The following is a 56,049-nucleotide window of genomic DNA, read 5'->3' on the forward strand; positions in this document are numbered from 1 at the left end:
CGCAAAAAGCGACCTTTTGAAATTTGCCGAGGCGTGCGGACACAGCGCTGCGGTTCTGGTCGTGAGCGAAGAAGCAAAAGCGGCCGGTCTTTGACCGGCTGATTTCAGGATTTGTAATTCGGTCGCTGCGGAGCCATGTTAGGGGCCAATTCAACCGAATATGATGATTTGATTCCAGACGGTCCGCGGCAAGCGGAGCCGTCGAAGTTTAAGAGGCGGCACATGAGCAACGGCAACTACAATATTGGCGGCCAGGTCGGCGGTGGTTTCGGCGCCAGCATGGGTGGCGATTACGGTAGCCAGGGTGGTGGTTTTGGAGGCGACGGTGGCGGTGATGGACCGACCGGTGGCGATCTCATTTTTGATGTGACCACGCAGACCTTCATGGCCGATGTTATGGAAGCCTCCCGGCAGCAGCCCGTTCTGGTGGATTTCTGGGCACCCTGGTGTGGTCCTTGCAAACAGCTGACCCCAATCATCGAGGCAGTTGTCAAAGCAGCCGGCGGTACCGTCAAGCTGGCCAAGATGAACATTGAAGACCACCCGGAAATCGCCGGGCAAATGGGCATTCAGTCCATTCCGGCCGTTGTCGCCTTCAAGGACGGTCAGCCGGTTGACGGTTTCATGGGAGCTCAGCAGGAGAGCCAGGTGAAGGAATTCATCGAAAAGCTTGCTGGTCCAGCGCCCGTGAATCAGGCTGATGCCTTTTTGGAACAAGCCGAGCTGCTGCTTGTTGAAAAGGACTTTGGTCAGGCGGCGCAGCTCTTCGGTGCTGTCATGCAGATGGAACCGGACAATGTGAAGGCCATTTGCGGTCTGGCACAGTGTTATCTTGGTGCGGATGAGCTTGAGCGCGCCGCGCAGGCACTGGAAATGGTGCCGGAAGACAAGCGCTCGGAAGAGGCCTATACGGCGGCAAAGGCAGCGCTCGACCTTGCTGAGCAGGCAGCCTCGCTTGGCGACCTTGCCGGGTTTCATGAACGGATTGAAAAGGACCCGCAGGACCTGCAGGCGCGGTTCGATCTGGCGCTCGGTCTCAACGGCAAGGGCGACAAGAACGGTGCGGTCGACCAACTGATTGAAATCGTGCGCACCGACAGGGAATGGAATGAAGACGGCGCGCGCAAGCAGCTGCTGCAATTCTTTGAGGCCTGGGGCTTCAAGGATCCGGCAAGCGCTTATGGCCGCCGGAAACTTTCCGCCGTTCTGTTTTCTTGACGATTGCAGCAAGTGACACACATTTAGGGAAGCATCATGCTGGCGATATTGCGAAAATAACGAAAACAATGAAGGCGCTGTAATGCAGGCAGGAAACGCCATTTACGAGACGATTGCGGACTTGCCTCCGGCTTTGCCGGTATTCCCGCTCTCAGGTGCCTTGTTGCTTCCTAGGACGCAATTGCCGCTCAATATTTTCGAGCAACGATATATCGACATGGTGGACGCCGCGCTTGCAGGCAATCGGCTGATCGGCATGGTCCAACCCTTGCCAGAGTGCCTGGCCGGAGATCCGGATACCCTGGATCTGGCAAGTGTCGGCTGTGTTGGACGTTTGACGAGTTTTCAGGAAACTGGAGATGGACGTTACCTGATCACCCTTCAGGGTATAACCCGGTTCTCGCTTGGCAATGAGCGCAAGAACTACAGCCGTTTCCGTGAAGTCGAATGTGATTTTGCCGCCTTTGCAAATGATTTGAGGTGCGGCGAGGGCGAAGACGACGTCGATCGGAATGGTCTTTTGAAAACTCTGCGCAGTTATCTGGATGCGAACAATCTGGAGGCGGATTGGCAGAGCGTTTCGGAAGCTGAGACGGAAGTGCTTGTCAACGCCTTGTGCATGATGTGTCCTTACGGCCCACAGGAAAAGCAAGCTTTGCTTGAAGCGCGGGATCTCAGAACCCGTGCTGAGACTTTGATTGCGATCACCGAGATGGATCTGGCAAGATCACAGAATGACGGTGGTTCGACGCTGCAGTGACCCCGTCGGCCGGAAAATCAGTGAAACCAGGCCCGCGCCTTTGAGAGACTGATCAATTATGAGCGAAACAAGTGAACGCACCGTAGACCGCAAGCTGTTGGAGTTGCTGGTCTGTCCGGTGACAAAATCCACGCTGGAATATGATGCGGAAGCGCAGGAGCTGATTTCTCGCTCCGCCAAGCTGGCCTATCCGATCCGAAACGGTATACCGATCATGCTGCCCGATGAGGCGCGCGCATTGGAAGATTGAGACGGAGTAGCTGACAAATATAAAAAGCCCGGGCCGTTGCCCGGGCTTTTTTCGTTTCTGTGAACCGGGTCAATACCCTCGGAACATTGGCATCAAGTTCAAGATAATGATCTGCCGCAGGAAGATAATCCCGAGCAGCAAGATGACCGGAGAAATGTCAATGCCACCAAGATTCGGCAGAAACCTCCGAATAGGCCTCAATGCAGGCTCGGTCAGATTGTAGAGCGCCCTGCCGATCGAATTGATGATCTGGTTGTTGGAATTGATGATGTTGAAGGCATAGAGCCAGGAGAAAATTGCACTGGCGATAATGATGTAGAAGTAGAGATCCAGTGCAATGAGGATCACGTTGAAGAGTGCGGTCATGGTCTGGTCCGTTGCCGTTCAATATCTGTCTTTGTCATCATGTAGCTTTCCGGCGTGGCCGCTGCAAGGCGAGCCGACATTTAACCGGGTTTTGTTTAATGCCTGCAACCAGCGATGCTAAATTGCAACAGTTGCACAAAACCGGGATTCCTTAGGCTTTGTATAAGCCTTAGTCGTGCTATCTTCCCTGCCAATGGGAATCCCTATGGATGTTATCTGAATGTTGAAGCTGTTTTCGCGCGCTGCGCTTGCCCTTGCCCTGAGCGCCGTGACCGGTAGCGCACTGGCTCAAAGTGGCGATCTTTCCGCTCAGGATGCCAATCGTCAGTTCGTGGTTGACCTGGGTATCGGCGCCATTGCCAAGCCGCGCTACGAAGCGGCAGACTCTTACCTGATCTATCCGTTCCCGATCATTTCGGTTGGCCGGTTCTATCTGCCGGGACTTGGGCAGGTTGTTGATGGCCGGCGTAAAAGCGGAATTTTCTTCTTTCCATCGTTCAACTTTATCGGCGAGCGCAAGGCCAGCGACAGCAATGACCTGCGCGGCACACGAACCATTGACTGGGCAGTTGAACTCGGTCTTGGCGGTGGGTTCCGGACAGAGCATTTCCGTGCTTTTGCCGAACTGCGCCAGGGTATCAATGGCCACACCGGGCAAGTGGGTCAGCTTGGTCTGGACGGTATCGTCTATCCGGCTGAAAAGTGGGAAGTGTCCTTCGGTCCACGCGCCGATTTCGCAACGGATGACTACATGGACACCTATTTTGGTGTGACGAGTTCCGAGGCCGCTGCAAGCGGTGGCCGCCTGACACGGTATGACCCAAGCGGGGGTTTCAAGAGCGTTGGCCTGGCAGCACGTGCCAGCTACGACTGGAACGACGATGTGCGTTTGCATATTCAGGGCGGGTATGACCGTCTGGTTGGCGATGCTGCCGACAGCCCGATCGCCAGAAATGGCAGCAAAGACCAGTTCAGCCTGGGCGTTGGCGTGAGTTACCGTTTCGCATTCGATCTCTTCGATTGAGTTGAAAAAGTAAACGACGATTGGAAAAGGAGGCCTTGAGCCTCCTTTTTTGTGAACGTGAGCACCGCCTGCTGAGCACAGCTCCCAAAAGCCGATCATCCAGGCCGGCCTGCAACGGCAGGCGTCCCGCCGCAACTTGGTCCGGTATTGACCTTTTAAAGAAGAAAATCGCAACCCCGATCCAGACGGCTTGCAGGCGCTCTGACTCCGTGCGCGCAGCCTGAGCAGGCGCGGGTGTATTGCGCTCCTGTGACTTGTGACAGTATCGTAGTGGCAATGCCGAGGGAGGAAGGCATGCGCGATCATGATCATGTGAGCGAGATCGACCGGGTTCTCAATGGCATTGAAACCGGCCGGGACGGGCTTGTCTCTCAAAGCTGGCGCCGTTGCGTTGAAACCTACGGCATGGACCCGACGCGTCCTGAGCCGGCGCATATCGTTACGGCCGATCAGCTTCGCGAACACCAGGAACAGTCGGAACGTCTGATTGCGACCGCCCGGTCTGGCCTTCAAAGCCTATTCAAACAGGTTGCCGGCCAGAATTACGTCCTCTTGCTGGCGGACGCAAAAGGCATTTGTGTCGACTTCTTCGGTGATCCACGGTTTGAAGATGAGCTGCGGCAGGCTGGTCTGTATCTGGGATCTGACTGGTCTGAAGAACTTGCGGGAACGTGTGGTGTTGGCTCTTGTCTTGTGACCGGCGAGGCCGTGACGATCCATCAAAGTGATCACTTCGGGCTCGCGCATACGCCATTGTCCTGCACGTCTGCGCCGATCTATGACACAAGCGGCAAACTTGCAGCCGTTCTCGATATTTCGTTGCTGCGGTCCCCCTCACCGAAGTCGAGCCAGAATCTTGCGATGAACCTTGTCAAGGCATCAGCACGGCGGGTTGAAATGGCCAACCTCATGGCCATGACGCGCCGGGACTGGGTTTTGCGGTTTTCGACTTCGGCTGAATTCCTGGAGGTTGACCCCGAGGCTGCTGTTGCGCTTGACGATAACGGCACGATTATCGGTATGACCCACGGAGCCAGGAAATGTCTGGCCCCTGATGGCCGAACCGACCTGGTCGGCACCCGGATCGATATGCATATGGATCTGGATGTCGATGCGTTGCCGGACCTAATGCGCGGCCGGCCAACGGAGGAACGGGTCCTGCGGCTTCGCGATGGGCGAGGCCTCTTCGGGCACGCTATCGCACCACAGTCAGCACGCCTCCCGCGTCATCACGAAACCGGCTCGGTCACGGGCCCCTTACGCAGTTTTTGCGGTCCTGATCCTTTGCTGCGGCAGCTCATGTCGAAGGTCGCGCGCCTTGCCCCGACACAGGTCCCATTGCTGCTCCTGGGTGAAACGGGAACCGGCAAGGAGTATCTCGCGCGGGCAATTCACGTGCTTGGCCCTGCGGACAGGTCGTTCCATCTCGTGACATGTGCGGGTTTGGACAAGCCACAGATCGACGGCTTGCGCACCGCAGGTGCGGGAACCCTTTTCCTCAAAGGCATTGAAGATCTGGATGCCGACGGCCAGGGCGCTGTTCTGGCATTGTTGGAGACAAGGGACGATTTGCGTGTGATCGCTTCCACGCGTCAGGACCCCGCAGGACCACAGGTTGCCCAACTGATTCGGCCGGAACTCTATTTCCGATTGGCTGGAGCTGTACTGCCAGTCTCTCCGTTGCGTCATCGCCAGGATTTTGAGTGGCTGGTCGACCGCCTCCTGAGGCGATCTCCCCGGAATTTCCGACTTTCTCCGGCGGCACTTGCCGAACTTCGCGGGCGGGAATGGCAAGGCAATATTCGAGAGCTTGCAACTGCACTCGATATTGCAATGGCGCTTTCGGAAGGGTCCGTAATCGATCTCCCGGATCTGCCTCCTCCTCCTCTTGCCAGGCACATTGAGACAGATCCGACGGAGGATCTGGAGTCGCTGCTTGACGCGTGTAACTGGAACATGGCCGTGACCGCACGGCGTCTCGGCGTAAACCGCTCGACGGTTCTGCGCCGTGTGCGCAAGGCGGGTCTGTTGCGCAAGATCTGACGCAACTGTTGCGCGTTGTTGCGCACGCAACGCCGCGACCACATTCAGGCATCTAAATCGCTCAAAGTGCGGCCGCTCGATGGCAAGTCGATGCCACCCTCTGCAATGCTCTCGCATCTGAACAAAGAGCGGAACTGCGGGAGGAATGCAATGCTCGACACACCTTTGATCCACCAGACGGAAACGTTTCTAAAGACGTTTGGCGATGCCCTTGAAGCGGGAAAGATCGATGAAGCGGTGGAAATGTTCCAGGACGATTGCTACTGGCGGGATCTGGTCGCTTTTACCTGGAACATCAAGACAGTCGAAGGCAAGGAGCAAGTCAAAGACCTGCTCTCGCATCAACTGGCTTCAACCGCACCCAGGAACTGGCAACTGGCCGACGGCGAGGTTCCCACCGAAGAGGGTGGTGTTGTGACAGCCTGGATCCAGTTCGAAACCGCACTTGCCCGTGGCTACGGCCTGCTCAGGCTCAAGGACGGCAAGATCTGGACCCTTCTGACAACGATGGTTGAACTCAAGGGGCACGAAGAGCCCAAAGGGTTTGACCGGCCCCTGGGTGCCAAACACGGCGCGGCAAAACATCGCGCGACCTGGAAAGAGGAGCGAGAGGCCGAAGCGACGGAGCTTGGCTATTCAAAGCAACCTTACTGCGTGATCATAGGCGGCGGACAGGGCGGAATTGCACTTGGCGCCCGGCTCCGTCAACTCGGTGTTCCGACCATCATCGTTGAAAAGAACGAACGCCCCGGGGACAGTTGGCGCAACCGGTACAAGTCGCTCTGCCTTCATGACCCTGTCTGGTACGACCATCTTCCCTATATCAAATTCCCTGAAAACTGGCCCGTTTTCAGTCCGAAAGACAAGATCGGCGACTGGCTGGAAATGTACACAAAAGTGATGGAACTGAACTACTGGACGCGCTCGGTCGCCAAGTCAGCCAGGTATGACGATGCAACAAAGGAATGGACTATCGTCGTGGATCGGGATGGTGAAGAAGTCGTCTTGCGGCCGAAGCAACTTGTCATGGCAACCGGCATGTCGGGCAAAGCCAATATTCCTGTGTTTCCCGGGATGGATAGCTTCAAGGGAGACCAGCAACATTCGTCCAAGCATCCGGGCCCTGATGCTTATCGCGGCAAGAAAGCTGTTGTCGTCGGCTCCAACAATTCAGCACATGACATTTGTGCGGCCCTTTGGGAAGGGGACGTCGATGTCACCATGGTCCAGCGCTCGTCAACCCACATTGTGCGATCAGATACGCTTATGGAAGTCGGTCTTGGCGCACTCTATTCCGAAGAGGCCGTGCGCGCGGGTGTAACGACCGAGAAGGCCGATCTCATATTCGCATCATTACCCTACAGGATCCTGCATGAATTCCAGATCCCGGCTTATGCGGAGATGAAGAAACGCGATGCCGATTTCTACGATGGTCTTGAAAAAGCGGGGTTCTGGCTTGATTGGGGCGACGACGACAGCGGTCTCTTCATGAAATACCTGCGCCGTGGCTCCGGGTACTACATCGATATCGGTGCCAGCCAGCTCATCATCGACGGTGAAATCAAGTTGAAGCGTGGTCAGGTGACTGAAGTCGTTGAAGACGGGGTGCTACTGGACGACGGGTCCAAACTGGAGGCGGATCTGATTGTTTATGCGACCGGATATGGGTCCATGAACGGCTGGGTTGCCGATTTGATGGGACAGGACATGGCCGACAAAGTCGGCAAGGTTTGGGGACTTGGTTCGAGCACGACCAAAGATCCAGGCCCCTGGGAAGGCGAGCAACGAAACATGTGGAAGCCGACCCAGCAGGATGCGCTGTGGTTCCATGGTGGCAATCTTCACCAGTCCCGCCACTATTCTCAGTTTCTGGCGCTGCAGCTGAAAGCACGGATGGAAGGTTTGCCCACCTCGGTCTACGGGCTCCAGGATGTCCATCATCTGTCTTGACTAAAAAAGCGGCCCGCACAACAAGGCGGACCGCAATCAACTAGAACTCAGCAGTGGCCTTTGAAGGACAAGAAGCGTGCTTTTTCTGGTCGCAAGAAAAATCAAGTGGGACAAACCTTTCCTATCGCTTCAGGTTCCGGTCGGCATCCGGACCTAATAGGAACATTTGATCAGCTTGATACCGCTCGGCAGTTTGGTGTTTTCGTCTCCACAAGCGCCAAGAATACGGCTGGGATCAAGATTGCTGGCACCCGTCAGATCCGCGCCGACAAGGCGTGTTCTCCTGAGCAGCGCGCCATCAAAATCGACGCCCGTCAAATTGGCGCCCGTCAGATCCGCACTGACGAGGCGGACGCCGCTGAAATCCGCATCCGCGAAATTGGCATTGTGAGCCTTGATGCGGTCGAGCTTTGCCTGACGAAGCCGGGCATTTTCAAAATTGGCGTTGCTCAGGTCGACTCGCTCCAGATTGACCTCGTCCATTTTTGCGCCTTTGAAGGACGCGTTTTCAGCAACGGATCTGATGAAAGAGGCATTTCTGATGTCCGAACCATCGAACACGGCGCCAGTCAGGATGGTTGTGTTCAGGTCGGCTTCGCGAAGGTCCGTGTCCTCAAACTTGGCGTTGCTCAAGTTTGCTTTTTCCAGATCGACGGAGCGCATGGTTGCGTCTGTAAAGTCACTGCCGGAAAAGTCCGCACGCTCAGCTTCCGCTCTGCGAAAATCCGCTCTTTGAAAATTCGCATTGGGTAGGATCGCCTCCTTGAGATCAACTTCCCGAAGATTGGCGCGGCTGAAGTCGGCATTTTCGACATTTAAGAACCTGAGTTCAGCCAGGCGCAGATCGCAGCGCGGGCATCCCCCTTTTCCTTGATCTCCGCCATGCGTTCCAGGTCACTATCGGCGATTGCGCTGCCGGAAACGGCAAATAGCGCAAAGGCGCCGAGGCAGCCTGCCAGAATTTGGAATACCTTGTCGCCCATTGCTCATCCCTTTTTGAATGCTTCTATAGAAATAGGTCTCCAAAACGGCAGTTTAAGGACCGTTGCGCCCTACTAGACCGGAAAATATGAAAAAGAAATGAGATGGACGTCAAGAAGTGCTGATTACACCGAGCGCCTTCAAAGGAATTGCAGTGGGGAAATGACTGGCCGGGAAGGGGCGGAAGGAAGAAGCGGGCGGGGTCGCAGATGCCCGCTTCTTCCATCACAAAAGCGCTGACGACGCACAACCTGACAATCAGCGTACCATTCCATTCGCAAAAGCCTTGCCAGTTTGAAATTGCCAGTAATGTATCAAGATCTGGCCACGCGGTGCTCCCGCAGCACTAGATGCTGATTTCATTTAGAATTGCTTCACCATTCGTGCATTGCAATTTGCAAGGCTGCCTGCAAGATACGGTTAGCAAAGCGTTAAGAGATTTCCGACTGCAGGTCGATGGTCGACCGTTTGCCGATGTCTTCGTAGTGCGTGTCCAGCCATACTTTGGCGGTTTCGCGCCCAAGATCCCGCAATTCGGTCAGGAAGCTCCATTCGGCATTGAGTTTGGACGATGCCTGCAGCGGTTTCAGTTCGCTGGCGAATATCCGGTGCATGTGCACCTTGGTGTATTCTTCATCGGACAGCTTGCCGTCCTCAATAAGCCGCGTAACGAAATCGATCGCACGCAGTTCCCGAAGCAGCGTTGAGTTGAAAGTGATCTCGTTCAGTCTATTGACGATTTCCCGCGCCGTTTTGGGCACTTGTCTGCGCTCTAGCGGATTGATCTGGATAAGGACAACATCCGGAGTATCCGTGTTGTAGAACAGCGGATAAAGGGGCGGATTGCCCATGAAACCCCCATCCCAATAAGGCTCGCCGTCAATCTCGACGGCCTGGAACAGTTGCGGCAGACAGGCTGAGGCCATCACCGCATCGATCGTGACTTCCTTTTCGCTGAAGATCCGAATTTTGCCCGAAAAAACATTGGTTGCGGCAATGAACAACTTTAACCCCGAACAACAGTGCACTTTCTCGAAGTCGACGATGTCGTCGACGACGTCCCTGAGCGGATTCATGTTCAGTGGATTGAACTCATAAGGAGAGGCGAAGCGCGACATGACGTCGAAATAAAGATAGCTCGGCGAATGGTCGAGGCTCCATTCTCCCAGCAGAATGTCGAGCGGCGAGCGTTGTATCGGGCTGAACTGGGCGCGTGCGCTGACTTCGCGCCAGAAAGCTTCAAGGCTGGCTCTGGCTCCGTCTTCTCCGCCTGCTTCCATACCACTGGCCATGACAACAGCATTCATGGCACCGGCGGATGTCCCAGTGATGGCATCTATGGCAAAGCGGCTGTCTTCCAGGAACCAGTCGAGCACACCCCAGGTGAAGGCGCCGTGAGCACCGCCACCTTGAAGAGCGAGATTTATTTTCTTGGGCGAGGCCACGACAGCCCTCCGTGATCAGCTGTCATCAGCCTGACAGGCGTTATTGTGCGGTCCAGCCGCCGTCGATCGGCAGGATCGAACCTGTAATTGACGCAGCATCGTCTGAGCACAGGAATGCGGCATAGGCGGCGACCTGCTCGATGGTTACGAATTGTTTGGTCGGCTGGGCCTTCAGCAGAACGTCTTTCTTGACCTCTTCTTCGGTCATGTTGCGCGCTTTCATGGTGTCGGGGATCTGCCGCTCCACCAAGGGCGTCCAAACGTAACCGGGGCAGATCGCATTGACCGTAATGCCTTGTTCGGCAACTTCCAGGGCAACGGTTTTTGTCAGGCCGGCAATTCCGTGCTTCGCAGCCACATAAGCGGATTTATACGGCGAGGCGACTAACGCGTGCGCCGAGGCAGTGTTTATGACCCGGCCCCAACCACGCTTTTTCATACCCGGCAAGGCCGCGCGAACAGCATGGAAGGCAGAAGACAGGTTGATGGCGATGATCGCGTCCCACTTGTCGACCGGGAATTCGTCGACGGGAGAAACATGTTGGATGCCCGCATTGTTTACAAGGATATCGACGGATCCGAATTCCTTCTCCGCGTCGGAGATCATGGCGGCGATTTCATCACCGCTCAGCATGTTTGCACCTGAATAGGTGCAGCGCACACCAAAATCGGTTTCAACGGCCGCGCGGGTCTTCTCGATCTCGTCTGCATCACCGAGGCCGTTGATCACCACATTGGCACCCTTTGCCGCAAATGCTCTGGCACACCCAAGGCCGATGCCGGATGTGGAGCCAGTTACGACGGCGGTTTTGTTGGCAAGCATTCAAGATCTCCCAATGAGAAAAACAGTTGGCCAACATTCGACCAGTTCTCGCCGCGCTGCAACATCGGAATGCTGAAAAGTGATTGACGCGTCACAAATGCTCGACATTGGTCCAATGCGAGTTTTCCAAAGTTGACTAGCGCCGATCCATCTTGTGGGCTCCGGCCAAGGCTTTGCGTGCTTTGGCGCGCGCGGCGGATTTTATTTCGTCCGCCATTGTGTAGTCCTCGGTCCTCAACCCTAGCTTCTCAGCAAAACGCTCGCGGATTAGCCCGTAGAACGTGGCATGGAGGCTGGCGAAGATCCAGACGAAGATGAGCATGGTGCCCATCGGGAATATGGCAGACCTGATTTGCGGCCAAAGTTCGCTGGTGGGCAACAAGCCATCGCTGATGCTGAGCAGCAAGCCCCACATCGCGATCAGAAACCCGGCTAGAAGGCTCATGACCAGGGCTGCAAAAGCCATGGCCCAACCAAGCCCCGACGTTGCCCGCCAGCTTTCTTTCAAGGTGAGGGGGTCGTCGACGGCCGCGGCCGGCAAGACAACCGACAGGCGCTGGACCACCATGAGCGCAATGAAAGGTGCCAGAAAAAGAAGCAGCAGACCGAAGCCGGCGGTTACGGCTGCCAGCAGGGAGGCAACTATGACCAGAGGTATCAGCGACAGCATGCCGATCAACCCCAGGATGATCTGGTTGAGAATGACGCGAATGGTGCGTTTGCCGAACACAATCGGAAAGTCGTTGGCTTCGATCAGAATGCGGCGAACGTAGGCAATCGCAATTGAAAACCCGACCAGCAGGTTGGCGATCGCCGCCAGCGCGCGCAGCGCCCCTCGTCGGCTTCTGCCACTGGCTCCGTCATGTAGGAAACGGTCTTGAAGCCATTTTCAGGCATCAATGTGCCACCAATCGCAAAATTGAGAGCTATTAGAAGAAGGATATAGGCCCAGCCGGTTTTGAAAAGCGTGCCGACGTTGTGCTGTGCCAAGGAAAACGACCGTTCCAGAACGGTAATGAACATATCCTGCTCCCGGATAGACCGCTGTCATTGCCCAAGGTAGGGATTCTGCTCAAAAAACACCAGATGGGGCCGTCCTGGTCAGTTCAGTTCGGGCTTGTCAGCAGTTTCAGGCTGCTCTGTCGCAATGCGGTATCCGGCTGTAATCACAGAGATGCCGAGCACCGTCACGATGATCTGCAGCAACACGTTCAGAACCAGAACCTTGATCTGAATGAGAACGACCGGCAGGCTGGCCCCGGCAAGCGCCAGAACATATTGAAGGCCCATGCTGACGAGCAGGAAAGGAAGAGACAGGACAATCAGCGACCAGAGCATGCGCCAACCCAGTCCGTTGCCGAGCCTGTGCGCTTCCATGATGCCCATCGGCCTTTCAATCGCAACGGCCGGCAAGGCGAGATTCAGCCGCACCAGATGTGGCATGATCCAGAAGAGCATGAGGCCTGCGGCCAGAAGGGTCCCGACAACCGGCGGCAATGCCATACCCAGCAGCGACACCACGATCATGACCGGTATGAGCACCAGCATTGAAATGAAAAACAGCTGGATCAATTTCCAGACAAACTGCAGCTCAAGGGGGCCAAGTCTGAGGTGAAATGTTGCCGGTTGTTCGCCCAGAAGACCGAATCTGTGCCAGGCAACCGCTATGGAGGCGGACGCTGCCAAGGCAACCACAGCGCTGATCAGGATCAAAAGTATGCCGGTGCCCGACAGATTGCCGACTTCGGCTTCCCCTGAGATATCACCGCCTATCATCAGTACGATCAATGACAAGACGAATTGAAGCGCAAACCAGGCTCCGCATGTTTTGAATACCGTTTCGAGATTGCCGAACACAATGGCGATTGAGTCGGTCAGAAGCCGTTTGAACATGCGGTTTCCCTGAAATGAGCCGGAACGAAAGGTCTAAAACTGTCTCGGCCTTGTAATTGTTCGGATTGGCGAATGCAACGAAAGCTGGCAAGCGTGCGGATCGTGCCGGTGTAAATTGTCCTTTTTCGCCGCAGCCTTTAATCCTTCGCTGGAAAGTCGCGCCAAGATGCCTCATATGGTTGGCAAACGTGAAAGGTCCGATTGGTTTCTGTCATGATTGATGATTTCGCAAACCCGCTGCCACGCCGCAATTCCGTCGGTGTGAGCGTTGGCAATGTCATGGTCGGTGGCGGCGCACCGATTGTGGTGCAATCGATGACCAACACAGATACCGCAGATGCGGATTCAACCGTTGCTCAAGTGGCAGCACTGGCTCGTGCCGGGTCGGAAGTCGTGCGGATCACGGTTGACCGGGCAGAGGCCGCCGCCCAGGTGCCGCGGATCAAGGAACGGCTTGATAGAATTGGCGTAGACGTACCGCTGGTCGGCGACTTTCACTATATCGGCCACAAGCTGCTCAATGACTATCCGGACTGTGCCGCCGCTCTCGACAAATACCGGATCAATCCTGGCAATGTCGGCTTCAAGGCGAAGCGTGACACTCAGTTCTCCCAAATCATCGACATTGCGCTCAAACATGACAAGCCGGTGCGGATCGGTGTGAACTGGGGATCGCTTGACCAGGAGCTTTTAACAAAGCTGATGGATGAAAACGCGGAAAGTGTTGCGCCCGTTTCGGCCTCGGCCGTTATGCGCGAGGCGATTATCCAGTCCGGGCTTTTGTCAGCCGAGCGTGCCGAAGCTCTTGGGATGGGACGGGACAAGATCATCCTTTCGGCAAAGGTCAGCCAGGTCCAGGATCTGATCGCCGTTTATTCCGATCTGGCACGCCGGTGCGACTACGCCCTGCATCTTGGCCTGACCGAGGCCGGTATGGGTACCAAAGGGATTGTTTCTTCCGCAGCCTCCATGGGGATCCTGCTTCAGCAGGGCATCGGCGACACCATTCGGGTATCGCTGACGCCGGAACCCGGCGGTGACCGCACCAGGGAAGTGCAGGTCGCGCAGGAGCTTTTGCAGGTCATGGGCTTTCGTGCATTCGTGCCGATTGTCGCCGCATGCCCAGGATGCGGGCGGACAACATCGACTGTGTTCCAGGAACTCGCGGGCGATATTCAGGACCACATTCGGGCGTCCATGCCGTCCTGGCGGGAACAATATCCAGGTGTTGAAAATCTCAACGTTGCTGTCATGGGCTGTATCGTCAACGGCCCGGGCGAGTCCAAGCACGCAGACATCGGCATTTCGCTGCCCGGAACCGGCGAGACACCGTCAGCACCGGTGTTTGTCGACGGTGAGAAAGTTGCAACGCTGCGCGGCGAAGGTATTGCCGACGAGTTCAAGCAGATGGTGCTGGATTATATTGAAAAACGTTATGGACCCGGTCCGAAATCCACTTCGGATGCCGCATAAGGCATCCGGGCCTTCTGATATCAGCTGATAAAGGCGCTCTTCCAGGGAACACGCAGATGATGACGCATGGTGACCCCGAGCCACTGAAGAAGCCGATCCTTGTCATCACGTCACAGGTGGTGCGCGGGGGGATCAGCGGTAGAGGCTTGAGTTTCGCGCTGGAACGGATTGGGCATGATGTCTGGTTCCTGCCTACTATTCTGCTTCCCTGGCATCCCGGGCATGGCAAAGGAACCCGGATCGTTCCGGCAAGCGCCGATTTCAATTCCATTGCCGCGGACCTTGCGGGCTCGGACAAGATTGGTGAAATCGGAGCTGTGATTTCAGGGTATCTTGGTGAGGCTTCGCAAGCGGAAGCCGTTGCCGGTCTGGTGGAAGCCGTCAAACAAAAAGCGCCCGGCACACCTTATTTGTGCGACCCGGTCATGGGTGACCATACCTCCGCCTCCGGAGGTGGTCTTTACGTTCCCGAGGCAACGGCGCATGCGATACGTGACCGGCTGGTTCCACTTGCGGATATCGTCACACCCAACACATTTGAGCTCGGTTGGCTGACAGGCCGGACTGTTGAAAGCGAACTTGACGCACTGGCAGCCGCTCGGACCCTTTGCAACGAGCGGGTTCTTGTGACCTCCTCACCAGCGATGCGACGGAATGCGATTGCAAATTTGCTGGCGGGGCCTCGAGGTGCTGTTGCCGCCGAGCATGCGGCCATTGCGAACCCGCCGCACGGAACGGGTGATCTGATTGCCGGACTGTTCTTGAGCAACTCTCTGGAAGGCCTTGATGACGAAGAGGCTCTCAAAAGGGCTTCTGCCTCGGTTTTTGAGCTTGTTGCGCGAAGTGTCAAAAAGGGTGCTGATGAATTGCTGTTTGCTGAAGAACAGCAGTCGGTTGTCCGCGCCATGGCGCTCGTAACCTCAAGGCGGATATTGGAAGCAAAGTCACGTGCCTGAAGACCGGCCGAAATATGTTGCCGGTGTCGACGGTTGCAAGATCGGCTGGGTCGCGGTGCTCCGTAATCTGACCGATCCGGCTGATATTGCCTTGAAAGTGTTTCCAGCGTTTGCAGACATTCTTCAGCAACAGCCCTTCCTCTCGGTCATTGCCGTCGATATGCCGATTGGTTTGCCGGACACGATCGGACCTGGAGGGCGGGGACCGGAAAAAGCCGTCCGTCGGCACCTTGGTGACCGCCAGTCGTCCGTCTTTCAGGTTCCGGCGCGCCCTGCCGTTTATGAAGAGGATTATCGCCTGGCTTGCGAGGTTGCGATGAGAACGTCGCAACCTCCCAAGAAGGTTTCCAAGCAGTGTTTTTATCTCTTTCCGAAAATGCGCGACATTGATGCGGTTATGACACCGGAGCTGGAGGCACGGGTGTTTGAAGTGCACCCCGAACTTGCCTTCTGGCGGCTGAACGGTGAGCAGGCGATGAGCCTTCCGAAAAAGATCAAAAGCCGGGCCAATCCGGATGGACTGGATCAGCGGCGGGATCTGCTCATGTCACACGGAACGCCGCGAGACTTTCTGGACCAGAAACCACCGCGAGGCTGTGGCCGGGATGACCTTCTGGATGCGGCTGCCAATTCTCTCATTGCCGAGCGGATCTTGAAGGGCGAGGCTGAACCCTTTCCGAAGGACTATCGGCGAGACGACCGGGCCTTGCGGATGGCGATCTGGGCGTGATGCAAAATTGGACGCGTTTCAAGGCTCCCGGCTTAGAACTCAAAGCGTTTCAAGCAGACCCAGAATATCGGCCTTAAGATCAGTTCCTCTCACGATGCCGCCATGGCATGGAATGATCATGTTCGGCGTCTCATGCTCCAAGCACTCTTGAGCCCAGGCTGAAAACATCTCTTTGTCAGCAAGGCCGTATTTCGGGAATGTCTTCAGGAAGCCAAGAGCTGGTTCAGGAGTATTCTTGTCCGAAACGCCGCAAAATGCATCTGTGACAACCCAGGCAACGCCGCCATCGCCCTTCACTCGGAGCCAAACCTCGCCGGTTTTCAGACCATCGGGCTCAAGAAGGGTAATATGGTCAGGGAGAGCTTCGGCCAGTGCGGACAATGAACCGAATGGCGTTCCGGTGATTTTTTCAAGTCTTGGCCTGGCATTCTCGGAGCAAACCGGCTTTGCGTGCGGGTACGCTTCAATGTGCTCAGGAACGGCCTTGTTGTGATAGTGGTTGGGTGCCAGCAGGAAGCGGATCGGGGCCGCTTCGGCGGCGACACCGCTGGTCTTTTCAACGGGGCTATAAAGACACGTCCCGCCGCCCTCAAGACCGACGACATTGCATCTGAGATTGCCGCGCTGGATGGTCCAGAGGCTTTCGTGTCCCTCTATCCGGACAAGGGTAGCTGCAGGCCTGCTCATGACGTCTCCATAGCGGTGAGCTGTTCGCACAAAAGGTCGACGAGGTGCCTGCCTGCGTTGTTTTTTCCTCCAGCCGGTTCTGGGTGTGGACACCCATCACCGCCGACACCAGCCCCTTGGCAAAAGCTTTGATGTCTGTCGAAGTTGATATTCGTCCGGCATCGAGTGCGTTCTGCAGGCAAGCCTCGAAACAGTTTTCCAGCGCGTCCCAATAGTGTCTGGCCGCCTTGTCCAGGTCGGCGCTGCCGACCCGTGCATTCTCGATACCGGTATTGACGACGAGGCATCCATAAGGGCTCGAAGTCATCGAGCCATCGGTTATCAGGGACCTGAGAAAAGCAATGATTTCGGGGATGCTGCCACTGTCCCTCATGGGCTCCATTGCGATCGAATTTGCCTGTTCGGAATAAAACCGGAGTGCGGCAAGATACAGTCCCTCCTTGCCACCAAATTCACTCCGGAGCGCAAACTGATTGAGCCCGGTCAGGCGTTCCAGCTCACGGACACCCAGTGCCTGGTAGCCGTGTTGCCAGAAAGCGTAGGTGGCACGCTTCACAACTTCTTCGGGGTCATAACCCTTTGGTCTAGCCATAAGACTGTTTCTCTTCATTTGTATAGAAACTAATTTCTATGCAATTGTAGAGAAATGTCAATGCCAGATTTTTCGTAACGGAAACGATGCGCTTCGCCTTGCGTCAGTCCGTGATTTTCTCTTTCAAAGAGAACCTGTTAAAAGGCCGTCCTGCCACAGTCACACCACTGCCGGCCATTTCGGGACATCTCAGGGTTTTGGAAATTCGCATGAGCGACAAGAGCATCTATGAAAACCTCACTCAGCTTGGAACATCCACCGGGTTGCCGGAGGATCCGGAGAAGGCCGTCCTGGAAAAGGTGCCAAACCCCCAGGCTGGGACCGGCTATATGGTGCGGTTCGTCGCACCGGAATTTACATCCCTTTGCCCCATTACGGGGGCGCCGGATTTCGCGCATCTGGTGATTGACTATGTCCCCAAGGATTTTCTGGTTGAGAGCAAGTCCTTGAAATTGTTTCTGGGCTCTTTCCGCAACCACGGGGCATTTCATGAGGATTGCACGATCTCAATTGCAAAGCGTCTCGTCGACCTGCTCCAGCCGGACTGGCTGAGGATCGGCGGTTACTGGTATCCGCGGGGCGGAATTCCGATTGATGTTTTTTATCAAACGGGGACCGCGCCGGAAGGTGTCTGGATCCCGGATCAGGGCGTGCCGCCCTATCGCGGCAGAGGATGAGTCTTTCGCAAAGCCAATTGTGAGCGTTCAGGCTGCTTAGGGTGTCGGCAGGGTCAGGCCCGGAGCTTTTTCGATTGTCTGTGTGACCACCATCTCGAAGTTTGGTGCCTTGGTGTCATAGACTGCCTTGACGATAAAACTGTCAGCCCGCCGGACCCAATAGGTGTAACGGTTTTCCGTGACCATGCCTTGGCTGACTGTGATATCGGCTGCGACTACATCCAGAGTTTCGCCGTCGACTTCTTCTTCTGAACAAGCTGCATTCCGAATGGTTTCCGCGTTCGCCAACTTGTCTGCCCGGGCCTGGTCAGCATTGCCACCCGTGTCCATCTCCCGGATCTTTTGCCAGCTCTTTCCATCATCTGCTGATTGGTAGAGCACGTTCTCATATCCAAGAACCCAGGGACCTGCCGGCTCGGTTGGAACTGTCAGATAGTGATTCTCGTTCAGATATAAAAATTCATTGGTTGAAGGCGGAGCGCCCTTGAAGGCGTTGATCGCGATCGTTTTTGTTGGAACGCCCTGATCGAGCTGCAGATAAAGCTCGGTGAAGCGGTCCTGGCACGGATCCGCCAGGGCGACTTGTCCTGACAGTCCCAGAAAAAGAACAGCGCTCACAATCGACTTCATGAAAACCCCCGTCGAAATCTGAAACAGAAGATGATTGTCAGGCATGGAACACCGTTTGCGTTCGCCTGACAATCTTGTTCCTCACCAACTCGCGTGGTGAAATCGACCTTATTCAGCCGGTGCAGCAGCGCCGGTGCTGGATGTGAAGGCCTTTTCCTTGATCTCCTGAAACTTGTCCGACATTTCAGACAGCCGCGCATCCCATTCGGGGTTCGGCACCTGGCCGTCGGTCACCTTGAAATAGACCTGCATCATCAGTGTGATGGCCAGCGGCTCCAGCACTGCAGCCTTCACCGCCCAGGCAAAGACAAGGGCAAACACCAGCGCGCCAAAACTCCAGGAGCCGGGTATCAGGTAAACAATCGCCGCAGCCGGCGCGAGCATCACCAGGAACACCACAAAGGCGAGGAGATAAGTGAAAAGTGCGATGAAGGCGGCATTCTTCAACATGGGCTTATAGTTCTGGCCGTAAAGCACCAGAGCTTCACGGGCCGAACCCCAGGCATTGTCCGAGCGGGTCCGGATCGCGTGCGCCAGGATAACCTCGTCCACAAAACCGACTGCAACCTTCAAGAAAGCCCGGAAAAGGGACATCAGTCCGTTCAAGCCCGGGACCGGCAGGATCGAGGCAATGCCTTCGGCAAATCTGCTGATAGACCGGACAACGCCTTTGATCAACTGATCCAGACCGAAAAGGGCGCTGGACTGGACAAAGCGGTCTTTTACGACACTCGCACCATAAGAAACCTGTCCTTGGCCGTCCGGCAGTTCCTTGCCGTCCATCAGCTCCACCAGAACCGCGATGTGACCGGCCTTTACGGTGTAAAGCAGGTATTCGCGCAAGAGGTAAATCGCTGTGGCGGTCAGGCCGAAACCCAGCAACCCACCCCAGAAGGCGAAGCCGGCCTGGCTGTCAGGCCCGCCAATCCAGCCGAGACCATAGCCGACACCGGCACCAAGGCCGGTCGCGATCACATAGGCGGCGGCCATGGCGCCATAAACGATCACTCGAAAAATAAGATAAGGCAAAGTCTGCACCATCAGGCCGATGGCGCGTCCGAAATCAAAGTCCCACATATATCGTCTCCGGTATCCGAATAGTTCGGAAGGCGTTCAATGCGGGTTACCTTAGGTCAGTGCTCAAAAGTGCGATGTGACGACAATCACGGGACAGCGGTTGCGGGCTTCCTGCATCACGCGCAACCAAAAACCGCCCGGGAAGCGCTTGTCTCTCTCGATCAGGCCGGTGACGAAGTTGGAAAGTCTGACCAGACTTGAAGCCTGTTCAATCGGTTATCCGGCTGAGATGTTCACCAAATATCAGTGCGTTGCCGTCCGGGTCCTTTGTTTCGAACTCACGCATCTCCCAGGGCTGGTCGCCAATGTCCTCAGTGATGTTGGCTCCGGCCTTTCTTGCCAGTGCGTAGTAGTCGTCGATGCCTTCGACGAAGCAATAGGCCGTCCTTGGGTGAAGCGCGTCGCCCCCTGTCAGGTGGAGCTCAATCTTGTCTCTGCCGAGAATGGCATAACGCGCAGGCTCTCCTTCGCTATCCGCCCATTCGAAACGAACCTCGAACAGCAACCTGTCGCGGTAATAGGCGACAGCTGTAGCCACGTCACTAACGGGAAACACCGGCGCGATGAGGGAAAGTTGGGATGAATTTGGATCTGACATGGAAATCTCCCAGAGAACGCCGCAGGAACTTCGCGGTAGACTGTGAGCCGAAGTATTTCTCCGCTGGGCAGCGTCTTATTATCAGGCCCTCAACAAAGTCAGAGGTCCCGGAGCAGTCGCAATCAGGTGTCCGAAAGCAGGTTGGCTTTTTGGAAAATCTCACCTTAAGATAGAATAGCAGGTTAGGGGTTTTGGGGAAAATTTTATGTTCGGCTCTAGCTTAATCAAGCCGCTCTTCGCTTTATTTACTGCGTTTTCCTGGTCTACTGCAGCGATAAGCAGCGAATATATTTCATGTCCTGCTGATTTCGTGAGTTTTCACGAGAATTCCGGTGTTGGTGAAGGTGTTTACTATAAGTATAAATCGAGACATTCCGACGATGAATGGCGTCCAGCAAGCATTCGCAGGGTGAACAGTCTTCTGGTGTCAGAATTTGAGAGCGAAGTTCCGGTCGAAGCGATCTATTACACGACTGCACCAAAGCGCGAGAATTATTACCTCGTCAAAAGCGGCAAACTGTCGGAGACCTTTGAATACAGGAAGAGCGCGCTTGTCGGGTATGGTGACAATCTCAAAAGGGCTCTTAGAGCTGAGTTCGACAAAAGATTTTCCCGTCCTCCGTTCAACGCTAATCTTGTCGCGGACGTCGACCTGGACGTTTACCAGGATGTCCACCTCAGTGCATTGCCATCCGGATCGTCACTGGTCTCAAGGGCTCGATACCTGTTCGACAAAAAGAAGGGTTGGCACCTCACCTTCAATGATGGCACCGATACGTTTAGCGATGTTACCAAACGAAGTAACTTTGCGTTCCCTGGCAACATGAACTTGTCGGGCGACACTTTGAACCACATCCTGGAAGTGGTGATGCAAAGATATGGCGGGCCCGGTAAGGTATGTGTGAGAATATACAGGACCTTAAGAGCTGATCATGTCGGCCTTTACTTGGCCTTCAATGATATATTTTTAAACTCGACGCCAACATCGGTGAATTTCACTCTCAAATTTTTCGAAGAAAACTGAAGAAATGGCAGAGGTGTCAGAAGAGTACGACAAGACGCTGGTTCAGATCTGGCGCACCAACTACATCACCGTGTTCGAGACCAAAGACGTCGGCTGGCAGGAGCTTGTTGCGGTCGCGTCGCTGCTTGCATTGCTGAGCGTCTATTGTGCTCCTTTCCTGGGGCTTCAAGAAAAGCTTGCGACTGTCGCATTTCAAACCAGCTTCATTTTGCTTTTGATCATCGTACTTTCGCTCGTTACGGCCATGGCGAGAATTCTATTCCAAATAGAAAGCATCCAACCCCGAAGGGTCTTTATGCTTCTCGCCGGCCATTACACCGTAACGCTGGTAACCGTTCTTACTGCCGTTTTCATTTGGGGCGATGCATTCCCCCTTTATAACGACATCGAAAGTCTCTCATTGGCCTACCCAGCGCTTGCGGCCGCCTTTTTCGTGCTGATGACATTCTCCGACGTCTTGTCGCTCAAGAAGAACGATGATGGCGGGCGGGTTTCCGGCTTTGTTATAAAGCCGCGATTCCGGATATGGCTGCAGCAATTTCCGTGTTTGTGGTCGTAAATTACTGCAACTACAAAATTTTCAGCGATTTCGTGGACTCAGGCTCAACGCAGAGTATCTTTTATCAAGTGATACAGTCGGCCTCGGGCACCCTTTCTGGAAACTGATAGCCTTCCAAGGACGTGGAAAGAGCAACGGGCTTGCCAGGCTTGGTGTCATCAAGGCCGCTGGTTAAGCGGCCCTGAACTTGTCGTTCGTGCGTAATTCGCCTTAGCTCGTCACAAGGTTCCGGAGCACATAGTGCAGAATGCCACCGGCCTTGATGTATTCCAGCTCATCCTCGGTATCGACACGGCACAGGCACTCGATGGTTTTGGTGGTGCCGTCCTCATAGGTGACTTCCATATCCATCATCTGGCGCGGCTGAATGTCGGCGATGCCCTTGATGGTGACGCGCTCCTTGCCGGTGATGTTGTGCGACTGCCAGCTTTCGCCCTCCTTGAAGGTGAGTGGAATGACGCCCATACCGACCAGGTTAGAGCGGTGAATGCGCTCGAAAGACTGGGCGATCACGGCTCGCACACCAAGCAGACTGGTGCCTTTGGCCGCCCAGTCACGGGACGACCCTGTGCCGTATTCCTTGCCCGCAAAGACGACCAGCGGCGTGCCGGCTTCCTTGAATTCCATGCAGGCGTCGTAGATCCATTCCTTCTTGCCATCCTTCATGGTGACGCCGCCTTCAACGCCCGGAACCATCTGGTTCTTGATGCGGATGTTGGCGAATGTGCCGCGCATCATGACTTCGTGGTTGCCACGGCGCGAACCGTAGGAATTGAAGTCCTTTTGAGCGACCTGATGCTCAGAGAGATATTTCCCTGCCGGGCTGTCGAGTTTGATCGCGCCAGCCGGTGAAATGTGGTCGGTGGTGATGCTGTCCAGGAAAAGGCCCATGACCGCGGCGTCGTTGATGTCATGAAGCGGCTTCGGCTCCATGGTCATGCCTTCGAAGTAAGGCGGGTTCTGGACATAGGTCGATGACACCGGCCAGGTGTAGGTGAGGCCGCCCTCCACCTTGATTGCCTGCCAATGCGCGTCGCCCTTGAAGACGTCGGAATAGCGCGTGCGGAACATGTCCTCATTGATGGAGGAGCGGATCAGATCGCTGATCTGTTCCGTCGTCGGCCAGATGTCCTTCAGATAGACAGGGTTGCCGTCCTTGTCATTCCCAAGAGGGTCCTCGGTAATATTGATGTTGAGATTGCCGGCAATTGCATAGGCGACAACCAGCGGCGGCGAGGCCAGATAGTTGGCGCGCACATCCGGGTTGACGCGGCCTTCGAAGTTGCGGTTGCCCGACAATACGGAACAGGCAATCAGGTCGTTGTCGTTGATTGCTTTTGAAATTGCCGGGTCCAGTGGACCGGAGTTGCCGATACAGGTCGTGCAGCCATAACCGGCAAGATCAAAGCCAAGTGCATCGAGGTCGCCCTGCAGGCCCGCTTTTTCCAGGTAGTCGGTCACCACCTGGGAACCCGGAGCCAGTGAGGTTTTCACCCAGGGTTTGACGTCCAGTCCTTTTGCCAGGGCGTTGCGGGCCACAAGCCCGGCGCCGATCAGAACGGAGGGATTGGATGTGTTGGTGCAGGATGTGATCGCTGCGATGACGACGTCACCGTTGCCCAGGTCGTGGCCCTTGCCGTCAACGGTGACACGTTTGTCGAGTTCGCCCGCTTTCTTGAACTCTTCCGCCATGGTCGTGGCAAAGCCGGATGCGGCATCGGAGAGGTTGATACGGTCTTGCGGACGCTTCGGACCGGAAATGGCCGGTACGACGGTGGAAATGTCGAGTTCCAGCGTGTCGGTGAATTCAGGCTCTTCGCCGCCGGTGCGGAACATGCCCTGGGCCTTGGAATACTCTTCGACCAGTGCAACACGGTCCTTGTCGCGCCCAGTAGCTTCCAGGTACTTCAGTGTTTCCTTGTCGACCGGGAAAAAGCCGCATGTCGCGCCGTATTCGGGTGCCATGTTGGCGATCGTGGCTGCATCCTCAAGGCTGAGATTGTCGAGGCCCGGACCAAAGAATTCAACGAATTTGCCGACAACACCCTTCTGGCGCAGCATTTCAACCACGCGCAGCACAAGGTCGGTGGCGGTGATGCCTTCGTTCAGCTTTCCGGTCAGCTTGAAGCCGATGACTTCCGGTATCAGCATGGATATCGGCTGGCCGAGCATGGCTGCTTCCGCTTCGATACCGCCGACACCCCAGCCGAGAACGGCAAGACCATTGACCATGGTGGTGTGGCTGTCGGTGCCAACAAGCGTATCAGGATAGGCGATTGTCTCGCTGCCCTCTTCCCGGGTCCAGACGGTCTGGGCCAGATACTCAAGGTTCACCTGGTGGCAAATACCGGTTCCAGGGGGGACTGCACGGAAGTTGTCGAAGGCAGACTGACCCCAGCGCAGAAACTCATACCGTTCCTGGTTGCGTTCGTATTCCAGATCGACGTTTTTCTTGAACGCGTCTTTGGTGCCGAAAAAGTCGATCATGACAGAGTGGTCGATGACAAGATCGACCGGAACCTGAGGGTTCACCTTCTTCGGATCGCCGCCAAGCTTCACGGCCGCGTCGCGCATGGCGGCCAGGTCCACCACGGCCGGCACACCGGTGAAATCCTGCATCAGGACTCGGGCCGGGCGATAGGAAATTTCATGTGTGGACTTTTTCGTCTTGAGCCATTCCGCACAAGCAACAATGTCTTCTTTGGTTACGGAGCGCCCGTCTTCGAACCGCAGAAGGTTTTCAAGGACAACTTTCAGCGAAAACGGCAGTTTGGAGACGCCCTCAAGGCCGTTCTTTTCCGCTTCCGGGATCGAGAAATAGGAATAGGTCTTGCCGTCTGCGGTCAGCGTTTTCTTACACTTGAAGCTGTCGAGGGACTGGGTCACGACGTGCAATCTCCTTCATTTTGCAAAGGCCCGGCTGCGTTTGTTCCAGTGCCCGGCATACTCTCTCAAAGCGCTGGCCTGGAGCAGGACAACTCCATCGACAAGCGCAGTTTCGCGGGGTGCGGTAGAGAGCCTCTCCCTCTTTCGCCGCCGCAATTCTGTGATGCGCTCCTATAGCAATCTTTGGCGATGTTCACCAGACGGGGCTCAGATGCACGAAGCTTATTTAAGGTCGCTGACTGATCGCTTGAAGTGGCAATCACGCGCTTTTTGACGAGCTGGGCGTAAGGCGTGCCGCGGCGTGAAAAATCCCGTATTTATCGAATGGAAAGATATTGCATACCATTGTATACTGAATTAAAACCGCGCTCAGCCAGCTTCTCCCGGCTCGCCAGACAAACTGCGATCCGGTGGTCAAGCTTCAAACAACACCAGGACGCCGGGACCATCATGAGCTTGTATCAAGACTACCTGAAAGAGATCGACACGCGCAAAGAACAAGGCTTGCATCCAAAGCCGATAGAAGACGGCGCCTTGTTGGAGGAAATCGTTGCCCAGATCAAAGATCAGGGAAACGAGCACAGGGAAGCGTCTGTCAAGTTCTTCATCTATAACACCTTGCCCGGTACAACGAGCGCTGCCGGTGTCAAAGCCAAGTTTCTGAAAGAGATCATTCTTGGCCAGGCTGATGTTGCCGAGATCTCCCCATCCTTTGCCCTTGAGCTGCTTTCACACATGAAGGGCGGTCCTTCGGTGGAGGTTCTGCTCGACCTGGCCCTCGGCGAGGATCAGGCCATTGCAGCAGATGCAGCCGACGTCCTGAAAACGCAGGTGTTTCTTTATGAGGCGGATACGAACCGCCTGAAAGAGGCTTTGGCCAGTGGCAACGCGATTGCCAAAGACATCATCGAGAGTTACGCGAAGGCGGAATTCTTCACGAGACTTCCGGAGATCGACGAAGAAATCAAGGTCGTGACCTATATCGCCGCCGAAGGCGATATTTCCACCGACCTTCTGTCACCGGGCAACCAGGCTCATTCCCGCGCCGATCGGGAACTGCATGGCAAGTGCATGATCTCCGAGCGTGCGCAGGAGGAAATTCAGGCGCTGAAACTGCAGCACCCGGACAAGCAGGTGATGCTGATCGCAGAGAAGGGCACCATGGGTGTGGGCTCCTCGCGCATGTCCGGCGTCAACAATGTTGCGCTCTGGACCGGCAAGCAGGCGAGCCCCTATGTGCCTTTCGTGAACTTCGCACCTATCGTGGCCGGCACCAATGGCATCTCTCCCATTTTCCTGACAACCGTTGGCGTGACCGGCGGCATCGGCATCGACCTCAAAAATTGGGTCAAGAAGCTGGATTCCGACGGCAACCCGATCCTTAACAACGACGGCAATCCGGTTCTGGAACAGAAATACTCGGTTGAGACCGGCACTGTCCTGACCATCAACACCAAGAAGAAGAAGCTTTACAACGAAGGCGGCGATGAAGAACTTGTCGATGTCGGCTCTTCGTTCAATCCGCAAAAGCTCGAATTCATGAAGGCAGGCGGGTCCTACGCGATCGTTTTCGGCAAGAAGCTTCAGAGCTTTGCCTGCGAGACGCTCGGTGTCGAACTGAAATCCGCTTTCGCTCCTTCCAAGGAAGTGTCTCTTGAAGGCCAGGGCCTGACCGCGGTCGAAAAAATCTTCAACAGGAATGCGGTCGGTGTCACGCCGGGCAAGGTTCTGCATGCGGGCTCCGACGTTCGCGTCAAGGTGAACATCGTCGGTTCACAGGACACCACCGGCCTGATGACTTCTCAAGAGCTTGAGGCCATGGCGGCCACAGTTCTTTCGCCGACTGTTGACGGTGCCTACCAGTCCGGTTGCCATACCGCATCGGTCTGGGATTTGAAGGCTCAGGCAAATACGCCGAAACTGATGGCGTTCATGCACAAGTTTGGCCTGATCACCGCACGCGACCCGAAAGGCGTCTATCATTCCATGACGGACGTGATCCACAAGGTCTTGAACGACATCACTGTGGATGACTGGGCGATCATTATCGGCGGCGATTCCCATACCAGAATGTCCAAAGGCGTCGCATTTGGTGCAGATTCCGGAACAGTTGCTCTTGCCCTAGCGACCGGGGAAGCAACCATGCCGATCCCTGAATCGGTCAAGGTGACTTTCAAGGGACAAATGGCCGATCACATGGACTTCCGCGACGTTGTTCATGCAACCCAGTCGCAGATGCTCAAGCAGTTCGGAGACAACGTTTTCCAGGGCCGGATCATCGAAGTACACATTGGAACGCTGCTTGCGGACCAGGCCTTCACTTTCACCGACTGGACGGCGGAAATGAAGGCCAAGGCGTCGATCTGCATTTCTGAAGACGCGACGCTGATTGAATCGCTCGAGATTGCGAAGAGCCGTATTCAGGTCATGATCGACAAGGGCATGGACAATGAAGTTCAAATGCTTCAGGGCCTGGTCGACATCGCCGACAAGCGTATCGCGGAAATCAAGTCCGGAGAAAAGCCGGCTCTGACGCCGGATGCCAACGCCAAGTATTTCGCGGAAGTCGTCGTCGATCTTGATGAGATCAATGAACCGATGATTGCCGATCCGGATGTGAACAACGCTGATGTTTCCAAGCGCTATACCCACGACACGATCCGGCCAATTTCCTACTACGGTGCGGAAAAGAAGGTCGATCTCGGTTTTGTCGGGTCCTGCATGGTGCACAAGGGCGATGTGAAAATCGTCGCCCAGATGCTGCGTAATCTGGAAAAGGAAAAAGGCAGCGTCGAGTTCAAGGCTCCATTGGTTCTTGCCGCACCGACCTACAACATCATCGATGAGTTGAAGGACGAGGGCGACTGGGAAGTGCTGCAGAAGTACTCCGGCTTTGAGTTTGATGACACTTCGCCCAAAAACACTGCCCGGACCGAATACGAGAACATCCTCTATCTGGAGCGGCCTGGCTGTAACCTGTGCATGGGCAACCAGGAGAAGGCTGCAAAGGGCGATACGGTTCTGGCGACGTCAACACGTCTCTTCAAGGGGCGTGTGGTCGAGGACTCCGGCGACAAGAAAGGTGAGTCCCTGCTTGCTTCAACGCCAGTCGTAGTTCTGTCAGCAATCCTCGGCAGAACGCCAACAGTGGATGAGTACAAGACAGCCGTTGAGGGTATCGACCTGACCAAGTTCGCTCCGCCGCTTCAAAAGCCGCTGGATGCCAAGTCGGTGCACTTCTAAGACGACCGGCAGCGGCGGCAAGCCGCCGCTGCCTCAGGTTTGACCGTCATTCGAAACACCATCGGGTGACAGGCATAAAAAAAGCCCGGGTCCTGCCCGGGCTTTTGTCTTTCGTTCCTGATGTTATCAGGCAGATGCCTTATTCGCCGCACGTTCAGCACGCTTGCGCTCATGCGGGTCGAGCATCGCTTTGCGCAGCCGGATGGAACTTGGTGTGACTTCCACCAGTTCATCGTCCGAGATATAGGACAGTGCAGCCTCCAGCGTCAGTTTCATCGGCGTTGTCAGCTTGACCGCGTCATCCTTGCCGGCAGAGCGGATGTTGGTGAGCTGCTTGCCTTTCAGAACATTGACTTCCAGATCGTTGCCGCGCGTGTGCTCGCCAACAATCATGCCCGGATAAACCTTGGTTCCAGGCTCTATCATCATCGGGCCCCGGTCTTCCAGGTTGAAAAGAGCATATGCGACAGCTTCGCCGGTTCCGTTGGAAAGAAGAACACCGGTGTGACGGCCCTGGATCGGCCCTTTGTAAGGCTCATATCCATGGAACAGGCGGTTGAAGATCGCCGTGCCACGCGTATCCGACAAGAGTTCTGCCTGGTACCCGATCAGTCCACGCGTTGGTGCGTGGAAGACCAGTCGCGTCCGGCCACCACCGGACGGTTTCATTTCAAGCAGATCCGCTTTTCTCTCCTGAAGTTTCTGAACAACGATGCCTGAATGCTCCTCGTCGACGTCGATGATGACTTCTTCGATCGGCTCTAGCCGGTTGTTGGCATCGTCATATTGATAGACGACGCGCGGTCGGCCGACACCAAGTTCAAAGCCTTCGCGGCGCATGTTTTCAATCAGGATCGCCAAAAGCAATTCGCCGCGGCCCGACACGATGAAGGCATCCGGTTCGTCCGTGTCTTCCACCTTCAGGGCAACGTTGCCTTCGGCTTCCTTCTTAAGGCGCTCGCGGATAACACGGGACTGAACCTTCGAGCCTTCTGTGCCCGCAAGCGGACTGTCATTGACGCGGAAGGTCATGGAAAGCGTCGGTGGGTCAATCGGCTGCGCCTGGAGTGGCTCGTCAACACCCGGTGCGCAAAGCGTGTCGGCAACCGTTGCCTTTGTCAGGCCGGCTATGGCAACGATGTCGCCTGCTTCGCCCTTTTCGATCGGCTGGCGCTCCAGTCCGCGGAAAGCGAGAATTTTTGAAACACGCCCGGTTTCGACAGAGCCACCGTCGCGGGACAATGCCTTGAGGGGCATGTTCGGCAAGGCCGTGCCGGAGGCGATGCGGCCGGTGAGAATGCGGCCAAGGAACGGATCGGATTCAATTGTTGTCGCCAGCATGCGGAATTCGCCCGGCTCCGCAGCAGGAGCCGCGACCTTGTCGAGCACCATATCGAAGAGCGGATCCATATTGTCCTGCGGGCCTTCCGGCTCCAGCGCCATCCATTCCTGCTTGGCCGATCCGTAAAGAACCGGGAAATCCAGCTGGTCTTCATTGGCATCAAGGGCTGCGAACAGATCGAACACTTCGTCGAGGACTTCTTCTGCGCGCTGTTCCGGCTTGTCGATCTTGTTGATGGCGACAATCGGCTTGAGGCCGAGCTTGAGTGCCTTGCCGAGCACGAATTTGGTCTGCGGCATGGGGCCTTCTGCTGCATCAACCAGAAGGATAACGCCGTCGACCATGTGCAGAATACGCTCCACTTCTCCGCCAAAGTCGGCGTGGCCGGGAGTGTCGACAATGTTGATCCGCGTGTCTTTCCAGACCAGCGAGGTTACTTTCGCCAGGATGGTAATGCCGCGTTCGCGCTCAATGTCATTGGAATCCATCATGCGCTCTTCGGTGCGCTGATTGTCCCGGAATGCGCCCGATTGTTTCAAAAGGACGTCAATGAGCGTTGTTTTGCCATGGTCAACGTGCGCGATGATGGCAATATTACGAAGGTTCATGTGTGGGCTCCAAAAGACAGAGCGGGCCCCCGCGGACCCGCACACATTGTCTCGAATTCAGGTAATTTCGGATCGGCACCCGGCCGAATTTGGCGCCTTTATACGTGCGGCGCGTGAATTGTGCAATGCGATGTCCATTCGTTGCATTGACTTGGTGAAGATTCACCCCTAGTTCGTAAGGTAACCTTACTAAAAAAGGGGCGGGAATGGGTCTTCCGGAACCGAATGTCGGCGTCACCATGCTGGTCGTGGATCTTGCACGGTTGTTGCGACGGAATTTTGAAGCTGAGCTCAGCAAGGTCGATACCGGCCTGACCGCAGGTGAAGCGCGCACGCTGTTCTATGTCTGGCGTTTGCCCGGTCAGCGGCAGGCTGTGCTCGCCGATGCCATGTATGTCGAGCCGATGACCCTGGTCGGGTATCTCGATACGCTGGAAAAAGCCGGACTGATCAATCGCTGCACAGACCCGAGTGACAGACGTGCCAAACTGGTTGAGCTGACCCCGAAGGCCCAACCACTTTTGGAAAATATCGGAACGGCACTTCATGCTGTGCGGTCAAGGGCGCTGGAAAACATTCCCCCTGACAAAAGACAAGTATTGGAAATGCTGCTGCAAACCATGAAGGACGGTTTGCTTGAGGAGGTTTCCAAAGGAAAACAGAAATGACGTCCACAAGCCCGACCATGAGCGCAAGACGGACCTCGCTTCTGGGGGCCGGGCTTGTTGCCATCGGTCCCATATCAATGGCGCTTTATACACCGGCCATGCCGACGCTTGTCGAAGCCTTCGGAACAACGGACGGTGTCGTCAAACTGACCTTGACCTCCTATTTTGCGGGCTTCGCGCTGGCGCAGCTCGTTTGTGGTCCGCTTTCCGACGCCTTCGGCCGCAAGCCGACCGCAATGGCTTTTCTACTGCTCTATCTGACATCAAGCATCTTGGCGACATTCGCACCAACCGTGGAATTCATGTTGGTGGCGCGGGCATTGCAGGGTGTTGGGGCTGCCGTTGGAATTGCCGTTTCCCGGGCGATCGTACGCGATCAGTTTACCGGTGAAGCTTCGGCCAGGATCATGAATACGATTGCCATGATGCTGGCGGTCGGGCCGGCCATTTCTCCGACAATCGGAGGCTTTGTTCTTGAACTGTCGGGTTGGCGGGAAATCTTCTGGTGCATGGTTGTCTATGGCCTTGCTCTCATGATCGCCGTTTCCTTCTTTCAGACGGAAACCAACCCCGATCCAGGCAGGCATCACCTCAAGCCGCGTCGTCTTGCGTCGAACTACATGACCTTGTTGACCGATCCGCGTTTCATGTCGCCTGCGCTTCTTATCGGATGTGGCCTTGGAAACCTTTATACATTCGCGACAATCCTGCCCTTCGTTCTCATTCACAAGGTCGGTCTGTCGCCTTCAGAGTTTGGATTGACCATGGTTTTGCAGTCCGGTTCGTTCATTGTCGGGACTGTTCTGACAGGCCGTTTGCTGCGGTTCGTGGAAGCAAAAAAACTCGTGCCTTTCGGTTTGGCGCTCTGGGTGGTTGCCGCTTTGCTGATGAGCTTTCTGACGCTGACACAGGAGCCGAGTATCGCCACGGTCATGGCACCGGTCGGCCTGTTCACGTTTGCATTGGCGCTGGTTTTGCCGGCCAGTTTCACCGAAACTCTTGCGCCGTTCCCAGGTATTGCCGGCGCTGCATCGTCCATGGTCGGGTTCTTGCAGTGTGGTGTCGCAATTGTTGCGAGCGTCATCATCGCTCTATTGGGTGATCAGTTGCTTGGCTTCGGCGTGGTGCTGCCGCTTGTACCAATTGCCGGAATTGTGGGATATCTGGTCTTTAAAAGCCGGATACCGCAAACAGCGGCCGCAGAATAGCTCAATTCCGTCGTCTGCGGCACAGCAGGTCGACAACGGCTTGACCCTTTATCGTGAAAGAGGCATCAGGTGCCTGCGAAAAGGGATTACAAGTACCGTGAAAGCCGCCGAATACCGTCTTCCTGACTGCCGCCCGCATGTCATGGGCATCTTGAACGTCACCCCGGATTCGTTTTCCGACGGCGGGCACCACGATGCGGCAAATGAAGCGCTTGATCATGCCAGAACGATGATTGCGGAAGGCGCGGACATTCTGGATGTCGGCGGCGAGAGCACCCGGCCGGGTTCGGAGCCGATTTCGCTTGATGTTGAATGGTCGCGTCTCGATCCGGTCCTGGAAGGTGTTATCGCCCTTGGAACGCCTGTCTCCATCGACACCTATAAGGCCGAAATTGCGCGACGCGCCTGCAAGGCGGGGGCCGTCATCGTCAACGATGTCTGGGGTCTTCGGAAAGATCCGGAAATGGCGGACGTTGTCGCGGAAGCCAAGGTGCATGTGGTGATGATGCACAATCGGGAAAGCGCTGACGCCGATCTGGATATTCTCAGCGACATCGACCGTGCATTTGAAACTTCCATGGAATTGGCAGACCGCGCAGGGATCCCCAAGGAAAAACAGCTTCTCGACCCGGGGTTTGGTTTCGGAAAAACCATCGACCAGAATTTTATCATCTTGAATCGCTTCGAAAGCCTTCAGAAGCATGGTCTTCCTCTATTGGCCGGAGCATCGCGCAAGCGGATGGTGGGAACCGTCTTGAATGCTGACATGGAAGAGCGGCTTTTCGGCTCGCTTGCCGTCCATCTTACAGCCATGACAAAAGGTGCGGTCATAGTACGTGCACATGACGTGCGTCCACATGCCGAGTGCGTGCGTATGTTGGAGGCAACCTGGCTGGAACGGAACCCGATCTGAATGCCCATAAGTGAAAACTCTCCGCTTGCTCCAACACGATGTGCCTTGGGGCTTGGATCCAACCTTGGTGATCCGCAAGCAAATCTTGAACACGCCGTCCAGCTGCTGGACCAGACCAGTGGCCTCACGGTCGTGAGGCGCTCGTCCGACTACCGCACACCTCCCTGGGGGCCGGTTCCGCAGGATGACTACGTCAACATATGCCTGGTGGTGGATACGACACTGTCTCCACAAGACCTCCTGAAGCGCTGTCTTGAGACTGAAGCCGAACTCGGACGCGTCCGCGAAATCCGCTGGGGCCCGCGGAAGATCGACATTGATGTTCTGATCTACGGTGTTGAGAAAGTCGAAGAGACAGATCTGGATATCCCGCACCCACGCATGGGGGACAGGGCGTTTGTCTTGATCCCGCTTTCCGAGATCTGGCCAGACGCGCCCCTGGGCGATGGCCGTACGGCGGCGGAGGCCCTAGAGACGTGCCCGGATCAAGAGGGTGTTGTGAAACTGGACTAAGCGCCAGCAAATGACCTCACAGGTGAATGAAACTGTCCATATGGAACCGCGCGTTTGCAGGGTCCTGGCGGTGATCTTTACCTATTGGGCAAGCTCTCCTAGCAAGACAGCCGCTCCAGCAGCTAGCGTTTTTCATTGAAACAAGATGTTCCCGGCATTTCGGAACGTCATATCCGTTTTCAATGGAGAGCGCGCTCACTGGACAGGCGGAGATGCAGGGTTTGTCCCTGCAGGTCTCGCATGGGCCGTCCACTTTGGACGCTACCGCTACTTCGACAACGAGTTCTGACAGGAGTGCAGCCCGAAACCCTGTCCAAGGTCCATAGCGTTGGTGGGCGAGGACGCCCATCGGGCTTTGCGAAAACCCGCCACAGGCCAGGGCCCATTGCTGAAAGGGATGGAACGGAGGCCCCTCGAACGGGAAAAGCGCTTCAAGATCATTCGCGATGGCAATCGCACTCAAAATTCTCTTAGTGTAGCGGTCGAGCGGATCGGGTTTTTCGTCGGAAAATTCCGGGCTTGAGGTCAGGAGCGGCCAAAGAGTTTGGCCAGTGCTGCCAACAAGGAGCAATGACCTTGGGTATTTGCCGCTTTTCAGGGCCGGAATCGGATCGCCGGGGCCGGGTGAAAACCCGCCCAGTACGAAAAAACCAGCGGCTGCAAGACTGTCTGTCAGATCTGCCGCTGGAGTTTCCATATCAATTTTCTTTAGCCGAGCCGTTTACGCTTGGCCAAAGTGCGCAAGCGCAGGGCGTTCAGTTTGATGAAACCTGCAGCATCCTTCTGGTCATACGCGCCCTGATCGTCCTCAAATGTCACAAGCTCTTCAGAATAGAGCGAATATGGAGACGACCTGCCAACCAGGACAACGTTGCCCTTATAAAGCTTCAAACTCACGGTGCCGGTAACATGTTCCTGGCTCTTGTCGATCAGTGCCTGAAGCATTTCGCGCTCTGGCGAGAACCAGAAGCCATTGTATATCAGTTCGGAATAGCGCGGCATCAACTCGTCTTTGAGGTGCGCTGCTCCGCGGTCGAGCGTTATGGATTCCATGGCGCGGTGTGCCGTCAGCAAGATGGTGCCGCCAGGCGTCTCATAGACACCACGGCTTTTCATGCCGACAAAACGGTTCTCGACCATATCCAGGCGGCCAATTCCGTTGTCGCGGCCATAGTCATTCAACTTGGCAAAGAGCGTTGCCGGCGACATTTTTTCTCCGTTGAGCGAAACCGCGTCGCCCTTTTCGAAGCCGATCTCGATTTCGGTAACGACATCCGGTGCCTCGGTCGGGTCGACCGTGCGCTGGTAGACATAGCCCGGCGCCTCTTCCGAAGGATCTTCCAGCACTTTGCCTTCAGAAGAAGAATGCAACATGTTGGCGTCAACGGAGAACGGAGCTTCGCCAAGCTTATCTTTCGGTACCGGGATCTGATGCTTTTCGGCAAAATCGAGCAGATCGGTCCGGGATTTGAACGTCCAGTCACGCCAAGGCGCGATGATCTTGATGTCGGGGTTAATAGCATAGGCTGACAGTTCAAAGCGAACCTGGTCATTTCCTTTGCCGGTTGCGCCGTGGGCAATCGCGTCAGCACCAGTTTCTTCCGCAATTTCGATCAGTCGCTTGGAGATCAGCGGCCGGGCGATTGACGTGCCGAGCAGATAAACCCCTTCATAGACGGCGTTTGCGCGGAACATCGGGAAGACGAAGTCGCGTATGAATTCCTCTCGAAGATCATCAATATAGATTTCCTTGATGCCGAGCATTTCGGCCTTGCGGCGTGCCGGTTCCAGTTCCTCTCCCTGGCCGAGATCTGCAGTGAAGGTTACGACTTCGCAGTCAAATTCTGTTTGCAGCCATTTCAGGATGATGGATGTGTCGAGGCCGCCGGAATAGGCGAGCACGACTTTCTTGATGTCACCATGCGCCATAGAGGAAGGGTCCAGTTCGCTTTTTTGGGACTGTATGTCCGCACCATTGAAAATTTGCGGCAATTTAGCCGGTTCTTTACCCGGCGCAAGCCCTTAGGCGTCGGTAAGGGCAGGACAATCTGTTGCAGGCGGGAAACAGCCTGCAGGTAACACGGGACAGGTTTGAAACTTGCAATTGACCGGAAGGCGGAAGAGGGTGTTAACAGGAAGTGAACGCATCAAGGGGCCAGACTGGGAGGCGGTATGGGTCTGATCGATTTTGAACTCGACGGCTATGACTATCTGACCTTCGGTATCCTGATCCTGGTGGTGATTGCGTTTTTCTACGTGATGGTCACCCTGGGCGGGCTGCCTGGAAAACTTGCGGAAAAACGCAATCATCCGCATGCGGAATCGGTCAAGCTCGGCGGCTGGATCGGACTGTTTACCGTCTTTCCATGGATACATGCCCTGATCTGGGCCTATCACGATTCCATGACTGTTGATGTTCGCAAGCTGCCGAAAAACGCAGACATCGAGACCGAAGATGGTAATGCACCGCAGGCAGGCGAGACGCCTGCAGCGGCAGGTGTTCCGGCGGAGCCGCAGAAAAGCAGTCCAGCTGGCAAGTCTTCATCGCCAGAGGGTGGTGCGAGCTCATGACGATCGCGCTTTTGATCCTCGGCGTTTATGCACTTTTTGCCTGGCTGGTTTTTTACAAGTTTAGATGGTTGAAATTCAATATCGCCTGGGGCGTCGTGACCTTCTGGGTAGGATTTCACGTCCTGTTTCTGCTGGTCGTGCTTCTCCGGTTTTTCACGCCGTACACGATCGACGGGCACGTTATCCGTCAGACGATCCAGATCGCACCGCGTTTGCCGCACCCCACGGTTTTGGAAGAGGTCTTCGTAGCTCAGAACCAGAAGGTGAAAAAAGGCGACAAACTTTACCAGTTCGAAAAGACGCTTTATGCGGCGCAGCTGGCCGAAGCCGTGGCAAATCTGGCCGATGCGCGCCAGAATGCCCTCATTCTCGAAGAAGATATTCACATCGCGCAGGATTCGCTTGAGGCTGCGCAAGCCAGTGAAACTTATGCTGCGCAACAGGTGAAGCGGTATTCAGACCTGGTTCCAAAGGGTGGGGCCAAACAGGAAACACTCGACAAATGGGAGTCGCAGCTTGCGGCAGCTCAAGCTCAGGTCCATGAGGCGCGTGACAACCTGAAAAAGGCTCAACTTGCCGCCGAGGCAAAGATAGACGGCGTTAATGCACAGGTGGCTGCTGCCGAGGCGCAGGTCGAGCAGGCGCAGTATTATGTTGATCAGACAACAATCTATGCGCCGGAAGACGGTGTCATCATTTCCCAGCAGGCGAGGCCCGGCCTCGTCGTCGGCGGGTTCCGGGTTGCATCAATCGCGGCTTTCGTTGCCGACGCTGATCCCTATTTTCTGGCAACTTTTTACCAGGAACATCTGAAATTCGTGGAACCAGGCCAGCCGGTTGAAGTGGCGCTCGACATTTACCCGGGGCAGATTTTCACCGGCAAAGTCAAGGCGATCTGGGACGGTACCGGCCAAGGTCAGATCATTCCGCGGGGCCGCGTGCCTGAGTTTATGTTCATGAGTCCGCAAGGCCGATTTGCAGTCGAGATCGATCTTGATGACGACCCCGCGCTGAAACGTTATCCCGCCGGAGCTCACGGCGCGGCAGCCATTTACACCGGTGGAGGTGGCGGTTGGGTCGCGGTTTTGCGGCGTGTGAACATGCGGCTCTATTCGTGGGTCAATTTCATTGTTCCCTTTGATGTGTGAGTGAGAGTTTCAGCGTATGGGGCGGTTGCGAAAATTGAGTCGTTGGGGAGTGCTCGCAGGCGTGCTTTTCGCTGGTGGCTGCATGGTCGGACCCGATTTCGAGCGGCCCGATGCACCTGTTCTCGACAGCTGGAGCAAAGGCGCAAATCTCACCATCGACAGCCGGACCGGATTCACCAGCCGCAGCGCTCATTCCGTGCCGTGGTGGCACGTCTTCAAGGATGAAACGCTCAACAGCCTGATTGCACAGGCGTACCGTCAGAATGTCGGCCTGCAGGCCGCCGGGGTCAGGGTCTATCAGGCCCGCGCACAACTTGGTATTGCGACCGGTGAACTGTTTCCGCAGGTTCAGGAGTTGAACGGCGGATCCAAAAGCATCCGGTTCAGTGCCAAGGACCCGTTCATTCGCGATCTGGAGAGAGTTGGCCTGGTCAACGATCACATTACGCGTGTGTCGACGGGGTTCGATGCTGCCTGGGAAATTGATGTCTGGGGCAAGATCAGGCGCGATATCCAGTCTGCCGATGCGAACCTGAAGGCCAACATCGCTTCTTATGACGATGCGCTGGTGACACTGACCGGTGATATTGCCGCCACCTACGTTACGATACGCGAATTACAGCAGCTGATCACGTCGGCGCGCAAGAATGCTGCGCTTCAGAAAAAGTCTCTCGATCTCACACGGTTGCGCCTTGAAAACGGAGCCGCAACCAAGCTGGATGTCGACGAAGCTACGGTGCTTTACAACAACACGCTGGCGTCCATTCCCGGATATGAAGCAGAACTATCACAAGCATATAATGCATTGAGCCTGCTGTTGAGCGAGCCTCCGGGCGGCATGAAAGCACGGCTTCGATCGGGTGGCCGCTATCCAAGGGTTCCGGCAGAGGTTGCGGTCGGTGTTCCAGCCGACATGCTTCGCCGGCGCCCTGACATCCGGCAGGCAGAATATGTGGCGGCAGCGCAATCGGCACAGATCGGGGTCGCCAAGGCTGATCTTCTGCCCGCCTTTACGATCTCCGGTGCTATCGGCGTGAGAGCTGATGACTTTTCAAACCTCTTCAACAACGGCTCGACAGCGGGTTTCATCAATCCTGGATTTTCCTGGAATTTCCTGAATTACGGACGCATCCAGAACAACGTCCGGGTGCAGGATGCCAAGTTCCAGGAAACACTTCTGAACTACAAGAACACGGTTTTGAACGCATATGCGGAAGTTGAAAATGCGCTTACGGCATTTTTGCGCTCAAAGCAGGAAGCGGTCTATCTCAGGCGCAGTGTCAGGGCTGCCCGCAGCTCGGTGGGTGAAGTCGAGGCGCAGTACCAGGACGGTACCGCGTCTTACAATCGCGTGGTCGATGCACAAAGAAGTCTGCTTCTGGCCGAGACGCGCCTAATTGCAGCACAGGCCAATGTGCTTACCAATCTGATTGCCGTTTACAAGGGTCTGGGCGGCGGCTGGGTGCCGGAAAATGTCAAAGGTCTGATCTCAGACGAAACCCGTCAACAAATGGCGGAACGGACACGCTGGGGCAAACTTCTGGAGAAGCCGGTTGGGGACGCTGGCTAGAATTGAGGCGAGCCGGGTCTTGCAGCTTCCCGACAAGGCAAAGCTGGGCTGTCAGGCGGTCTTTGTTCCGTATCTTGCCAGAAACATGTCGACACTTTCCTCAATGATCTTTTCCATCTCGGCACGCTCCGGCACACGGCTGGCATAGATATTCGGGTAAAAAGCCCTTGATTTGAGAAGACCCAGAAACTGCTCGGCGGCGACCGATGGATCGTCTGCGGACAATTTGCCTTCGGTAATGGCTTCCTGGATGTGTTCGGCGAAAACGGAAAGCTTGGTCATGCGGCTGTTCATATCCGCCGCGAGTTCGGGGTCGCGGATGGTTTCGCTCATGATCATGCGGGCCAGGCTCATGAAACAGGGGTTTATCATCAGTTCCCCCTCGGCCCAACCCAGACGGATCAGCGTCTCGCGGATAGGGAGATCCGGGTCATACGGCATTTCCAGCGCCGAGTTGATCTGATCGGCCAGGCACTGATTAATGCCTTTGAAGAGCACTTCCTTGCTTTCGAAGTGATTGTAGACCGTACGTTTGGATACCTGTGCGCGATCTGAAATGCGATCCATGCTCGCACCCGCGAAGCCTCTTTCCTGAAATTCCGCGATTGCCGCTTCGATGATCTGCTTTTTTTCTGGTCAGATACCGACATGGTCAGCTCATTTTGCCCCGGATTGCCTGTTCACCTGATTGCCGTGCCCCGCCCCTTTCATCCCAAAAATGCGCCCTATGTAAACTGTGGCGTTTACAGATGCGAAATCTGAGATTAAACTGCACGGTGTAGTTTACTTCCTTTAGCCAGATAAGGCCAGCCAAAGGAGCCTCCTCCTCATGTCTGTTACATTCAAAATCAACGGGGAAACGCGCACGCTCGATGCAGACCCCGAGAGCCCGCTGCTGTGGGCATTGCGCGATGAGCTTGGAATGACCGGAACCAAATTCGGTTGCGGTATCGCTGCCTGCGGTGCTTGCACCGTACATTGGGACGGTGTCGCCATTCGGTCCTGCCAGACACTGGTAGGGGACCTTGACGGTGCTGAAATCACCACCATCGAGGGTATCAACACCAAAGCCGCCGAAGCCGTTCAAACGGCCTGGAACGAACTGGACGTTCCGCAATGCGGCTATTGCCAGTCCGGACAGATCATGGCTGCAACCGCTTTGCTCGCCGAAACGCCGAAGCCGACCGACGAAGACATTGACGCTGCCATGGACGGGAACGTCTGCCGCTGCGCCACCTATGCCCGTATTCGCAAGGCCATTCACCTTGCCTCCGACAAGATGGAGGGCTAACCGATGTTGCACCTCTTGCAAAAACCTCTTGAAGCCGCTCAGCCGAGCCGCCGCAGCTTCCTGAAGATCTCCGCCGGAACCATCGGTGGGCTTGTACTGGCGATGAACCTGCCGCGCGCAGCGCAGGCCGCTGCTGGTGACGGGGAGCTGGTCCAGCCATTCGTTCATATCCGCCCGGACAACACAGTCATTGTTTTGTCCAAGCACCTCGACAAGGGGCAGGGCACGGCCACGGGTCTGGCGACACTTGTTGCAGATGAACTGGACGCCGCGATTGAACAGGTCTCGGCTGAATTCGCGCCCTCAAATCCCCAGGTCTACGCCAACACGCTGTTTGGTGTTCAAGGTACTGGCGGTTCCACCGCCATGGCGAACTCGTTCATGCAGTACCGGCAGGCGGGAGCTGCTGCCAAAGCCATGATTGTTGCAGCTGCTGCAAAGGACTGGGACGTGCCGGCTGGAGAAATCTCCGTTTCAAACGGCGTCGTCTCTCATGCCTCCGGAAAGTCGGCAACACTTGGCGAGCTGGCTGGTCTGGCTGCTGCGGAAGATGTGCCTGCCGAACCCGTTCTGAAAACACCCGATCAGTGGGTCTATATCGGCAAGTCGTTCCCACGTGTTGACGTCAAGAACAAAACGGTCGGTGCGCCGAACACCTACACAATGGACTTCCAGCTGGACGGTCTTCTGGTTGCGACCGTTGCACGTGCACCCCGGTTTGGTGGCAAGGTCAAATCCTTCGATGCGACCGAAGCCAAGAAAATCCCCGGTGTTGTGAACGTTCTGCAGATCCCGAATGGTGTTGCTGTTGTCGCAACGTCCACATGGCCTGCGATCAAGGGGCGTGAACTGCTTGAAATCGAATGGGACGACAGCGCTGCTGAAACCCGTTCCAGCGATGTCATGATGGCAGAGCTGAAAGACATGACCACCAAGCCTGGCCTGAAAGTGCGCGAAGATGGTGACATTGATGCCGCTCTGGAAGCATCGGCTCGGGTGATCGAGGAAGATTTCGATTTTCCCTTCCTTGCCCATGGTGCGATGGAGCCGTTGGATGTGGCGATCTCCTTTGACGGTGAAAATGCTGAACTTTGGCTTGGCTCCCAGATCCAGACCATCGATCACAACGTGGCAGCCACTGTCCTCGGCATTCCGTTCGAGAAGGTCAAGATCAACACTTTGTGGGCTGGTGGTTCTTTCGGCCGCCGGGCGCAAGCGGACGCGCACCCAGTGGTCGAGGCAACAACTCTTGCCAAGGCCATGCGGGCAGACGGTATGGACGCTGCGCCGGTGAAAATCGTATGGACTCGTGAAGACGATATGGCCGGTGGCTATTATCGACCCATGTCCGCGCACAAGGTCAAAGTTGGTCTCGATGAGAACAACAATGTTACGGCCTTCAAATACACCATTGCTGCCAAATCCATCATCAAAGGCACGCCGTTCGAGCAGATGCTCATGAAGGACGGTGTCGACCACAACATGACTGAAGGGGCGCATGACACCACATATGCGTTCCCGATGATGAACATGGATCAGGCCTTCCAGGAAACCCAGGTTCCGGTTCTCTGGTGGCGGTCTGTCGGTCACACGCACACGGCGTATGTCATGGAAACCATGATCGATCGTCTGGCAAAGGAAGCTGGGAAAGACCCGGTAGCCTATCGTCTGGAAATGCTCAAAGACGATCCACGGAAAGTAGCCGTGCTGAAGCTTGCGGCGGAGAAGGCCGGTTGGGACACGCCGCCCGCTGATGGTCGTTACCGCGGTGTCGCCGTGCACAAGTCCTTCGGTTCCTATGTTGCCGAAATTGTCGAAATCTCCTTCCGGGACGATGACACGGTGAAGGTGGAAAAGGTCATCGCGGCTGTCGACTGCGGTACGCCGATCAACCCGGACAACATCATAGCCCAGGTTGAAGGCGGCATCGGATACGGCCTGGGTGCCATTCTGCGCAACCAAGTGACGCTGACCGACGGTGTCGTTGAAGAGACCAACTTCGACACCTATGAGCCGATCCGCATGTCCGACATGCCGGAAATTGAAGTGCATATTTTGGCTTCGAATGAAGCTCCAACGGGCATCGGCGAACCGGGAACCCCTCCGATAGGCCCTGCGGTGGCAAATGCGATCGCCGCGGCAAAGGGCAACTGGGTGACCAGCCTGCCGCTGGCCAAGAACGGTCTCGTTTGAACTGTCCTGCCTGCATAACGTAAGAAAAGGCCGCCTCCGGGCGGCCTTTTTGTTGGTTTCTAGATCCGATTAGGATCCGCTATTGCGTCGGCCGGAAGTCTTCCGGCACATAAAACGTATAGTCCCGTTCAGCGACGGCCACATGGCATACATGGCAATACGTCATGAGGTCCGGGTTTGCTCCCATTGTATCGCCATAGATAGAGCCATCCGGGATGACCATGAAATAGCGCCAATCCGCTGTCTCGGGACTGGTGCCGGAAGCGAGTTTTTCCATTCCAAATAGAGCGCCAGGAAAAACGCGGCCGTCGTCGGTCACGGTAATGCTGTCCTTGACCAGGATGGATCCGGCCGGCAAAAGCTCGCCCTCTTCGAGATCCGCATAGTTCGATGCAATGGCGTTGGCATAGTTGTTGACGTAACGCTGGCCGTGCGTTGCAGAGATGTAGGGTGCGGTATTGAAGAGCGGCCATGACTGGTACTCCTCGATTTCCTTCAGCTGGGACATCGCGTAGCTGGCTGCGAGGCGGTTTTTCAGATCGTCATAAATCGCCGACGCTTCAGCGCCGGTCAATTCCGCCGGATTTTCAATGGCGATGTGACTGTCGATGGCTGCATCCTGCCCGAATGCTGCGGTGCTGATATGACCAATAAGAAAGGCAATACATATGGTTTCGCCGGATTTCATGTGCAGGGACCTTCTCCTCAAAAGCCGCCGGACCGCCGGCGAGACTGGAGTGCCTCAAGGATAGGTAATGCAGCCTTAGCTGTAATTCATGGTGGTAAAAATGACGTTCACACGGAATTGTCCGGTGTTGAACGGCTTTGCGCGGTGAAGCTCACCAACAAAACCAAAAACAGCGGCCGTTTGGCCGCCGCAGGTCGCAGTTTCAGAACGTGAGCACTCAGGACGCTGCGAGTGCTTCACGATCCTTCTTGCGCATACGTTCCGATGCTGATTTCAATTGGCCGCATGCAGCGAAGATGTCCCTGCCACGTGGTGTCCTTATCGGGGACGCGTAACCGGCGCGATTGACGATGTCGGCAAATTCCTCGATCCGTTCCCAATCCGAGCACTCGTATTCAGACCCTGGCCACGGGTTGAACGGGATCAGATTGATCTTGGCGGGGATGCCTTTCAGCAGACGAACAAGCTCCAGGGCTTCCCGATTGCTGTCGTTCACCCCTTTCAACATGACATATTCAAAGGTAATGCGTTTGGCATTGGAGAGGCCCGGATAGTTTCTGCAGGCTTCCAGCAGTGCTTCAATGTTCCATTTCTTGTTGATCGGAACCAGCACATCGCGCAAGTCGTCGCGAACGGCGTGCAGGGAGATGGCCAGCATGCAGCCAATTTCGTCTCCCGTACGGAAAATCTCCGGAACGACACCGGACGTGGACAGCGTGATGCGGCGTTTGGATAGAGACAGGCCGTCACCGTCGGACGCGATCAGGAGCGCTTTCTTGACATTGTCGAAATTGTAGAGTGGTTCCCCCATACCCATCATGACAATGTTGGAAATGAGACGGCCTTCGGAAGGAACAACGGCTCCCTGAGGTGTGTCAGCATCAGGAAAATCACCCAGCCTGTCGCGGGCCAGCAGAATTTGCGAAAGGATTTCCTCAGCCGTCAGGTTGCGAACCAGTTTCTGTGTTCCGGTGTGGCAGAAAGTGCAGGTGAGCGTGCAGCCGACCTGAGAGGAAACACAAAGCGTGCCTCGTCCTTCTTCGGGAATATAAACCGTTTCCACTTCAACCGGACGGCCTGCGCCACGCGGCGGAAACCGGAACAGCCATTTGCGCGTACCATCGACAGAAATCTGCTCGGATACGATGTCGGGACGTGCAATCGAGAAATGATCGTCCAGCTTCTGACGCAGGTCCTTGGCAATGTTGGTCATCTGCGAAAAGTCGGAAACACCGCGCACATAAAGCCAATGCCAGAGCTGCGAAGACCGCATCCGCCATTGTTTTTGCGGTATGCCAATGGTGCCAAGCATCTCACCAAGATCTTCGCGTGACAGGCCGATCAAGGTCGGTTTGTCTTCGGCCGCCGGCTTATTTGCCGGGTCAGCTGTAACTGTCGGCGCGTTCGCGTTGTCCCGCGCGATATCGAGCGTAATCGCCATGTCGTGATCCATCATCTCATCCGGCGCACGATTTTGCTGTTCTTTGAGAAGAAAACGCGTCTGCCGGGCAACCTGACGTGCAGGTTAGAATTCAAGCGCTCCCAAAACCACAAAATGGCCGGAAAATCAAGGTTCGCAACTTGAAGGGAACCTGTCACACGTTCTCAAAGGAGCGCGGCAAACACAATTGCCCGGAAAAGCTGAAACTGCTTTCCCGGGTTTTTGCCAGTAGTCTGACAATATCTGGCGCGTTAGCGGCAGGCCGATCCTGCGGTGTCGATCGCGGCTGTGACGCCCGACAAGGAGAACTTGTAAGTCGTACGGGTGCCTCGGCTGGATTCACCGGCCACCGTCATTTCCCGACCGGCTTTCATGGCCGAGACAAGCTGAGCTTCCGTTGCCGCATTCTCCACCCAGGCACCATCATTGTTGGTGAAGAGTGTGAATGTCTTTCCGTCAATGTCCACAGACACGGAAGACTTGTCTTTAAAGGGATAGCCGACCAACAGGCTCGGTTCGGAGCTTACGCCCTCGGCCGGCCGTGATGTCACGAAAAAGAAGACATCTCCGTGATTGCGGTCGCCGGGAAGCAATGTTGTCGGCTTGGTCAGCGCATAACAAACCTTCCCGCTGCCACCGGTCAGGGCATAAGCTGCCCAATCCTTGTGTTGCTTTATGAGCGTCGGGGTTTGCGCGAAAGCCACTGCACTCGAAACGGCAAGACCTGCAATGGCCAGAACCAGCGATTTTGCTTTCATCATCTCCACACCGTTTGGACTTGAGTTTCAGTCAATTCTATTCAATTGCCGACAGTCATATAAACCTTGCTTTAATGATAAATTAAAGCGGGTTACGAAAGGGTTGAAGCTCGGCAATTGTTTTTTGTTTTTTGGACGCTTCATTTTCCGGCACCGTCGATCCATAGCTTCATGGCTCTCAAGGTTAATCGAGGCAACAGTGTGGCAGACTGTAGTCCCCCCTTTCGAAAATCGCCGAACCTGCTAAAGATTGATGCGTAACCGAACGGCCGGCAGGGAGTAGAGTGGCCTTTGGCGCAAGCGCAGTATTTTTCCGGACTGATCGTAAAGGTCGCTGCAGAGCGGGACAAAACCGCTTTTGTGGAGTTGTTCGATCATTTTGCCCCACGTCTGAAGGGTTACCTTATGAATCAGGGGGCCGATGGCGCATTGGCGGAAGAAATCGCCCAGGACGTGATGGTGACACTCTGGCGCAAGGCGGAACTGTTCGATCCCAAAAGTCTTCCGCAAGCACATGGCTTTACAGAATCGCGCGAAACCGGCGCATTGACCGGCTTCGGCGGCAAAAAACAGCCGAGCTTGATCCCGAAGAACCCGCGTTGCAGCCGACGCCTCTTCCGGATGTCGCAGACGAAATGGATGCGCGGCTTCGCGAAGAACGGGTCCGGGCTGCGTTGACAAAACTGCCTGACGAGCAAAAGGAAGTTGTTCGACTGGCCTTTTTTGCCGGCCAGTCTCACAGTGAAATTTCAGAATCAACCGGTTTGCCGCTTGGAACCGTCAAATCCAGGATCAGGCTTGCGTTTGGACGTCTGCGACAGCTGATCGAGGCCGACGAGGCGGTTGATGTGGACTAGCCGTCTGCTTCTTGTCGCGACACTGGTGCTGGGTGCCGTTCCGTCCGCCATTGCCGATGCCATGCCTGACGGATTTGTTTACCTGAAAGACTATGTGCCCGATATCCGGCAGGACATTCGATATGCAGGCCGGCAGAATTTTATGCGCAAGCGATTGCCTGGTTATGCGGCGAAAGAATGTGTTCTAACGGAAGCAGCGGCAAAAGCGCTTGCAAAAGTGCAAAATGCTGCTGTTCAGGACGGATTTTCCCTTGTTGTGTTCGATTGCTATCGACCGCAGACTGCCGTTGACGCCATGGTTGCCTGGGTTGGTTCAGGTCAAGAGACAGACAGCGAATATTATCCTTCCGTTCCACGGTCACAATTGATCCGTCAGGGTTACATCGGTGCGAAAAGCAGTCACGCCAGAGGGTCAACCGTGGATGTTGCCCTGGAGTTGTTTGAGGTAGCCGATCCCCGGAAACAGCCGTCAGTCTGTTCGCGAGGTGACCGGGGTACAGCTGATTTCGGTACACCGTTCGATTGTTTCGACCCGGCAAGCCGCACCGACGCCACTGTCGTCGGAAAGCAGGCGCAGCAATTGCGCAGGAAACTTGTCGACCTGATGCGGCTTGGAAACTTTCGGAATTATCCTGGAGAATGGTGGCATTTCACGCTACAGGGCGAGCCATACCCGGACCGTTCCTTCAGTTTTGCGATTGAAAAACGTTAATTTCCAAAGTGTTTTGACACTATCTCGGGCCATTTCAGGCTGCGCTTATCAAGCAGTTCCGAAAAAGAGGCCGATTGTGAGCCGCGTCACATCCACTGTCTTTCATGCTGTCTATGGTTGGTAGTAGATCTTTTTTATAGCTCATGGTTGTGAAGCCTGTTCTGCGCATTGGCGCACGCGAAACCGAATTTGAGACCCTGCCGGACGATCACGGGCCGCGGTGGAAATAGCGCTAGGCACGACTAATGTGCGGCTCGTCCGCCAGGGGCCGGGATTTTACCGGCCTAAGGGCCGGAACCGGGAGCTATTTGAGACTTTTGGTCGTGTGGTGATTTGAGGATGAGATAGATCCATTCAAGAAAGTTCGAGGTGTATTATGGCCAAGTTGCTACGTCTGCTCGGCGGCGTGTTGCCGTTTCTTCTGCTTGTTTCGTTTGGGCTACCGGCATCGGCACAAAGCACCTATCTGAACGACAAGCAAACCTTTGATACCGCCTGGACCCTCCTGGCCGAGCAGATCGGCGATAGCGACCTATTATGGCTGGGGCTCGAGCCTGACAGTGTCTCCGTGATTGCTGCGACCGGACAGAGCGGGGAAGAATTCAATCTTTGGACGGTTCGTCGCATCAAGAAGGACCAGGGCTTCGTGGATAGTGTTCACGGGCCAATGCACATGGCCGATGGTCCAAAATTCATCGTTCCGCCCGGGCGTTACAGTCAGGCAGAGCTGCAAATTTCCAGATTGTGGACGATCCTCAGCAACGCACCGGAAGGCCTGCCGACGAGAGCGCCAGGCGAAGTGACCGCGGCAACGGCTTCTTTGGGGCCGGTCCTGGGTCAGGCGAACTGGGCCGTCAAGTGGAACATTTCCATCAAAAGTGGCCGCGAATTCGGTCAGGTTTATGTTCTGGCCGACGGTCGGCTCGACGGTGCCGATATCAGTCACACCGAGCGGGGCCGCTCCATGAACTTGCGGACCCAATCCGATTGGCCTTTCGAGAATGCCCAGGGCCGTTTCGCCGATATCTTTGATGGAGGAGAAAATGTTTTTAAAATCAGCGTCTTGACCCATGGAGTCGAAATCGACGCTGTGAAACCGGCCGATCCGGCACAAGTTCAGGGTTATCGATGGAACGGCGGAAGCTTTCGTCAGAGCGCTGTTAGCAAGCCGATTTCATTCTACACGTTGACAGGCGGGAGCCTGCCATTCGCCATTACAGCCAGCGGACTGGCACGCCTGCCTCAGATCCTTGCCGCCGCGCGCGCCGAGGCACCAGCGGGCTGGACCCATATCGATCGCGTTGAAGCAACCAGACCTCCGCCGGCAGGCAGTGAGAGTGGTGTGCTGTGGGTCATCGAATTGCAGAGCGCCCCGGGCGGCCGCGAAAAAGCTGTGGTGCGGGTGCGCCCCGATGCCAGCATCCATTCAGCCACCTTGCCGGAAAGCCTGCGCGCCTTTGAAAGCTATATGTCGCTTAAGGGCATGTCGGACGCGTTCGTGCAATTTCAGAATGCGCTTGGCAAAGATATCAGGTTCTTTGAAATGACCTTCCGCGAGGACCGGGCCAGCATTACGATGCCGGACCCCGAAGCTCCTGGCAATGTCGTCGATTACACTCTGGGCAGCAGTGGCATAACGCGCGGCTTTTCCCGGCCGCGCATCATGGAAAATGACGTGGACCTGATCACCTTTGCCCAGGCAGCCCAATTTCATCATCAGCTGATCACCCATGTTCCGGCAATGCTGGTGAAAGCGTTCAAAACCGAAAATGCCGAGGTCTTCAAGATCAAGCTTTGGAACGGGGCGCCCTTCTACAAAGACCCGAAAGGTGCACTCTTCATGCAGATGTATGTGGGTGTACCGCCGCAGCACAACAACAGCGGTCACGCCGTGTTCCGGTTCGACGGTGAATATGTTGACGGTGGCCGATAGCGCCCCGCGAATTCGAAGAGTACGGACTAGTCGGCAAAGATTGGCACCAGTTCAGATACGGCGGTGTCGGCATATCTTGAACCGGCAAAGACCGATCCGATTTCGAATTCAAGCCAGGTGGTCTCCTGTGGCGCACCAAAAGTGAATCGGTTTGCGCTCATGTCATCGGGCAGCGACACGTCTTGGATAGAGCCGTCAGACAAGGTGACCATCGCGGTTTTGACGCGCGCATTTTTTCGATAAATGTCGCGGTTTTTGGCATAACCGTTGGTAATCTGAAATCCAGCCACGCGGCGTGGACGGTCGAAGGATATCAGAATCTTCTGCCCGGAACCGTTGCCCTGCACACCTTCCACCCAGGCTGTCGACGGATTTTGATCGAACAGATTGCCTGGGCCATACCGGTTGCCGAATTGCGGATCGAGAATTGAACTGGCGCAAAATTCCACAGTTCCGCCGAGGTCTCTCACCGATCGGCAGAGATCACGATGATAAGGTGGTGCCGGCAAGTGCCTTGGTTCGGCCCGACCAACCGTGAGAGGAGCTGTTGCCTTGGCAGGCCCAACATCTTCTGTGGCCCCTGGTGTGCTTGACTGGACCACAGGTGCGGTGCCGTTCGACGACTTTCCTCCAAAATAGAACTCACCGATCAGTGCTTCATTCAGCCAAGGGAGCTGGCGTTCGCCGGTGGAGACATAAACACTCTCGCGCACCTTGCCCATCAGGTGACGGACTTCCAGGTCCGGCGTGTCGATCAAACGGGCAAGGGCTTCGGTAAACGGGCTATTGTTGCCGCTGCCGTCCAGTGCGACATCTCCTGGTGAAGTCGCAAATGCGATCATCATTCCGGCGGCATTCGCTTCGAGCCGGGCGAGGCCGTTGTCAGCGCCACGTGACAACGAGCGCGGTAACGGATTGTTGCGGCAGGCATCCAGAAACACGAGTTTCAGTTTGGCGCCGGAGGCTTCCATGATTTCCAGAAGGTCATTTGCCTTGAGCGCTTGTGCTGGAAGATCCGTGGAGGCTTCGATTTCGGCGTCGACGGGAAGCAACCAATTGCGCCCGTTCACCTGCACGCCGTGACCCGCATAAAACACCAGAGCGACGTCGGCACCTTGAGATTTGCGGCCAAAAAGCTTCAAACCGTGCCAGAAATCCTGACGGCTGCCATCTATGATCCGAACCACGTCAAATCCGAGAGCCGACAGTTTGTTGGAGATAAGGTTGGCGTCATTTGCCGGATTACGCAGCGATGGCATCGCCTGATAGGCACCGTTGCCGATCACAAGCGCTGTTTTGCCTGCTGCCAGGACGGAACCGGGTCCGGCGATTGCCAAAAAGATAATCAGACCCGCAATTGCTTTCCCTATTTCGGTCATCGGCGGCCTCCCAAGCGGTTAGAATGAAAACCGCTGCCCGGTCATTAAGGCAAGGAAAATTTTGTCGAAGAGGCCGGCTGCTGCCAATGGGCTTTCCGGCGAGAAAGGAGTGGTTGGGGCGGTGTCTGAAGGTAAAACGCCGATCCAGCATGGCTATCGCTTCAGCCATGGCCACATTGATGCCGAACTTGACCGAGATCTTATAAGGCCGACTGCAAGGCACCCGAAAGTCGGCTCCTGTCTGACATTCTGTTAGCCGGATGGTGGCCACATTCGTTCCGCAGGTGTCGCTTAGGTGCAATGGATTGTAAATAATGCGATTTTCGCTCCAATTCCCGATGCATGTCCGGGCACTCAAACGCGCATTGACTGCGGACGGGAGCAAATCAATCCCGGCGGGTAGACAGCTGCTGTACCCAGACCAACTCACAAAAGAACAGCAAGGAAAGCCGGCAAATTAAGGTGCTGAACTCACGTTTATCACATCGAAGGATTGGCACGCGCACAAATACAACCAGTGATAGAATTTGCAATCTTTGATCAACTATTCAGACTTAAGCCAATGGAAGATTTTCACCCATGCATCAAGGCGAACTCGATCCTCAAGCGCTTGATCACCTTATTGAAGTCGCTAAGCATCATGAGTTGGCAGCAGATCGCGCCAAGATTGAATTTGAATACTCCATAGGAGAAGAACCTCTAACCGAGATGCGCTTTCTGCGAGATCGCGCAGGATCTGGGTTTGCAGGTCTCCTCGAAGCGGCTGTCATGGAGCCAATTTGGGAGACTGGGTCAGGCCTATCCGGTCATTCTTGTCCTCAAGTCGGGCGAAACCTTCCTGATTTCCGGTTACTCGGAAGACCCGGATACAGGCACGGACTATGTCTTTTCAGCGCAGAGATGCCTGGAGACCAAGCAATTCGAGCATGAACCGATTGCGGCAGCGGACATAAGCCGGGGTTGGAAAGGCACGATTTATCTCTTCAGGAGAACCACGGACGAGACTGTTGCCAGCGCCTTCGGCCTGAGCTGGTTCTTCAAAGAAGCCCTAAAACAGAAAGTGCTGTTTACGGAGATCATTCTCATCGCTCTTATGATCCACGCTACTGCCTTGGCCGTTCCGCTCTTTTTCCAGATCACGGTCGACAAGGTGCTTGTCCATCAAAGCTTTCAGACATTGAATGTGCTCGCAGTCGCTGTCGTGATTGTGCTGCTGTTCCAGGGCGTATTCAACTTTCTGCGCAATTATCTTCTCGCATTCGCAACGTCGAAAATCGATATTAGAACAGCCACCCGGACGTTCGGTCATCTGGTCCGGCTACCCCTTTCGTTCTTTCAGCGCTCGACTGCCGGCGTCTTGACCAAGCATATGCAACAAACGGATGAAATTCGGGATTTTCTGACCGGCAATGTCCTGACCACAGCCCTCGATGCGACCGCGCTGTTTGTGTTCATTCCGCTTCTCTTTCTCTACAGCTGGGAGCTGGGACTCATCGTGGTCGGTTTTTCGCTTCTGATTGCGATGGTCATCGCGGGGATGATCCGGCCATTTTATTCTGCCCTCATGCGCCTGTACTCGGCGGAAGGTGAGCGGCAGTCCCTGCTTGTAGAGAGCATTCACGGTATTTCGACCATCAAGAGCATGGCTCTTGAGCCCAAGCGAAGCCGCACCTGGGACAACAGTTCGGCTCAATCGGTCCGGACCAACTTCAATGTCGATAAAATCGGAACGACTGCGGAGAGCGTCGTCCAAACGCTCGAGCAGCTGATGTCGGTCGCCATTTTGTTTGTGGGCGCTCATATGGTCTTCAAAGGCGACATGACAGTCGGCAAGCTGATTGCATTCAAAATGCTGTCCAGCAATGTCAGTCAACCGCTGATCAAGATTGTCGAGATGATCCATGAGTATCAAAAGGCGCGCCTGGCAGTCAGGATGCTTGGCAACATTATGAACACCAGGACCGAGGGTAATTCGGTTTCACAAACGCTTACGCCAGAGGTCTCGGGTCAAATCGCCTTTGAGAACGTCACATTCAGCTATGACGGTTCGGACAAGCCTGCGCTTCAGGACGTATCATTTTCAATCGAGGCCGGTGAAACAATTGGTATCGTCGGGGAGAGCGGATCGGGAAAATCCACACTGGCCCGGCTTGTCCAGGGCCTATATGCCGTCAATGACGGTAGAGTGAAATTCGATGGGATTGATCTCCGGGAAATCGATCTTGCGCATTTGCGGCGATCGGTGGGGATCGTTCTGCAGGAAAACTTTCTGTTTCGAGGAACCGTACGAGACAATATCGCTCTGACAGTGGCGCACGCGCAGTTGAAAGATGTCAGGACGGCGGCTCACCTTGCAGGTGCAGCCGGTTTTATCGAAGATCTGCCTTCTGGCTATGACACGTTCCTGGAAGAAAATGCCACAAATCTCTCGGGCGGCCAGCGGCAAAGGCTAGCGATCGCGCGGGCGCTGTTACGCAATCCCAGACTGCTTATTTTTGATGAAGCAACGTCCGCGCTCGATGTTGAGTCAGAAACCGTCATCCAAGGCAATCTTAGCAAGATAGCCGATGGCAGAACCATGCTGATTATCGCCCACCGCCTGTCGACCCTGCACGACGCCGATCGCATTCTGGTGCTGGACAAGGGGCGTATCGAAGCCTTCGCTCCGCGCCGGGAGCTGCTCGATGAACAGAGCCCGCGGTTCTCTCCGGTATTTCAAAGAATGTGGGACATTCAGGTCAAAAATGCTCTTGGGGCTGACCATGCGTGATCCGTTCGGCTACCGGAAAACCCGCGAACTGGCCGAGCTTGCAGATGGTACGTCAGATAAGGTCGAGCGGCATGCGATTCCCTTTCAGCCAGACGCTGTCGAAGTCGAGTTGAAGCGTTTGCCTTATTTGGCGCGGGTTTCCCTCTACACCATCCTGTTTCTGATTATGTCGGCTATCGGCTGGGCGGCTTGGGCTCAGATAGACAGGACCGTCACAGCACGCGGCAAACTGGTCAGTCAGTCGAGAACGGTTGTCAAACAACCCTATCAACCGTCGGTCATCCGGAGTTTGGACGCAAAAGCCGGGGACTACGTGAAAGAAGGCAATTTGATTGCGTCTCTCGACCCGACGCTCACCAAGGCCGACAGGGGGCAGCTACAGGCAAAAATCCGCCTTCTTGAGTTGGAAGGTGCGCGCCTTGAAGCCGAGCAATCCGGCCTTGCTTTCAGACCCGAGCAAACGTCCGATCTTTCCGATCTGCAGCTTGAGCTCTTCAAACGGCGTCAGTTGGAGAAGGATGCAACGCTGGAAAAGTTTCACGCTCAGGTCCAGACCCTCGATTCGCAGATCGAAGTGGCCCGTGCGCAGGCTTCGCAATTTCTAGCGCAGAAGGAACTGGCAAGAATCAAGCTGGGCAACGCTGAAAAACTGCTGAAATCGAATGCGGGTTCACGCATCCGGTTTCAGGAAGCGTCTGCGGAGGCTGAGCGCCTGGAAGCTGCTCAAGTGGAAAAGGAGCGGGAGCAGGAGCGGTATGCGAGCCAGAAAAACGTGGTCCAGGTGGAGCGGGAACTTTTCCTGTCGTCTTACGCGCTCAGTATCGAGGAACGAATGCTGGCAATTGCGACGGAGCTTGAACAGTTGCGCTTCGATCTGCAGAAAATCGTGAAAATGGGCGAGTTCGATGAGTTCAGAGCCGACTCGGACGGCATCATCCTGGAGGTCACCAACAAATCTGTCGGCTCCGTTGTCGAAGCTGCCGAAGTTCTGTTCACATTCGTCCCAACCGATAAGGGATTGGATGTTGAACTCGACTTGACGCCGCAGGATATCGGATGGGTTCACGTCGGACAGCCAGTTCGCATCAAGCTGGATCCCTTTCCGTTTCAGCGGCACGGCACATTGGAAGGTGAACTGGCCTCGATCAGTCCGGATGCCCTTCAAGACCAGTCCAGTGGGCAGACGCAGGTCTACTACAAGGCGCGTGTGTCCATCACCGGCAACAAGCTCCGAAATCTGCCTTCCGGATTTGAACTGCTTCCGGGCATCACTTCCACTGCAGAAATCAAGATCGGCAAGCGGTCAATCCTCTCCTATCTGACCGATCCGTTCCACAAAGCCCTTGATGAGAGTTTGAAAGAGCCAAACTGATGCGGCGGATTCGCAAAAATCTGATCACAGGGCAGTTGCCCGCGGATGACCCAAGTGCCTTGCAGGCTGCGCTGAGTGCAAGAGAAGCCAATCTTCTTGGCGAAAACGGTCTTGTACATGGACAGGACCGGTATGTAGCCACTGCTTCGCCGGGAGACCTTGTCTTGCCACTGGATCAGCTCAGCGAAGAGCAGCAATCCCTGTTGGAGGAGCGTATGGGAAAGCTGGCCAGTCACACGGTTGGGCGAGGCCGCGAGCTTGAATTGAGCGAATATGTCAAAGACGGTGTTTCGATAGCCGAACCGTCCGATATTGATGCGTTGATAGGCCTTGGTGCGGCGATCGCTTCCGAAACGGCTTACCGGTCAATTGCCTTCGACGGTCTCCGGGCACGTGAATTTGCAGAAATGTATCTGGCTGAACCCGAGACACATAAGATCTTTGTTCACAAATCCCGAGGACGCCTCCAAGGTGCTCTCTTCGGATACATTACCGATTACATTTTTTCGCGCGACCTGATGGCTGCCGAGGAGCTGTTCTACATTTATCCCGAGGATCGCAGGTCGCGGATTGCGGTTAAGCTTATGCGTGCTTTTGAAACCTGGGCACGGACCAAATCCGTCATCGAAATCTGTTTTTCGGTCTCCACGCAGACTGAAGCCGACCGTATCGGGCGTTTCTACGAGAAGATGGACTACGCGCGGGTTGGCGGCGTCTATAAGAAAAAAATGTAGAGAAATACAACTTATGGTGTTGAGTTCTGCAAGTGCGTATTGTAATTTTTAGCGGGGCTTATCAGGAGATATTGCGGATGTCATTTCTTCCGGGTCAAGGCCGAGCCCTTATTCACGTTACAGATAACGAGATCATTGTTCCTGAGGGTGTTCTTTCGACCCGTGAGATTGCAGTGATCTGCAACGACCTCGGACGAAGACCTTCAGAGTTGACTGTCGGGGGTAAAGAGGCTCTCGTGAATCCGGTCTCCGGCCTGAACGCTTACGGCGGCGGTGGAGGTGGCAGCGGTTCTGGAGGCGGTGGCTCGTCCCGTTCTTCAAGCAACAGATCCAGTTCGTCGTCAAGACCGGCCGCCTCTAGCCGACGCGCAAGCAGCGGTGTGCCCAGCATATCCGCCAGCCAGACGAGAACTTCTGTGGGTCCTTCCAGCAGAGGTGGTTTTCGAGGCAGCCGGGCAAAAGCGGCGCGGGCCAACGTGAGCAGTTCCAGGACAACGACCACAAGCAGCAGGCCCACCAGTTCAAGTGGCCGCGCGCACATCAGCGCCAGTTCTTCGCGCTCACGGTATAGTCAGGTTTCCCGCAACACGTCTGCGATGTCCCGTGGACCAACCCGGCGGGGTGGATATCGAGGTGACCGGGCAGCAGCAACAAGGTCCTCAAGTTCGGAAGTTTCCCGAAACCAGACGATCGGCTCGCGCGGACGGGCTCATACTAGTACATCTTCCTCTCGATCCGGCTCAAGTCTGCAGTCTGGAGCTACATCGGTGATGTCTGGCGGACCTTCGCGGCGTGGGGGATATCGTGGACAGCAGGCTCAGGCCGTCAGAGCTTCGGGATCTGGAGCGACGAGGAACAGATCCAGCGCCTCGGTTGGCCGAGCGCATATCTCTGCGAATTCTTCCCGTTCTCAATCAAGTCGATTGTCACAGGTCGGGGCAAACGTCTCGCGTGGGCCATCTCGGCGAGGTGGCTACCGAGGACCAAAGGCCCGACAGGTGCGCGAAGGCCGATCCATGTCGAACACGAACACGACGGCATCACGCACCTCTCAAGGGCGTGCGCATATTCCGGCAAGCTCATCCCGGTCTCGTTACAGCCAACTCACAGGGGGGCAGGTTCAGGTTTCCCAAGGGCCGCCCCGGCGGGGTGGTTACCGAGGCAGCCGGGCTCAGGCGGTCAGAGGCTCGAAAGCTCTCTCCACCGCTTCCAACCGACGATCCTCGGAAGGCAGGGCGCATATCCCGGCAAGTTCGCCCAGATCACGCTATTCCAGTCTTCAGGAAAACAAAACCAGGCTCTCCAGCGGTCCTCCCCGCCGCGGCGGGTTCCGGGGTGATCGGGCAAAAGCCACGAGATCTGCGGCAAAAACGAGAACGAGCCGATGGTCGGCGAATTTCGCAAAGCGATTGAGCGCTGATGGGGGAGCGATTATCAATCGTGGCACGCTGCCAGCATCTAAGATCCCCAGCAGAGTTATCAGATGGGGAACAAG

Annotated in this window: 53 protein-coding genes and 2 pseudogenes (2 of these 55 running past the window's edge); 31 read left to right on the forward strand and 24 right to left on the reverse strand. The window is 55.6% G+C overall.

What is annotated here, in order from left to right; translation table 11 throughout:
- The 4 genes from ACZ1HV_RS17505 to ACZ1HV_RS17520 all read left to right on the forward strand — a co-directional run.
- Positions 1-94, forward strand: partial view of a prolyl-tRNA synthetase associated domain-containing protein gene (locus tag ACZ1HV_RS17505; RefSeq protein WP_472715861.1) — the 3' portion only. The gene continues 428 nt to the left of window position 1, outside the view; only the last 94 of its 522 coding nucleotides appear in the window; its start codon lies beyond the left edge, outside the window; the stop codon is at positions 92-94.
- A 128-nt stretch (positions 95-222) separates the two neighbouring features.
- Positions 223-1,218 carry a thioredoxin gene (gene trxA / locus ACZ1HV_RS17510; RefSeq protein ID WP_472715862.1) on the forward strand — a complete coding sequence of 332 codons (996 nt, stop codon included), beginning with the start codon at positions 223-225 and terminating at the stop codon, positions 1,216-1,218.
- An 82-nt stretch (positions 1,219-1,300) separates the two neighbouring features.
- On the forward strand, positions 1,301-1,978 hold the full coding sequence (locus tag ACZ1HV_RS17515; protein ID WP_472715863.1) for an LON peptidase substrate-binding domain-containing protein: 678 nt from the start codon (positions 1,301-1,303) through the stop codon (positions 1,976-1,978).
- A 58-nt stretch (positions 1,979-2,036) separates the two neighbouring features.
- Positions 2,037-2,228, forward strand: coding sequence for a Trm112 family protein (locus tag ACZ1HV_RS17520; RefSeq protein WP_298817397.1), 192 nt, complete (start codon positions 2,037-2,039; stop codon positions 2,226-2,228).
- A gap of 69 nt (positions 2,229-2,297) precedes the next feature.
- On the opposite strand, the gene ACZ1HV_RS17525 is transcribed toward ACZ1HV_RS17520, so the two are convergent.
- On the reverse strand, positions 2,298-2,594 hold the full coding sequence (locus ACZ1HV_RS17525) for a YggT family protein (protein ID WP_265679725.1): 297 nt from the start codon (positions 2,592-2,594) through the stop codon (positions 2,298-2,300).
- Between the two features lie 220 nt (positions 2,595-2,814).
- Here ACZ1HV_RS17525 and ACZ1HV_RS17530 point away from each other — a divergent pair, with 220 nt between their 5' ends.
- From ACZ1HV_RS17530 to ACZ1HV_RS17540, 3 genes are all read left to right on the forward strand, one after another.
- Entirely contained in the window at positions 2,815-3,618 is an 804-nt protein-coding gene (locus tag ACZ1HV_RS17530) for a MipA/OmpV family protein (protein WP_152499591.1), read from the forward strand.
- Between the two features lie 294 nt (positions 3,619-3,912).
- The gene (locus ACZ1HV_RS17535) at positions 3,913-5,661 is read left to right on the forward strand and encodes a sigma-54-dependent Fis family transcriptional regulator (protein ID WP_472715864.1); all 1,749 of its coding nucleotides are present in this window, start codon (positions 3,913-3,915) and stop codon (positions 5,659-5,661) included.
- A gap of 150 nt (positions 5,662-5,811) precedes the next feature.
- Positions 5,812-7,611, forward strand: a complete 1,800-nt coding sequence (locus tag ACZ1HV_RS17540) for an NAD(P)-binding domain-containing protein (protein ID WP_472715865.1) — start codon at positions 5,812-5,814, stop codon at positions 7,609-7,611.
- Positions 7,612-7,764: 153 nt separating this feature from the next.
- Here the strand turns inward: ACZ1HV_RS17540 and ACZ1HV_RS17545 are convergent, their stop codons facing one another.
- From ACZ1HV_RS17545 to ACZ1HV_RS17580, 8 genes and pseudogenes are all read right to left on the reverse strand, one after another.
- The gene (locus tag ACZ1HV_RS17545) at positions 7,765-8,274 is read right to left on the reverse strand and encodes a pentapeptide repeat-containing protein (RefSeq protein ID WP_472715866.1); all 510 of its coding nucleotides are present in this window, start codon (positions 8,272-8,274) and stop codon (positions 7,765-7,767) included.
- Positions 8,275-8,292: 18 nt separating this feature from the next.
- Positions 8,293-8,454: pseudogene (locus tag ACZ1HV_RS17550) on the reverse strand (pentapeptide repeat-containing protein); the annotation flags it as partial.
- A complete protein-coding gene (locus tag ACZ1HV_RS17555; protein WP_472715867.1) occupies positions 8,427-8,594 on the reverse strand; it encodes a hypothetical protein in 168 nt (55 codons plus the stop codon). The pseudogene ACZ1HV_RS17550 and the gene ACZ1HV_RS17555, both read right to left, overlap by 28 nt.
- 429 nt (positions 8,595-9,023) lie before the next feature.
- Complete coding sequence (locus ACZ1HV_RS17560; protein ID WP_298817379.1) at positions 9,024-10,037, reverse strand: patatin-like phospholipase family protein; 1,014 nt, start codon at positions 10,035-10,037, stop codon at positions 9,024-9,026.
- A gap of 40 nt (positions 10,038-10,077) precedes the next feature.
- A complete protein-coding gene (locus ACZ1HV_RS17565) occupies positions 10,078-10,860 on the reverse strand; it encodes a 3-hydroxybutyrate dehydrogenase (RefSeq protein ID WP_298817376.1) in 783 nt (260 codons plus the stop codon).
- Between the two features lie 136 nt (positions 10,861-10,996).
- Positions 10,997-11,590 carry a hypothetical protein gene (locus ACZ1HV_RS17570; protein ID WP_472715868.1) on the reverse strand — a complete coding sequence of 198 codons (594 nt, stop codon included), beginning with the start codon at positions 11,588-11,590 and terminating at the stop codon, positions 10,997-10,999.
- A gap of 23 nt (positions 11,591-11,613) precedes the next feature.
- Complete coding sequence (locus ACZ1HV_RS17575; RefSeq protein ID WP_472715869.1) at positions 11,614-11,883, reverse strand: hypothetical protein; 270 nt, start codon at positions 11,881-11,883, stop codon at positions 11,614-11,616.
- 78 nt (positions 11,884-11,961) lie between these two features.
- Positions 11,962-12,753, reverse strand: a complete 792-nt coding sequence (locus ACZ1HV_RS17580) for a hypothetical protein (RefSeq protein ID WP_298963580.1) — start codon at positions 12,751-12,753, stop codon at positions 11,962-11,964.
- Between the two features lie 213 nt (positions 12,754-12,966).
- Between ACZ1HV_RS17580 and ispG the strand changes: the two genes are divergently transcribed.
- From ispG to ACZ1HV_RS17595, 3 genes are read left to right on the forward strand one after another with little or no spacing between them, the layout of a single operon-like run.
- Positions 12,967-14,226, forward strand: coding sequence for a flavodoxin-dependent (E)-4-hydroxy-3-methylbut-2-enyl-diphosphate synthase (ispG, locus tag ACZ1HV_RS17585; protein WP_472715870.1), 1,260 nt, complete (start codon positions 12,967-12,969; stop codon positions 14,224-14,226).
- Positions 14,227-14,282: 56 nt separating this feature from the next.
- On the forward strand, positions 14,283-15,182 hold the full coding sequence (gene pdxY / locus ACZ1HV_RS17590) for a pyridoxal kinase (RefSeq protein ID WP_472715871.1): 900 nt from the start codon (positions 14,283-14,285) through the stop codon (positions 15,180-15,182).
- On the forward strand, positions 15,175-15,912 hold the full coding sequence (locus ACZ1HV_RS17595; RefSeq protein ID WP_472715872.1) for a DUF429 domain-containing protein: 738 nt from the start codon (positions 15,175-15,177) through the stop codon (positions 15,910-15,912). The genes pdxY and ACZ1HV_RS17595 overlap by 8 nt, the downstream gene beginning before the upstream one ends.
- A gap of 39 nt (positions 15,913-15,951) precedes the next feature.
- Here the strand turns inward: ACZ1HV_RS17595 and ACZ1HV_RS17600 are convergent, their stop codons facing one another.
- On the reverse strand, positions 15,952-16,599 hold the full coding sequence (locus ACZ1HV_RS17600) for a hypothetical protein (protein ID WP_472715873.1): 648 nt from the start codon (positions 16,597-16,599) through the stop codon (positions 15,952-15,954).
- Positions 16,502-17,191 (reverse strand): TetR/AcrR family transcriptional regulator, encoded by a 690-nt coding sequence (locus ACZ1HV_RS17605; RefSeq protein WP_472715874.1) that lies wholly within the window; start codon positions 17,189-17,191, stop codon positions 16,502-16,504. The genes ACZ1HV_RS17600 and ACZ1HV_RS17605 overlap by 98 nt, the downstream gene beginning before the upstream one ends.
- A gap of 209 nt (positions 17,192-17,400) precedes the next feature.
- Between ACZ1HV_RS17605 and queF the strand changes: the two genes are divergently transcribed.
- On the forward strand, positions 17,401-17,868 hold the full coding sequence (gene queF, locus ACZ1HV_RS17610) for a preQ(1) synthase (RefSeq protein ID WP_298817357.1): 468 nt from the start codon (positions 17,401-17,403) through the stop codon (positions 17,866-17,868).
- A gap of 36 nt (positions 17,869-17,904) precedes the next feature.
- Here the strand turns inward: queF and ACZ1HV_RS17615 are convergent, their stop codons facing one another.
- Positions 17,905-18,498 carry a hypothetical protein gene (locus ACZ1HV_RS17615; RefSeq protein WP_298963593.1) on the reverse strand — a complete coding sequence of 198 codons (594 nt, stop codon included), beginning with the start codon at positions 18,496-18,498 and terminating at the stop codon, positions 17,905-17,907.
- A gap of 108 nt (positions 18,499-18,606) precedes the next feature.
- Complete coding sequence (locus ACZ1HV_RS17620; RefSeq protein ID WP_472715875.1) at positions 18,607-19,575, reverse strand: hypothetical protein; 969 nt, start codon at positions 19,573-19,575, stop codon at positions 18,607-18,609.
- Between the two features lie 39 nt (positions 19,576-19,614).
- Between ACZ1HV_RS17620 and ACZ1HV_RS17625 the strand changes: the two genes are divergently transcribed.
- Positions 19,615-19,776: a hypothetical protein gene (locus ACZ1HV_RS17625; RefSeq protein ID WP_298817351.1), complete on the forward strand. Its 162-nt coding sequence runs from the start codon at positions 19,615-19,617 to the stop codon at positions 19,774-19,776.
- 7 nt (positions 19,777-19,783) lie between these two features.
- On the opposite strand, the gene ACZ1HV_RS17630 is transcribed toward ACZ1HV_RS17625, so the two are convergent.
- The gene (locus ACZ1HV_RS17630) at positions 19,784-20,173 is read right to left on the reverse strand and encodes a bleomycin resistance protein (protein ID WP_472715876.1); all 390 of its coding nucleotides are present in this window, start codon (positions 20,171-20,173) and stop codon (positions 19,784-19,786) included.
- Between the two features lie 310 nt (positions 20,174-20,483).
- Here ACZ1HV_RS17630 and ACZ1HV_RS17635 point away from each other — a divergent pair, with 310 nt between their 5' ends.
- Together ACZ1HV_RS17635 and ACZ1HV_RS17640 are read left to right on the forward strand one after the other, a co-directional pair.
- On the forward strand, positions 20,484-21,197 hold the full coding sequence (locus ACZ1HV_RS17635) for a hypothetical protein (protein WP_472715877.1): 714 nt from the start codon (positions 20,484-20,486) through the stop codon (positions 21,195-21,197).
- Between the two features lie 4 nt (positions 21,198-21,201).
- On the forward strand, positions 21,202-21,756 hold the full coding sequence (locus tag ACZ1HV_RS17640; protein WP_472715878.1) for a hypothetical protein: 555 nt from the start codon (positions 21,202-21,204) through the stop codon (positions 21,754-21,756).
- A 210-nt stretch (positions 21,757-21,966) separates the two neighbouring features.
- Here ACZ1HV_RS17640 and acnA read toward each other — a convergent pair whose 3' ends face one another.
- Positions 21,967-24,642, reverse strand: a complete 2,676-nt coding sequence (gene acnA, locus ACZ1HV_RS17645) for an aconitate hydratase AcnA (protein ID WP_472715879.1) — start codon at positions 24,640-24,642, stop codon at positions 21,967-21,969.
- 450 nt (positions 24,643-25,092) lie between these two features.
- On the opposite strand from acnA, the gene ACZ1HV_RS17650 reads away from it, so the two are divergent.
- Positions 25,093-27,885 (forward strand): bifunctional aconitate hydratase 2/2-methylisocitrate dehydratase, encoded by a 2,793-nt coding sequence (locus ACZ1HV_RS17650; protein WP_472715880.1) that lies wholly within the window; start codon positions 25,093-25,095, stop codon positions 27,883-27,885.
- A gap of 126 nt (positions 27,886-28,011) precedes the next feature.
- On the opposite strand, the gene typA is transcribed toward ACZ1HV_RS17650, so the two are convergent.
- Positions 28,012-29,835, reverse strand: coding sequence for a translational GTPase TypA (gene typA / locus ACZ1HV_RS17655; protein ID WP_472715881.1), 1,824 nt, complete (start codon positions 29,833-29,835; stop codon positions 28,012-28,014).
- A gap of 206 nt (positions 29,836-30,041) precedes the next feature.
- Between typA and ACZ1HV_RS17660 the strand changes: the two genes are divergently transcribed.
- The 4 genes from ACZ1HV_RS17660 (at position 30,042) to folK (ending at position 33,137) form a co-directional block, all read left to right on the forward strand.
- On the forward strand, positions 30,042-30,503 hold the full coding sequence (locus ACZ1HV_RS17660; protein WP_472715882.1) for a MarR family winged helix-turn-helix transcriptional regulator: 462 nt from the start codon (positions 30,042-30,044) through the stop codon (positions 30,501-30,503).
- On the forward strand, positions 30,500-31,711 hold the full coding sequence (locus tag ACZ1HV_RS17665; RefSeq protein ID WP_472715883.1) for a multidrug effflux MFS transporter: 1,212 nt from the start codon (positions 30,500-30,502) through the stop codon (positions 31,709-31,711). The genes ACZ1HV_RS17660 and ACZ1HV_RS17665 overlap by 4 nt, the downstream gene beginning before the upstream one ends.
- 142 nt (positions 31,712-31,853) lie before the next feature.
- Positions 31,854-32,624, forward strand: a complete 771-nt coding sequence (folP, locus tag ACZ1HV_RS17670) for a dihydropteroate synthase (RefSeq protein ID WP_472718465.1) — start codon at positions 31,854-31,856, stop codon at positions 32,622-32,624.
- Positions 32,625-33,137, forward strand: coding sequence for a 2-amino-4-hydroxy-6-hydroxymethyldihydropteridine diphosphokinase (gene folK / locus ACZ1HV_RS17675; protein ID WP_472715884.1), 513 nt, complete (start codon positions 32,625-32,627; stop codon positions 33,135-33,137). It abuts the gene before it with no gap.
- Between the two features lie 16 nt (positions 33,138-33,153).
- Here the strand turns inward: folK and ACZ1HV_RS17680 are convergent, their stop codons facing one another.
- Positions 33,154-33,834, reverse strand: coding sequence for a hypothetical protein (locus ACZ1HV_RS17680; RefSeq protein ID WP_472715885.1), 681 nt, complete (start codon positions 33,832-33,834; stop codon positions 33,154-33,156).
- 11 nt (positions 33,835-33,845) lie between these two features.
- Positions 33,846-35,066, reverse strand: coding sequence for an argininosuccinate synthase (locus ACZ1HV_RS17685; protein WP_472715886.1), 1,221 nt, complete (start codon positions 35,064-35,066; stop codon positions 33,846-33,848).
- Positions 35,067-35,309: 243 nt separating this feature from the next.
- On the opposite strand from ACZ1HV_RS17685, the gene ACZ1HV_RS17690 reads away from it, so the two are divergent.
- The 3 genes from ACZ1HV_RS17690 to ACZ1HV_RS17700 are packed head-to-tail and all read left to right on the forward strand — an operon-like array spanning position 35,310 to position 38,426.
- Entirely contained in the window at positions 35,310-35,708 is a 399-nt protein-coding gene (locus ACZ1HV_RS17690; RefSeq protein ID WP_298817320.1) for a DUF3302 domain-containing protein, read from the forward strand.
- Positions 35,705-36,856: an HlyD family secretion protein gene (locus tag ACZ1HV_RS17695; RefSeq protein ID WP_298963614.1), complete on the forward strand. Its 1,152-nt coding sequence runs from the start codon at positions 35,705-35,707 to the stop codon at positions 36,854-36,856. Before ACZ1HV_RS17690 ends, ACZ1HV_RS17695 begins: the two co-directional genes overlap by 4 nt.
- A 34-nt stretch (positions 36,857-36,890) precedes the next feature.
- Positions 36,891-38,426 (forward strand): efflux transporter outer membrane subunit, encoded by a 1,536-nt coding sequence (locus tag ACZ1HV_RS17700; protein ID WP_472715887.1) that lies wholly within the window; start codon positions 36,891-36,893, stop codon positions 38,424-38,426.
- A gap of 51 nt (positions 38,427-38,477) precedes the next feature.
- Here the strand turns inward: ACZ1HV_RS17700 and ACZ1HV_RS17705 are convergent, their stop codons facing one another.
- Complete coding sequence (locus tag ACZ1HV_RS17705; RefSeq protein ID WP_472715888.1) at positions 38,478-38,993, reverse strand: TetR/AcrR family transcriptional regulator; 516 nt, start codon at positions 38,991-38,993, stop codon at positions 38,478-38,480.
- Positions 38,994-39,255: 262 nt separating this feature from the next.
- Between ACZ1HV_RS17705 and ACZ1HV_RS17710 the strand changes: the two genes are divergently transcribed.
- Both ACZ1HV_RS17710 and ACZ1HV_RS17715 read left to right on the forward strand, forming a co-directional pair.
- On the forward strand, positions 39,256-39,717 hold the full coding sequence (locus ACZ1HV_RS17710) for a (2Fe-2S)-binding protein (RefSeq protein WP_472715889.1): 462 nt from the start codon (positions 39,256-39,258) through the stop codon (positions 39,715-39,717).
- A 3-nt stretch (positions 39,718-39,720) separates the two neighbouring features.
- On the forward strand, positions 39,721-41,910 hold the full coding sequence (locus tag ACZ1HV_RS17715; protein WP_472715890.1) for a xanthine dehydrogenase family protein molybdopterin-binding subunit: 2,190 nt from the start codon (positions 39,721-39,723) through the stop codon (positions 41,908-41,910).
- Positions 41,911-41,989: 79 nt separating this feature from the next.
- Here ACZ1HV_RS17715 and ACZ1HV_RS17720 read toward each other — a convergent pair whose 3' ends face one another.
- The 3 genes from ACZ1HV_RS17720 to ACZ1HV_RS17730 form a co-directional block, all read right to left on the reverse strand.
- Positions 41,990-42,598, reverse strand: coding sequence for a cytochrome P460 family protein (locus tag ACZ1HV_RS17720; protein ID WP_472715891.1), 609 nt, complete (start codon positions 42,596-42,598; stop codon positions 41,990-41,992).
- Positions 42,599-42,815: 217 nt separating this feature from the next.
- Entirely contained in the window at positions 42,816-44,039 is a 1,224-nt protein-coding gene (gene rlmN / locus ACZ1HV_RS17725; protein ID WP_472718466.1) for a dual-specificity RNA methyltransferase RlmN, read from the reverse strand.
- A 251-nt stretch (positions 44,040-44,290) separates the two neighbouring features.
- Positions 44,291-44,800, reverse strand: coding sequence for an invasion associated locus B family protein (locus ACZ1HV_RS17730; RefSeq protein WP_298817305.1), 510 nt, complete (start codon positions 44,798-44,800; stop codon positions 44,291-44,293).
- Between the two features lie 288 nt (positions 44,801-45,088).
- On the opposite strand from ACZ1HV_RS17730, the pseudogene ACZ1HV_RS17735 reads away from it, so the two are divergent.
- The 3 genes and pseudogenes from ACZ1HV_RS17735 to ACZ1HV_RS17745 all read left to right on the forward strand — a co-directional run bounded on the left by ACZ1HV_RS17735 (position 45,089) and on the right by ACZ1HV_RS17745 (position 48,299).
- Positions 45,089-45,654 (forward strand): annotated as a pseudogene (locus tag ACZ1HV_RS17735) (sigma-70 family RNA polymerase sigma factor).
- Positions 45,644-46,366, forward strand: coding sequence for a M15 family metallopeptidase (locus tag ACZ1HV_RS17740; protein ID WP_298985319.1), 723 nt, complete (start codon positions 45,644-45,646; stop codon positions 46,364-46,366). Before ACZ1HV_RS17735 ends, ACZ1HV_RS17740 begins: the two are co-directional and overlap by 11 nt.
- A 376-nt stretch (positions 46,367-46,742) precedes the next feature.
- The gene (locus tag ACZ1HV_RS17745; RefSeq protein ID WP_472715892.1) at positions 46,743-48,299 is read left to right on the forward strand and encodes a hypothetical protein; all 1,557 of its coding nucleotides are present in this window, start codon (positions 46,743-46,745) and stop codon (positions 48,297-48,299) included.
- Positions 48,300-48,325: 26 nt separating this feature from the next.
- Here the strand turns inward: ACZ1HV_RS17745 and ACZ1HV_RS17750 are convergent, their stop codons facing one another.
- Positions 48,326-49,678, reverse strand: coding sequence for an NADase-type glycan-binding domain-containing protein (locus ACZ1HV_RS17750; protein ID WP_472715893.1), 1,353 nt, complete (start codon positions 49,676-49,678; stop codon positions 48,326-48,328).
- 742 nt (positions 49,679-50,420) lie between these two features.
- Here ACZ1HV_RS17750 and ACZ1HV_RS17755 point away from each other — a divergent pair.
- Genes ACZ1HV_RS17755 through ACZ1HV_RS17765 form a run of 3 tightly spaced genes read left to right on the forward strand, consistent with a single transcriptional unit; the run spans position 50,421 to position 54,554 of the window.
- Entirely contained in the window at positions 50,421-52,448 is a 2,028-nt protein-coding gene (locus ACZ1HV_RS17755; protein WP_472715894.1) for a peptidase domain-containing ABC transporter, read from the forward strand.
- Complete coding sequence (locus tag ACZ1HV_RS17760) at positions 52,441-53,820, forward strand: HlyD family type I secretion periplasmic adaptor subunit (protein ID WP_298985325.1); 1,380 nt, start codon at positions 52,441-52,443, stop codon at positions 53,818-53,820. Before ACZ1HV_RS17755 ends, ACZ1HV_RS17760 begins: the two co-directional genes overlap by 8 nt.
- Positions 53,820-54,554: a GNAT family N-acetyltransferase gene (locus ACZ1HV_RS17765; protein WP_298817292.1), complete on the forward strand. Its 735-nt coding sequence runs from the start codon at positions 53,820-53,822 to the stop codon at positions 54,552-54,554. The genes ACZ1HV_RS17760 and ACZ1HV_RS17765 overlap by 1 nt, the downstream gene beginning before the upstream one ends.
- Positions 54,555-54,816: 262 nt before the next feature.
- Here ACZ1HV_RS17765 and ACZ1HV_RS17770 read toward each other — a convergent pair whose 3' ends face one another.
- A complete protein-coding gene (locus tag ACZ1HV_RS17770) occupies positions 54,817-55,095 on the reverse strand; it encodes a hypothetical protein (protein ID WP_472715895.1) in 279 nt (92 codons plus the stop codon).
- A 475-nt stretch (positions 55,096-55,570) separates the two neighbouring features.
- Between ACZ1HV_RS17770 and ACZ1HV_RS17775 the strand changes: the two genes are divergently transcribed.
- A protein-coding gene (locus ACZ1HV_RS17775) for a hypothetical protein (RefSeq protein WP_472715896.1) crosses the window boundary here: on the forward strand, positions 55,571-56,049 show its 5' portion. 406 nt of this gene lie beyond the right edge of the window; 479 of the gene's 885 nt are visible here — the first part of the coding sequence; its start codon is at positions 55,571-55,573; its stop codon lies beyond the right edge, outside the window.

It is taken from the genome of Roseibium sp. JB4-4 (assembly GCF_055693425.1).

What these genes read in the sequence shown, in the direction of transcription:
- pdxY (WP_472715871.1), top strand. Translation starts at nt 14,283, where the DNA reads ATGATGACGCATGGTGACCCCGAGCCACTGAAGAAGCCGATCCTTGTC.
- ACZ1HV_RS17765 (WP_298817292.1), top strand. Translation starts at nt 53,820, where the DNA reads ATGCGGCGGATTCGCAAAAATCTGATCACAGGGCAGTTGCCCGCGGAT.
- trxA (WP_472715862.1), top strand. Translation starts at nt 223, where the DNA reads ATGAGCAACGGCAACTACAATATTGGCGGCCAGGTCGGCGGTGGTTTC.
- ACZ1HV_RS17620 (WP_472715875.1), bottom strand. Translation starts at nt 19,575, where the DNA reads ATGTGGGACTTTGATTTCGGACGCGCCATCGGCCTGATGGTGCAGACT.
- ACZ1HV_RS17770 (WP_472715895.1), bottom strand. Translation starts at nt 55,095, where the DNA reads ATGTGCGCGCGGCCACTTGAACTGGTGGGCCTGCTGCTTGTGGTCGTT.
- ACZ1HV_RS17710 (WP_472715889.1), top strand. Translation starts at nt 39,256, where the DNA reads ATGTCTGTTACATTCAAAATCAACGGGGAAACGCGCACGCTCGATGCA.
- folK (WP_472715884.1), top strand. Translation starts at nt 32,625, where the DNA reads ATGCCCATAAGTGAAAACTCTCCGCTTGCTCCAACACGATGTGCCTTG.
- ACZ1HV_RS17760 (WP_298985325.1), top strand. Translation starts at nt 52,441, where the DNA reads ATGCGTGATCCGTTCGGCTACCGGAAAACCCGCGAACTGGCCGAGCTT.
- ACZ1HV_RS17630 (WP_472715876.1), bottom strand. Translation starts at nt 20,173, where the DNA reads ATGTCAGATCCAAATTCATCCCAACTTTCCCTCATCGCGCCGGTGTTT.
- ACZ1HV_RS17530 (WP_152499591.1), top strand. Translation starts at nt 2,815, where the DNA reads ATGTTGAAGCTGTTTTCGCGCGCTGCGCTTGCCCTTGCCCTGAGCGCC.
- ACZ1HV_RS17745 (WP_472715892.1), top strand. Translation starts at nt 46,743, where the DNA reads ATGGCCAAGTTGCTACGTCTGCTCGGCGGCGTGTTGCCGTTTCTTCTG.
- ACZ1HV_RS17535 (WP_472715864.1), top strand. Translation starts at nt 3,913, where the DNA reads ATGCGCGATCATGATCATGTGAGCGAGATCGACCGGGTTCTCAATGGC.
- typA (WP_472715881.1), bottom strand. Translation starts at nt 29,835, where the DNA reads ATGAACCTTCGTAATATTGCCATCATCGCGCACGTTGACCATGGCAAA.
- ACZ1HV_RS17520 (WP_298817397.1), top strand. Translation starts at nt 2,037, where the DNA reads ATGAGCGAAACAAGTGAACGCACCGTAGACCGCAAGCTGTTGGAGTTG.
- ACZ1HV_RS17665 (WP_472715883.1), top strand. Translation starts at nt 30,500, where the DNA reads ATGACGTCCACAAGCCCGACCATGAGCGCAAGACGGACCTCGCTTCTG.
- ACZ1HV_RS17515 (WP_472715863.1), top strand. Translation starts at nt 1,301, where the DNA reads ATGCAGGCAGGAAACGCCATTTACGAGACGATTGCGGACTTGCCTCCG.
- ispG (WP_472715870.1), top strand. Translation starts at nt 12,967, where the DNA reads ATGATTGATGATTTCGCAAACCCGCTGCCACGCCGCAATTCCGTCGGT.
- ACZ1HV_RS17750 (WP_472715893.1), bottom strand. Translation starts at nt 49,678, where the DNA reads ATGACCGAAATAGGGAAAGCAATTGCGGGTCTGATTATCTTTTTGGCA.
- ACZ1HV_RS17555 (WP_472715867.1), bottom strand. Translation starts at nt 8,594, where the DNA reads ATGGGCGACAAGGTATTCCAAATTCTGGCAGGCTGCCTCGGCGCCTTT.
- ACZ1HV_RS17640 (WP_472715878.1), top strand. Translation starts at nt 21,202, where the DNA reads ATGGCAGAGGTGTCAGAAGAGTACGACAAGACGCTGGTTCAGATCTGG.
- ACZ1HV_RS17525 (WP_265679725.1), bottom strand. Translation starts at nt 2,594, where the DNA reads ATGACCGCACTCTTCAACGTGATCCTCATTGCACTGGATCTCTACTTC.
- ACZ1HV_RS17600 (WP_472715873.1), bottom strand. Translation starts at nt 16,599, where the DNA reads ATGAGCAGGCCTGCAGCTACCCTTGTCCGGATAGAGGGACACGAAAGC.
- rlmN (WP_472718466.1), bottom strand. Translation starts at nt 44,039, where the DNA reads ATGGCGATTACGCTCGATATCGCGCGGGACAACGCGAACGCGCCGACA.
- ACZ1HV_RS17685 (WP_472715886.1), bottom strand. Translation starts at nt 35,066, where the DNA reads ATGGCGCATGGTGACATCAAGAAAGTCGTGCTCGCCTATTCCGGCGGC.
- ACZ1HV_RS17565 (WP_298817376.1), bottom strand. Translation starts at nt 10,860, where the DNA reads ATGCTTGCCAACAAAACCGCCGTCGTAACTGGCTCCACATCCGGCATC.
- ACZ1HV_RS17615 (WP_298963593.1), bottom strand. Translation starts at nt 18,498, where the DNA reads ATGAAGTCGATTGTGAGCGCTGTTCTTTTTCTGGGACTGTCAGGACAA.
- ACZ1HV_RS17705 (WP_472715888.1), bottom strand. Translation starts at nt 38,993, where the DNA reads ATGGATCGCATTTCAGATCGCGCACAGGTATCCAAACGTACGGTCTAC.
- ACZ1HV_RS17625 (WP_298817351.1), top strand. Translation starts at nt 19,615, where the DNA reads ATGCGGGTTACCTTAGGTCAGTGCTCAAAAGTGCGATGTGACGACAAT.
- ACZ1HV_RS17580 (WP_298963580.1), bottom strand. Translation starts at nt 12,753, where the DNA reads ATGTTCAAACGGCTTCTGACCGACTCAATCGCCATTGTGTTCGGCAAT.
- ACZ1HV_RS17730 (WP_298817305.1), bottom strand. Translation starts at nt 44,800, where the DNA reads ATGATGAAAGCAAAATCGCTGGTTCTGGCCATTGCAGGTCTTGCCGTT.
- ACZ1HV_RS17740 (WP_298985319.1), top strand. Translation starts at nt 45,644, where the DNA reads ATGTGGACTAGCCGTCTGCTTCTTGTCGCGACACTGGTGCTGGGTGCC.
- ACZ1HV_RS17540 (WP_472715865.1), top strand. Translation starts at nt 5,812, where the DNA reads ATGCTCGACACACCTTTGATCCACCAGACGGAAACGTTTCTAAAGACG.
- ACZ1HV_RS17650 (WP_472715880.1), top strand. Translation starts at nt 25,093, where the DNA reads ATGAGCTTGTATCAAGACTACCTGAAAGAGATCGACACGCGCAAAGAA.
- ACZ1HV_RS17715 (WP_472715890.1), top strand. Translation starts at nt 39,721, where the DNA reads ATGTTGCACCTCTTGCAAAAACCTCTTGAAGCCGCTCAGCCGAGCCGC.
- ACZ1HV_RS17695 (WP_298963614.1), top strand. Translation starts at nt 35,705, where the DNA reads ATGACGATCGCGCTTTTGATCCTCGGCGTTTATGCACTTTTTGCCTGG.
- ACZ1HV_RS17575 (WP_472715869.1), bottom strand. Translation starts at nt 11,883, where the DNA reads ATGTTCATTACCGTTCTGGAACGGTCGTTTTCCTTGGCACAGCACAAC.
- queF (WP_298817357.1), top strand. Translation starts at nt 17,401, where the DNA reads ATGAGCGACAAGAGCATCTATGAAAACCTCACTCAGCTTGGAACATCC.
- folP (WP_472718465.1), top strand. Translation starts at nt 31,854, where the DNA reads ATGGGCATCTTGAACGTCACCCCGGATTCGTTTTCCGACGGCGGGCAC.
- ACZ1HV_RS17680 (WP_472715885.1), bottom strand. Translation starts at nt 33,834, where the DNA reads ATGGAAACTCCAGCGGCAGATCTGACAGACAGTCTTGCAGCCGCTGGT.
- ACZ1HV_RS17545 (WP_472715866.1), bottom strand. Translation starts at nt 8,274, where the DNA reads ATGCGCTCCGTCGATCTGGAAAAAGCAAACTTGAGCAACGCCAAGTTT.
- ACZ1HV_RS17690 (WP_298817320.1), top strand. Translation starts at nt 35,310, where the DNA reads ATGGGTCTGATCGATTTTGAACTCGACGGCTATGACTATCTGACCTTC.
- ACZ1HV_RS17720 (WP_472715891.1), bottom strand. Translation starts at nt 42,598, where the DNA reads ATGAAATCCGGCGAAACCATATGTATTGCCTTTCTTATTGGTCATATC.
- ACZ1HV_RS17660 (WP_472715882.1), top strand. Translation starts at nt 30,042, where the DNA reads ATGGGTCTTCCGGAACCGAATGTCGGCGTCACCATGCTGGTCGTGGAT.
- ACZ1HV_RS17605 (WP_472715874.1), bottom strand. Translation starts at nt 17,191, where the DNA reads ATGGCTAGACCAAAGGGTTATGACCCCGAAGAAGTTGTGAAGCGTGCC.